We start from the raw sequence: 55,332 nt of genomic DNA, 5'->3' as shown, positions 1-55,332 counted from the left end.
CGCCGGCGAGGTCGAGGCGGCCGCCGAAGGACGTCTCCTCCTGTCCGAGCATGACGTTCTCGGCCACGGTGAAGACCGGGACGAGCATGAAGTGCTGGTGGACCATGCCGATGCCGGCACGCATGGCGTCGCCGGGGCCGTCGAAGTCCTGGACGACGTCGTCCAGGAGGATCTCGCCCTCTTCGGCCTGGTACATGCCGTAGAGCACGTTCATCAGGGTGGACTTGCCAGCACCGTTCTCGCCGAGGAGGCAGTGCACCTCGCCCGGTTCGACGGTGAGGGAGATGTGGTCGTTCGCGACCAAGGGGCCGAACCGCTTGGTGATGCCGCGGAGCTCGAGCTTCATGTCGGGGTTTACGTTTCTGTCGCTGCGGAGCGCACGGGAATGCGGGCGGAGGACTGCTCCCCCGCCCGCATCACATCGTGCTACTTGACGGTCGCCTTCGTCTCGACCTTGATCGAGCCGTCGATGATGCCGGACTTGATGGTGTCCAGCTCCTTCTGCAGACCCGAGTCGACCTTCGACTCGTAGTCGTGGAACGGCGCGATGCCGACGCCGTCGTTCTTCAGCGTGCCGACGTACGGGGTCTTCGAGAAGTCGCCCTTGGCGGCCTGCTCGACGACGTCCTTGGTCGCCGGGCGCATGCCCTTCTCGACCGAGGTCAGCGCGATGTCCTTGTAGCGGGGGTCCGCCTCGTAGAGGTCGCTGTCCGCACCGATGAGCACGGAACCATTGTTCGCGTCCTTGATCGCCTCTGCCGCCGACTGGTAGATCGGGCCGCCGACGGGCAGGATCACGTCGGCGTTCTGGTCGAGCAGCGTCTGCGCGACCGACTTGGCCTGCGTGCCGGCCTCGAAGCCACCGGTGAAGGAGCCCTTCTGGCTGTCGACGTCCCAGCCGACGACCTTGACGTCCTTCTTCTTCTGCTCGTTGTAGTACTTCACGCCGTCCGCGAAGCCGTCCATGAAGATCGTGACGGTCGGGATCTGCATGCCGCCGAAGGTGCCGACGACGCCGCTCTTGGAGTACGACGCGGCCGCGTAGCCGGCGAGGAACGCCGCCTGGGAGGTGTCGAACGTGATCGGCTTGACGTTCTTGGCGTCGATCGAGTTGTCGTCGATGATCGCGAAGTCCGTGTCGGGGTTCGCCGCCGCCTGCTTCTTCGTGGCGTCGGCGAGGTTGAAGCCGACCGTCACGATGAGCTTGCAGTTCTGGTTGATGAGCTGCTCGATGTTGGAGTCGTAGACCGTGGAGTCCTTCGACTCGGCCTTGTTGTACTTCGCACCGAGTTCCTTCGCGGCGTCCTGCAGGCCCTCGTAGCCGAGCTGGTTGAAGGACTTGTCGTCGAAGCCGCCGGAGTCCGAGACCATGCACGGGCGGAAGTCGGTGGACTTCGCCGACGAGGAGTCGGACGGAGCGGCGGAGCAGCCGGCCAGGACGGCGACGGTGCCGAGGAGCGCGAGGCCGCTGAGTGCGATCTGACGGGTACGAGATGACACGGGATGTTCCTCCGGGAGCAAGGGCCCGGGTCACTGCGCACCGGGCGATCGTGGCGACAGTACACGACCGCCCGGCCGGTACAGAGCCCCTTCCGGCCGCCCGGATGATCGGTTACGGGATCGCGACCGCGCCGTAACAGGCCCGTAACGCGGCGCAACGCCGGCGCCCCCAGTTCGGGGGATTTCGTGGTGGAGCGCTACAGGACGTCGTCCCGGCCGCTGAACTTCAGTGCATCCACCACACCCTTGACCCGCTGGGCGTTCGCGCTCGTCGTGACGAGGAGCGCATCGGGGGTGTCCACGACGACGATGTCCTCGACGCCGATGAGCGAGATCAGCCGCTGGCTGTGCGCGACGACGATCCCGCTCGACGAGTCGGCCAGGATGCGGGCGTTGTCGCCGAGCACCGCGAGGTTGTTCGTCCGTCCACCGGACTGCAGTTTCGCGAGGGACGCGAAGTCGCCGACGTCGTCCCAGTCGAAGTCGCCGGGGACCACGGCGAGCCGACCGGCGGCGGCGGCCGGCTCGGCGACGGAGTAGTCGATCGCGATCTTCTTCAGGCCCGGCCAGATCGCGTCGACGACGGCGCCTCGGGACGAGGTGTCCCACGCGGCGGCGAGTTCCTCGATGCCGGCGAGCAGGTCGGGCTCGTTCCGACCGATCTCGGCAAGGAGCACGTCGGCGCGGGCGATGAACATGCCGGCGTTCCAGAGGTAGCTGCCGTCGGCGAGGTACCCCGTCGCGGTGTCGAGGTCGGGCTTCTCGACGAAGTCCAGCACGGCGTGCGCACGCGGTGCGGTGTCGATGCCGAGCGAGTCGCCCGCGTGGATGTACCCGAACCCGATCGCCGGCTCGGACGGCGTGATGCCGATGGTCGTCACGTAGCCGGCGCGGGCCGCGAGCACCGCTTCGCGCACCGACCGACGGAACCCGCGGGCGTCGCCGATGACGTGGTCGGCGGCGAACGACCCGATGACCACGTCGGGCTCGCGCCGGCGGAGGATCGCTGCGGCCAGACCGATGGCGGCCGTCGAGTCCTTCGGCTCGCTCTCGAGCACGACGTTGTGGTCGTGGATGCCCGGCAGCTGCGACTCGACCGCGACCCGGTGGGCACGTCCGGTCACGACCATGATCCGCTGGTCCCCGGACAGCGGCGCGAGGCGGTCCCACGTCTGCCGGAGGAGCGAGGTGCCCGAGCCGGTCAGGTCGTGGAGGAACTTCGGGGCGTCGGCGCGCGACAGCGGCCAGAGGCGCGAACCGATCCCACCGGCGGGGATGATCGCGTAGAAGTCGTCGAGAGGGTCAGCCACCCGCTCACCGTACCGTCCGGTCGCCGCCGTTCCTGGGTACCGACCGCTCGGATGTGCGGGAAGCCGCACGACCTGTTCACCCCGGCCGAACGCGCCGTTCACCGTGCGGCCCCCGTCCGCGTCACGTGCGCCGCGGAGCATGGCGAGTGCCATGAACGCACGCAGCGTGGAGCGCGGCCAGGTCCAGCGGACCGTCGCCGTCGTGACCGAGAGCTTCCTGCCCACCCTCAACGGCGTGACCACCAGCGTCCTGGCGGTCCTCGACCACCTGGAGCGCCGTGGCCACCGCGCGGTCGTCATCGCGCCGGACGCCCCTGGTCTCGCGGCCTGGCGATCCCGCACCGAGCTCGAGCGGTACCGCGGGTTCGACGTGCACCGTGTACCGGCGGTCGCCTACCGCCAGTTCCCGGTCGCCCTCCCCCACCCGGTCCTCGACACGATCCTCGCCGCCTCCGGCGCCGACGTACTGCACGCAGCCAGTCCGCTCCTGCTGGGTGGGCGCGCGATCACGGCGGCCGGGAGGCTCGGCATCCCGTCCGTCGCCGTGTTCCAGACCGACGTGGCCGGGTTCGCCCGCCGCAACGGCCTGGCAGCGGCCGCCCCGTTGGCGAGACGGGTGCTCGCCAGGATCCACCAGGGCGCGTCGCTGACGCTCGCGCCGTCGTCCGCGACCGCGGCCATGCTGGCCGCGGACGGCGTCCCGCGCGTCACGCGATGGGGTCGCGGCGTGGACACCGACCTGTTCCACCCGTCGCGACGGCAGTCCGCGCACGTCCGCGCGTTCCGGAGGCGACTCGCTCCGCGTGGCGAGACCGTCGTGGGGTACGTGGGTCGGCTCGCACCGGAGAAGGAGGTCGACCGGCTCGCCGAGCTCGGCGGGATCCCGGGCATCAGGATCGTGGTCGCGGGAGGGGGGCCCTCCAGGCAGGTACTGGAGCGACGGCTCCGCCACCTCGACGTGACCTTCACCGGTCCGCTGCGCGGCGAGGCCCTCGCCGACGCGTACGCGGCACTCGACGTGTTCGTGCACACCGGACCGGCGGAGACCTTCGGGCAGACGCTGCAGGAGGCGCACGCCACCGGCCTGCCGGTCGTGGCACCGGCAGCGGGCGGCCCGCTCGACCTCGTCGCGCCGGGGCTCGACGGCGAGCTCTACGACCCGGACGTGCCGCAGGCGCTCCGGCAGGCGGTCGTCGGGTTGCACCTCGACCGGGACCGCGCCGCGCGCATGGGGTCGGCCGGGCGGCTGCGGGTGGAGGGCACCACGTGGGAGGCGGTCGGCGACCAGCTGCTGGCGCACCACGACACGGCGAGGAACATCGGCGCGCCGCCCGCCGCCGCACGGGGTGTGCGTGCCGAGTGGAACGAGAAGGTCAGCTCCCGGTCATAGGATGGTCGTGTTCCACACGAACACGACGGCAACGGTGCGCCGATCGGCGCCCCGGTCTCAACGGAGGGCGAGCTCATGGCCGAGCAGACCGCAGGGAGTACGGCGACAGCCGTGCCACAGGTGACCATCGAGGCGCCCCGCGCGTCCCGGACCCCCAAGGGGACGCTGTACCGCGGCAGCACCGGTATGTGGTCGTGGGTCCTGCACCGCATCACCGGCGTCGCGATCTACTTCTTCCTGCTCGTGCACATCCTCGACACCGCGCTCGTGCGCCTGTCGCCAGAGGCCTACAACGCGGTCATCGGCACGTACAAGACCCCGATCATGAACCTCGGTGAGATCGCCCTCGTGATGGCGATCGTCTTCCACGCGTTCAACGGGCTGCGGATCATCCTGGTCGACTTCTGGTCCAAGGGGCCGAAGTACCAGCGGGCCATGTTCTGGATCGTCATCGTCCTGTGGGCGATCGCGATCGCGGGCTTCCTGCCGCGCCAGCTCATGAACCTCGTCGCCGACTTCCACTGACCAGGGGGCACCACATGACCACCGACACCATCGCACCCCCTCGCAGCTCCGAGGCCGCCCGCCGCTCCACCAACTGGGAGAAGTGGGGCTGGATCTACATGCGCGGATCCGGCGTCCTGCTCGTCGTCCTGATCTTCGGCCACCTGTTCGTGAACATGGTCGCGGGCGAAGGGGTCAAGCAGATCGACTTCGCCTTCGTCGCCGGCAAGTGGGCCAGCCCGTTCTGGCAGGTGTGGGACACCCTCATGCTCTGGCTCGCGCTGATCCACGGCTCGAACGGCATGCGCACGATCGTCAACGACTACGTGTCGAAGCCCGGCATCCGCAAGACGCTGCTCGTCGCCATCCTGGTCGCGTGCGTCCTGCTGATCGTCCTCGGCACGCTGGTCTGCTGGACCTTCGACCCGTGCCCCGCCGGCGCTGCCGCCGCCGACCTGCCGTCGTTCTGCCCGGCGCAGTAGCGCGACCCACCGCTTCTTCCTCTGCACCCCTGACTCGAGAGATCCACGTGACCGACATCACCGTCCATCACCACCAGTTCGACATCGTCATCATCGGCGCGGGCGGCGCGGGCATGCGTGCCGCGATCGAAGCCGGCCCGAAGGCGAACACCGCGGTCATCTCGAAGCTGTACCCGACCCGCTCGCACACCGGTGCGGCGCAGGGCGGCATGGCGGCCGCGCTCGCGAACGTCGAAGAGGACTCGTGGGAGTGGCACACGTTCGACACGATCAAGGGCGGTGACTACCTGGTCGACCAGGACGCCGCCGAGATCCTGGCGAAGGAAGCCATCGACGCGGTCATCGACCTCGAGAACATGGGCCTGCCGTTCAACCGCACCCCCGAGGGCAAGATCGACCAGCGTCGCTTCGGCGGCCACACCCGCGACCACGGCAAGTCCCCCGTCCGACGGGCCTGCTACGCCGCCGACCGCACCGGCCACATGATCCTGCAGACGCTGTTCCAGAACTGCGTGAAGCTCGGCGTGAACTTCTTCAACGAGTTCTACGCACTCGACCTCATCATGGTGGACGTCGTCGGCGAGGACGGCGTCACCCGCAAGCAGCCCGCCGGCGTCGTGGCGTTCGAGCTCGCGACCGGCGAGCTGCACGTCTTCCACGCCAAGGCGATGATCTTCGCCACCGGCGGCTTCGGCAAGATGTACAAGACGACGTCCAACGCGCACACCCTCACCGGTGACGGCGTCGGCATCGTGTGGCGGACGGGCCTGCCGCTCGAGGACATGGAGTTCTTCCAGTTCCACCCGACGGGTCTCGCCGGGCTCGGCATCCTGCTGACCGAGGGCGCCCGCGGCGAGGGCGCGATCCTCCGCAACGCCTCCGGTGAGCGCTTCATGGAGCGCTACGCCCCCACCATCAAGGACCTCGCCCCACGCGACATCGTGGCCAGGTGCATGGTGCAGGAAGTGGCGGAGGGCCGGGGCGCCGGCCCGAACAAGGACTACGTGCTGCTCGACTGCACGCACCTCGGTGCCGAGGTCCTCGAGACCAAGCTCCCGGACATCACCGAGTTCGCCCGCACCTACCTCGGCGTCGACCCCGTGACCGAGCCGGTGCCCGTGATGCCGACCGCGCACTACGCGATGGGCGGCATCCCGACGAACACCAACGCAGAGGTCCTGTCCGACAACGACCACGTCGTGCCGGGCATGTACGCCGCCGGCGAGTGCGCGTGCGTCTCCGTGCACGGGTCGAACCGTCTCGGCACCAACTCGCTCCTCGACATCAACGTGTTCGGCAAGCGCTCCGGTAACAACGCCGCCGAGTGGGTCAAGACGGCGGAGTTCCTGCCCCTGCCCGAGGACCCGGCCGCGAACGTCCGCGGCATGCTCGAACAGCTCCGCGCCTCCACCGGCACCGAACGCGTCGCCGCGCTCCGCAAGGAGCTGCAGGAGGAGATGGACAAGAACGCGCAGGTGTTCCGCACCGACGAGTCGCTCGCACGCGTCACCGAGACCATCCACACGCTGCGCAACCGGTACATGAACGTCGCCGTGCAGGACAAGGGCAAGCGGTTCAACACGGACCTGCTCGAGGCCGTCGAACTCGGGTTCCTGCTCGACCTCGCCGAGGTCGTCGTCTACTCGGCACGCAACCGCAAGGAGTCCCGCGGCGGCCACATGCGCGACGACTACCCGAAGCGCGACGACGAGAACTACATGCAGCACACCATGGCGTACCTGACGGGCGACCCGCACTCGTCACTCGCCGACGACCACATCACGCTCGACTGGAAGCCCGTCGTCGTGACGCGGTACGAGCCGATGGAGAGGAAGTACTGATGACCGACACCCTGGTCTCCGACGCCCCCCGCACCGACGCGGCGACAGCACCTCCCGGGTCGTTCCCCGTCACGATCATCGTCCGGCGCTTCGACCCGGACGTCGACGACGAGCCGCGGTGGCAGGACTTCGACGTCATGATGCTGCCGACCGACCGCATCCTCGACGCGCTGCACCAGATCAAGTGGGAGCAGGACGGGTCGCTGACCTTCCGCCGCTCCTGCGCGCACGGCGTGTGCGGCTCCGACGCGATGCGCATCAACGGGCGCAATCGTCTGGCGTGCAAGACCCTCATCAAGGACCTCGACGTGTCGAAGCCGATCTACGTCGAGGCGATCAAGGGCCTGCCGCTCGAGAAGGACCTCGTCGTCGACATGGAGCCGTTCTTCAAGTCCTTCCGAGAGGTCCAGCCGTTCCTGCAGGCGAACTCCACGCCGGAGAAGGGCAAGGAGCGCGTGCAGTCCGTCGCCGACCGCGCCCGCTTCGACGACACCACGAAGTGCATCCTCTGCGCAGCGTGCACGTCGTCCTGCCCGGTGTTCTGGACCGACGGCCAGTACTTCGGCCCGGCCGCGATCGTCAACGCGCACCGCTTCATCTTCGACTCGCGCGACGACGCGGCCGACGTGCGCCTCGACATCCTCAACGACAAGGAAGGCGTCTGGCGCTGCCGCACGACCTTCAACTGCACCGACGCCTGCCCCCGCGGCATCCAGGTCACCAAGGCGATCTCGGAGGTCAAGCAGGCGGTCATGCGTGGTCGAGCATAGGTCCGTCGCGGCACCAGGATCGGCAGAGGTCAGACCACTAGGCTCCCGCTCATGACGTTCGCGGACACCCGCCCCATCCTCGACCAGCTCGGCTACACGATCCGCTACGTGCAGCTCCCCGGAGAGACACTGCACGAGCCTCCCGTCGAGGGTGCGCTGCGCCTCGTGCCGGCCGACGGCGCGGACACCTTCGCGCTCGAGGTCGTCGACTACGGCACCGCGCGACGTCTGGCGACGGCTCGCGGTGAGTCGGACGCGGTCGAGATGCTCCGCCGGTTCCTGAACCGTCCGTTCCCCGCGCCGCGCGACATCCAGCGGCACGAGCTCGACGGCCTCCGCGACCGCGCAGCGTCGACGTACCCGCAGCTCGCGCAGCAGGTGTCGCAGGCGGGCCCGGACGGCCTCACCATCCAGATCCCGGCGGGTGTCCCGGTCGACCGCATCGGCGGTCCGGACGGGTACCTGCTGCACCCGCTCGACACCCCGATGCCGTCGCGGTCGCTCCCCCCGCACGTCGCGGCGGCACCCGAGGTGCACCGCTACGTCGTCGACCGTCCGTTCCTGGTGTCCGTCCGGTTCGTGCAGCCCTGGTTCGAGCAGCCGGGTGGCGCGCTCCGCTTCCAGATCGCCGACCCGACCACGACCGTCCGCGACCTCGTCGTCGACGGGTCCCTGGTCCGCGTCCGCGCGGTCTGACGCCTCCCCACGACGAAGCAGGGCCCCGGCACACGCCGGGGCCCTGCTTCGTGGTCTGACCGGTCAGCCGCGACCGGGCTGGTCGAACCGCTGCCCCTCGGGCTTCGACGGCAGGATCGCCAGGATGATGAGGATGATCCCGCCGACGAACGGGATGAACCCGAGGAACCAGAACGGCCCGGCGAGGTTCGCGTCGTGCAGTCGGCGCCAGAACAGGGCGATCGACGGGACGAGGATGGCGAGGCCCCAGATCGTCGCGATGATCCCGACGATGACGTAGAGCGCCGAGGGGCTCTGCATCGTCGACACGGTGCTGTACCCGTTCGACGCGGTGGTCATCTGCGACGTCGCGGCGCCCACTCCGAGCAGGATGCCGAGCACGATGCTGATGATGCCGTTCGCGAGGTACCACCACCAGAACTCGCTGCGGCTCGCACGACCGTCGAACCGGGCGTACTTCTTGAAGAACCGGCGGACGGCTCCCCCGAAGGAGATCCCGTACCACGGTGCCCACAGTGGCGGCTCGCCATCAGGCCCCGTCGGCGCGGGCGCACCGTACTGCGGCGTGTGTCCGGCGGGCTGCTGCCCGTACGGATTGTCGGACGGGTACTGATCGGTCATGGTGGACCCCCTGGGTGTCGGCTGATACTCCTGTCAGAGTCAATCAGAACGGCACCCGTCCGTCCGAAGAAGTCTCGACTACCGCTGGTCGGGCCGGTCGTACTGCGCACCGGCCGGGTTCGGCTCGAGGCAGCCGAACACGATCCCGGCGAATCCGGCGGCGAACGAGATGAGCCAGAACGGGCCGGCGAGGTTCGCGTCGTGGACCCGGCGCCACCCGAGGGCGAGGCTCGGCACGATCGTCCCGAGTCCCCAGATCCCCCAGAGGAAGAGGAGTCCGAACGCCCAGAACGGCGGCGCCCCGGTCGTGTGGCTGTACCCGTACTGGTCCGTCGTGCTGTTCGCGACGCTCCACGTGATGAGCGCAGCGATGAACCCGCCGTAGAGCACGACCGTCACGATCGCGTTGGCGAGGAGCCACCACCAGAACTCGCTCCGGCTGGCGCGGCCGTCGAACCGCGCGTACTTCGTGAAGAAGCGCTTGATCGCGCCGAGGAACCCGATGCCGTAGTGCGGCGCCCAGAGCGGGGGCGTGCCTCCGGGGCCGGTGGGGATCGGTGGGAACGTCGGGTACGGCTGCGCGTACTGGGGCTGCCCGTACGGCTGCTGCCATTGCTGCCCCTGCTGGCCGACGTACCGCGACTGGTTGCCGTACTGCGGCGGGTTGCCGTACTGCGGCTGGTTGCCGTACGGGGGCTGACCGCCGTACTGCGGCCGGCCCTGCTGCCCGCCGTGCCCCGGCTGCTGGCCGGACGGCCCCTGCTGCCCCTGCGTCGGATCGGTGTTGCTCACGCTGTCCCCTGTCGTGCGTCGATCGGTGTCCGGCCCCGAGCGGGCCGGATCAGCCGCGGTCCGGTCGGTCGTACTGCTGTCCCTGCGGGTTCGTCCCCAGGCACCCGACGATCAGGGAGAACAGGACACCGATCGGCGGGATGATGAACAGCAGCGCGAACAGGCCGCTGAGGTTCACGTCGTGCAGGCGACGGACGGTCAGCGCGATGAACCCGAGCGCGCATGCCAGTGCCCACAGGCTGCTCAGCCCGTCGTCCGCGTTGTCGATGAACGGCAGCGCGTTGAAGACGCCGCCCACGATGCCGGTCGCGACGTTGCCGAGGACGTACCAGAGCGCCCAGAACCAGAACTCGCTGCGGCTGGCGCGTCCGTCGAAGCGGACGTACTTCTTCCAGAACCGCAGGAAGGCCTGCGGGAACGGGATCCCGTACCAGGGCGCCCAGAGCGGCGGCTGGCCCGAGCTCGGCTGCTGACCGGAGGGGTTCTGCCCGTACGGGTTGTGGTTCGGCCGGCCGTACGGCGGATACTGATCGCTCACGCCGTGATCTTGGCACATCCTCAGGGAACGAGTGCGAGCTTCCCGCCCGGGTGCCCGGACTCCAGCAGTTCGGCGGCTTCGCGCGCCGACGCCAACGGGAAGGTCCGCGCGACCAGCACGTCGAGCTGCCCGGCTCCGGCGAGGTCGACCAGCCGCTGCCGGACGGAGTCCCGGAACGCCTTGCTCTCCGGCTGGGCACCGCCGACCGCCGGGAATCCGTCCGCCGCCGCCCTGGCCTGCGCGGCGATCGTGACGATGCGGCTCCGGTCGGCGACGAGGGCCAGTGAGACGTCGACGGCTTCGTCGGTCCCGACACAGTCGATCGCGACGTCGACCCCGTTCGGCGCGGCCTCGCGCACCCGGTCCTCGAGCCCGTCACCGTACGGCACCCACTCGCCGCCGTACCGCCGCACGGTTGTTGCTCCACGCTCCGACGCGGTGCCGAGCACCCGGGCTCCGAGCGGACGGAGCAGCTGCAGGACACTGAGCCCGACGGCACCCGAGGCGCCGTGCACGAGCACCGTGTCGTTGCCGGAGGCCCGGGTGACCCGGATCACGTCGGCCGCCGTGGCGCCGGCGAGCAGCAGGTTCGCCGCCTCCGGGAACCCGAGCGATGCCGGCTTCCGGAAGACGTCGACCGCTGGCACCGTGAGCGATGCCGTCCACCCGCCGGCGATGCGGAAGGCCAGGACCTCGTCGCCGACCGCGAACGACACGTCGGGTCCGACGGCGGAGACGACCCCGGCGACCTCGTAGCCGATCGGCATCGGGTACGCGGAGGGGTCGCCTCCGCGGGTGTGCTTCGTGTCGGCGGGGTTCATGCCAGCGGCGCGCACCTCGATCGTGACCTCGCCGGGTCCCGGCGCCGGGACCTCCACGTCGATCGCTTCCAGGACCTCGCTGCCGCCGGGACGCGGCGCCACCCACTGTGTCGTCATGTCCCGGACGGTACCCGCCGCCCTGGACAGGAGTCCGAGACAGACGGGAGGCCCGGTGCCAGCTGGCACCGGGCCTCCCGTCCGCGCGTGGCTAGGAGCGCGCGACGCGCACGCGGTCCGCGAACGCCGCGTGCAGCGGGTGTTCCGCACCCAGACCCGTGATCTCGGTCACGACGTCGGCATCCGACTTGTCGGATGCGAGCAGCGCCTGCAGCTCGACGCTCTGCTCGTCGTCGGGGACGTCGAAGCGGAGCGCAGCGCCCATCGCGTCGAGGAGCGCGACGGGCTCGGTGCCGTCCTCCGCGAGTGCCGCTGCCGGTGAGACGAATCGCTCGTCGCGGGAGAGCTTGCGGAGCGGCTGCCGACCGACGCGGGTGACCGTGTCCGGCAGGTGCGGGTTCTCGAACCGGCCGATGATCGCCTGGACGTAGGCGCGGTGCAACTCCGGGTCGAGCTCGTGGCGACGGACGAGGAGGTCGCTCGTCTCGGCGAGCACCGACTCGAGCTCGGACCGGACCGCGGGGATCGCGATGGCGTCGGAGATCTTGTCCGCTCCCGCGAGGAACCCGTGGTACGCGACCGTGGCGTGCCCGGTGTTCACCGTGAAGAGCTTGCGCTCGATCGACGCCGCGAGGCCGTCGACGTAGTGCACGCCGGGGATCCCCGGCTCGGGGCCCCCGAACGGCGTGCGGTCGATGGCCCACTCGAAGTACGTCTCGACGGTGACGTCGAGGCCGGCGCCCTCCGGCTGGGCCGGGACGATGCGGTCGACCGCGGTGTTCGCGAAGACGGCCTTCGCGAGCGCCTGGTCGCGGGCGTCCGACGGCAGCGCGTCGACGATGAACTCGCGGAGCCGGTCGGTCGCGTTGATGGCGTTCTCGCACGCCATCACGGCGATCGGTGCGGCGTCGGCCGGTCGTGCCTGGAGGGCCGCGGCGATCACGGGGGCGATGAACTTCAGCACGTTCGGACCGACGGCGCAGGTGACGATGTCGGCCGCCGCGATCTCGGCGACCACGGCGGCTTCGTCCTGGGCGCTGTTGAGTGCACGGAAATTCGTGACCTCGTGGTCACGGGCACCGGCACCGACCTCGTGCACGGTGTACGAGTCGGCAGCGGCCAGGGCGTCGATCAGCGGCGCGGCGACGTCGGCGAAGACGACCTCGTAGCCGGCCTCGTGCAGGAGCAGCCCGACGAAGCCGCGGCCGATGTTCCCCGCGCCGAAGTGGACGGCGGTGCGCTGGTCGGTCACTCGTTGACCTCGCCGAGGATGGCCAGGATCGCGGCGACGTCGGGGGCGTCCGTGAGCGCCTGGACCTGGTCCTCGTCGGAGAACACGATCGCGATCTTGGACAGGATGTCGAGGTGCTCGTTGTTCACCCCGGCGATGCCGACGACGAAGCGGACCTCGTTGCCGTCCCAGTCGATCGGGGCCGCGTAGCGGATGAACGACAGCGCGGACGACTTGATGGCGTCCTTCGCGTCGTTGGTGCCGTGCGGGATGGCGAGGAAGTTGCCCATGTACGTCGAGACGCTCTTCTCGCGCTCGAGCATCGCCGGGTAGTACTCACCGGTGACCGCGCCTGCAGCCTCGAGGATCTCGGCCGCCTCCTTCATCGCTTCCGACTTGGTCGGAGCGGTGTCCTCGGCGTGGATGCGGATCTGGCTCTCCTGCAGGACGGGCATGGGTGTTCTCCTTGCTTCGTGGACGTGGTGGAGGGGGCAGGCCGTGGCCCACCCCCTCCGATACTGCACTGCGTTACTGGTTCTTGAGCTGTTCGACGACCTGGTCGTACTGCGGCGCGTTCATGAAGTTGCCGACCGACACGTGCTGTGCGTTCGGGGTCTTCTGCTTGGCGCGGTCCGTCAGCTCTTCCTGCGTGATGACGAGGTCCTCGTCGCCGGACAGGTTCGCGATGGCCTTGTTGACGACGGTGACGCCCTCGATGCCGGCCTTCTTGATCTTGTTGCGGAGGACGCTCGCACCCATGGCACTCGAGCCCATGCCGGCGTCGCAGGCGAACACCACGTTCTCGACCCGGGTCGCGGTCGTGGTGCCGCCGACGGCAGCTGCCTCGTCGGCGTTCGCCGGGGCGTTGCCGCCGAAGAGACCGGCGGTCGCCGCGTTGGCGTCACGGCCCTTGGTGGCCTGCATCTTGTCGAACGCCGCCGCCATGTCGCCGCCGCCGGACGCGAGGTCGCGCTTGCGGGTGGCGATGAGGAAGAACGACGCCACGGCGAAGGACACCGCTGCGGAGAAGAGCACGGACAGGATGACGCCGACGAAGCTGTCCTTCGCGGTCGCACCGAGCACGGCGAAGATCGACCCGGGCGATGCGGGAGCGACGAGGCCGGAGTGGAACGCCACGTTGGTCGCGACACCGGTTGCACCACCGAGGATGACGGCGATGAACAGGACCGGCTTCTGCAGCACGTACGGGAAGTAGATCTCGTGGATGCCGCCGAAGAACTGGATGATGATCGCGCCGGGAGCGGTCGAGCGGGCGATACCGACACCGAAGAACGTGAAGGCGAGGAGGATGCCGAGACCGGGGCCGGGGTTCGCCTCGAGGAGGAACAGGATGGACTTGCCGGACGCCTGCACCTGCTGCGCGCCGAGCTGGTCGAGCACACCGTGGTTGATCGCGTTGTTGAGGAAGAACACCTTCGCCGGCTCGATGATGACGCTCGCGAGCGGCAGCAGCGAGTGCTGGACGAGGAAGTTCACCGCGGCACCGAGCCCCTCGGCGATCAGCTTGAACAGCGGGGCGAGCCAGAAGAACCCGATCATCGCGAGCACGAAGCCGAGGATGCCGGCCGCGTAGTTGTTCACGAGCATCTCGAAGCCCGGCTTGATCTTGCCGTCCCAGATCTTGTCGATCTGCTTGATGAGGTACGCGCCGAGCGGCCCGCAGATCATCGCGCCGAGGATCATCGTGGTGCCGTTGGCGCCGATGATGACGCCCATCGTCATGATCGAGCCGACGACGGCGCCGCGGGTCTCGTAGACCATCCGGCCGCCCTGGATCGCGATCGCGAGCGGGATGAGGTAGGTCAGGATCGGACCGACGAGGCCGATGTTGGCCACGCCGTTCGTCTCGCCGAACCCGCCGAGGATGCCCACGGGGGTCCAGCCGGTCTCGATGAAGAAGGCGGTGATGATGCCCCACGCGATGAAGATCGCGATGTTGGGCATGACCATGCCGGAGAGGAACGTGCCGAACTTCTGAACGGCGACGCGTGCGCCGCCCCGCGACTTCGCGGGGGCGTCGGGCGCTGCAACGGACGACGTTGTCATGTGCGGTGACTTTCTGTGTGGTGGTGCTGCTGCTGTGTCAGGGAAGGGGTGGTGCTGGGTGGGCTCAGACGGCGTGCGCGGCCGCGGCGGCGGACTTGGCTGCTGCCGCCGTGGACGCGGCGAGTGCCGCCTGGGCCATCTCGCGGGCCTCGTCGAGGGTGTGCTTGCCGAGTTCGGCACGCACGTCGGCGAGGGCTGCGGGGGTCATGGAGAGGGTGGTGGCGCCGAGTCCGACGAGGACGACGGCGAGGAGCGGGTCGGCGGCGGCCTCGCCGCAGATGCCGACGGGCTTCGACGCGCCGACACCGGCGGTGCCGAGCTGCGCGACGAGACGGAGGACGGCGGGGTGCCAGGGGTCCTGGTAGCTCGCGACGGTGCCGAGCATGCGGTCGGCGGCCATCGTGTACTGGGTCAGGTCGTTCGTGCCGATCGACACGAAGTCGGCCGACTGGAACACCTGCTCGGCCATCAGCGCGAGCGAGGGCACCTCGGCCATCACGCCGGCGGTCCTGATCCCGAGTTCACGGGCGAGGTCGACGAAGTACTCGGTCTCCTCGGCGTCGGCGACCATCGGTGCCATCACCCAGAGGTCGGCCTCGGTCTCGGCGTCGGCCTGCGCGAGCGCGGTGAGCTGGTCGCGGAGCACCTCGGGGTGGTTCCGGAGCGCACGGAGCCCGCGGCGTCCGAGCGCCGGGTTCTCCTCGTCCTTGTCGGTGAGGAACGGCAGCGGCTTGTCGGCGCCGGCGTCGAGCGCGCGGACGACGACCTTCTTGCCGGGGAACGCGGCGAGGAGCTGCTTGTACGACTCCTTCTGCTCGTCGACCGTCGGGGCCTTCGGGGAGTCGAGGAAGAGGAACTCGGTGCGGAAGAGCCCCACGCCCTCCGCACCGAGAGCGACGGCGCCGGCGGCGTCTGCCGGGCTCCCGAGGTTGGCGAGGAGCGGCACGACGTGGCCGTCGGCGAGGGCACCAGCGGTGAGGGGCGCTGCTGCGGCGGCGAGGCGGTCGGCGATGCGCTGCTCGACGTCGGCGACGAGTTCGGCGGACGGCTCGGTGACGACGGTGCCGGCAGCGGCGTCGACGACGACCGTCTGGCCGTCGGCGAGGTCGTCGGCGCCGGTGACACCGACGATCGCGGTGATGCCCTTGGCGCGGGCAAGGATCGCGGTGTGCGAGGTCGGGCCGCCGTCACGGGTGACGAGGGCGAGGACCTTGTCGAGGTCGAGGAGTGCGGTGTCAGCGGGGGCGAGGTCGCGGGCGACGAGCACGAAGGGGGTGTCCGACTCGGGCACACCGGGTGCGTGCACGCCCCGGAGCTTGGCGATGATGCGCTGGGCGACGTCGTCGAGGTCCGTCGCGCGCTCCCCCATGTAGCCGCCCATCGAGACGAGCAGGTCGCGGAACTGGCCGAAGGCCTCGAACACCGCGCGCTCGGCGTTGGTGCCGCCGTCGATGCGGGAGTGCACGTCGTCGAGGAGCGTGGGGTCCTGCGCCATGAGCGCCTGCGCCTCGAGCACGGCCTGGGCGTCGCCACCGGCGAGCTGTCCGCGCTTGGTGAGGTCCTCGGCCACCGCGGCGAGCGCTTCGTGCACCGCCTGCTTCGCGTCGTCCGCCGAGCCCTCGAGCGCCGCGGTCGACGGTTCGCCGAGCGGGTCCGCCATCCGGAGCACGGGGCCGTGGGCAACGCCGCGGCCGACGCCGGTTCCGAGCAGTTCGGACATTCGAGACTCCTTCATCTCACGCGCGCTTGCGGTGGGGGCCGGTGGTTCTGGTCGTTCTGGTGGTTCGGTGCACAGCGGCACGAACGGACCACGCCCGTGCGGCTTGGCAGCACACTACATCGATCCGCGTTGACAAACAAACACATCCGGGGATAAAAATGCACAAACAGATGCCCGTTTCGGTCTGAGCCGCCCCCAGTTCGGGCGTCGATCCCGACGAACACCGCCGTCCGTGCCCGTTCTGATCCGTTCGAGCCGGACCGCTCCACCCGACACCCTCCCGAGACACCGAGGTCCGATGTACGCACCAGAGCGCCACCAGCGCATCGTCGAGCAGGCGCGCGCCAACGGCCGGGTCGACGTCAAGGACCTGGCCGAGCTGCTCGAGGTCACCCCGGAGACGATCCGGCGTGACCTGACGTCGCTCGAGCGTCGCGGCCTCGTCCGCCGCGCCCACGGTGGTGCGATCCCCGTCGAGCGGATCACGCTGCACCCCGGTGTCGGCGATCGCGGCGGCATCAACCAGGCCGAGAAGATGGTCATCGCCGAGGCCGCGCTCGAGGAACTGCCGGAGAACGGCTCGATCATGATCGACGCCGGCACGTCGACGATCTGCCTCGCCGAGATGCTCCCCACCGACCGCGGCCTGACCGTCGTCACGCACTCGCTCCCCGTCGCGATGGCCGTCGCCAACCGCCCGGGGATCGACCTGCACCTGCTCGGCGGCAACATCCGCAGCGACTCCCTGGCCGGGGTCGGCACCTGGACGCACCAGCTCATCGGCATGGTGAGCGTCGACGTCGCCTTCATCAGCATCAACGGCATCACCCCGGAGCGCGGTCTCACGACGCACAACATGGCGGAGGCCGCCGTGAAGAGCGCCATGATCAAGTCGGCCCGCCGGAGCATCCTGCTCGCCGACCACACGAAGTTCGGCCGGGAGGAGTTCGGTCGCGTCGCCCCACTGGCCGCGATCGACACGATCATCACCGACCCAGCCGTCAACCTGGACCTCGTCCGCGAGGTCGAGGCAGCAGGCACCGAGGTCTTCTGGCCCGGCCGTCCCTGACCGCCCGCCCGGTTCCGTCCACCCCCTGCTCGCTACCATGAGCGCACCACCCATCGACTAGGAGTTCATCGATGTCCGAAGCCACCCGCACCGTCACCGTCGCCAGCGGATCCGGTCTGCACGCTCGTCCCGCGTCGCTCTTCGTCCAGACCGTCACCGCGTCGGGTCACCAGGTCACGATCGCCAAGGGCGACAAGTCCGCGAACGCCGGCAGCATCCTCGGGCTCCTCGGGCTCGGCGTCGAGAACGGCGACGAGGTCACCCTCACCGTGTCCGGCGACGACGCTGAGACGACTGCAGACAGCCTGGTCGAGTTCCTGAAGACGGACCACGACGCGGCCTGATCGCGCGCGTCGCGACCACGTCCTGACGGGAGGCACGGTGCCGGCTGGCACCGTGCCTCCCGTCTTTCCTGGTCGCGTCCAGGGCTGTCGGCGGCCGCCGATAAGGTGGTCTGCATGACACGCCTGCGCCTCGCATCCGTCAACGTGAACGGCGTCCGCGCCGCGTTCCGCAAGGGCATGGGCGACTGGCTCGACGGGCGGGGCGTCGACGTCCTCGCCCTGCAGGAAGTCCGCGCATCGACCGACGACCTCACCGCGCTCCTCGGCGACGGGTGGGACATCGTGCACGACCCCGCCTCGGCGAAGGGCCGCGCGGGCGTCGCGATCGCGTCACGGCACACGGCGCACATCCACCGCGTCGAGCTCGGACCGTCGGAGTTCGACTCCGCCGGTCGCTGGCTCGAAGCCGACTACGAGATCGACGGCACCCTCGTGACCGTCGTGTCGACGTACGTGCACTCGGGCGAGGTCGGCACCGAGAAGCAGGACGAGAAGTGGAAGTTCCTCGACGCGATGACGGAGCGACTGCCGGAACTCCGCGAGCACAACTCGCTCGCGGTCGTCGTCGGTGACCTCAACGTCGGTCACGACGAGCGCGACATCAAGAACTGGAAGGGCAACGTCAAGCGTGCCGGCTTCCTGCCCAGGGAGCGCGCGTACTTCAGCCGCTTCTTCGGCGCCGACGGCGAGCAGGTCGAGGGTGCTGACGGGTCGACGGGCACCGGCCTCGGCTGGGTCGACGTCGGTCGTGGCCAGGCCGGCGACGTCGACGGTCCGTACACGTGGTGGTCCTGGCGCGGCCAGGCCTTCGACAACGACACCGGGTGGCGCATCGACTACCAGATGGCCACGCCCGACCTCGCCGCGAAGGTGAGCTCCTACACGGTCGACCGCGCCGCGGCGTACGACCAGCGATGGTCCGACCACGCCCCCGTGGTCGTCGACTACGAGCTCTGACTCCCCACCCTCTTCCAGCAGTACAGGAACACCACCATGACCACGACCCGCATCTTCTCGGGCATCCAGCCGTCCGCCGGCTCGCTGCACCTCGGCAACTACATCGGCGCCCTCATGCAGTGGAGGGACCTGCAGGACGACCACGACGCGATCTACTGCGTCGTCGACATGCACGCCATCACGAGCCCGCAGGACCCGGCCGAGCTCCGCGCGAGCACCCGTGCCACCGCTGCGCAGTACATCGCATCGGGCATCGACCCGTCGAAGTCGACCCTCTTCGTGCAGTCGCACGTGCCCGCGCACGCCGAGCTCGCGTGGGTGCTGAACACCCTCACGGGCTTCGGTGAGGCGAGCCGCATGACCCAGTTCAAGGACAAGTCGGCGCGCCAGGGGACCGAGGCAGCGTCGGTGGGCCTCTTCACCTACCCCGTCCTGATGGCCGCGGACATCCTGCTCTACGACACCGCCGTGGTGCCGGTCGGTGACGACCAGCGGCAGCACGTCGAACTGACCCGCGACCTGGCGAACCGGTTCAACTCGCGGTTCGGCGAGACCTTCGTGGTGCCGAAGGCGCAGATCGGCACCGAGTCGGCGCGCATCTACGACCTGCAGGACCCGACGAGCAAGATGAGCAAGTCGGCCGCGTCGGACAACGGGCTCATCCGCCTGCTCGACGACCCGAAGCGCACGGCCAAGAAGATCAAGTCCGCGGTGACCGACACCGAACGCGAGATCCGGGCCGACCGTGCCGCCAAGCCGGGTGTCACGAACCTGCTCGCGATCCTGTCGGCGTTCACGCGCACCCCGGTCGCCGAGCTCGAGTCGTCGTTCGCCGGACGAGGCTACGGCGACCTGAAGGGCGAGGTCGCGGACGCGGTGGTCGCCGAGCTCGAACCGGTGCGCGCCCGCACGCTCGAGCTCCTCGACGACCCGGCGGAGCTCGACCGTCTGCTCGCCGTCGGCGCCGAGCGTGCCGAGTCCATCGCCGATGCGACCCTGGCGCGCGTGTACGACCGCATCGGCTTCGTCCCGCGCGTCCGGCGCTGACCGTGCTCCCCGTCACGCTGGCGTCCGAGCGCGCCCGGCTCGACCTCCCCACCCGTGCGGACACCGTCGCGATCACCGAAGCGTGCCAGGACCCGGACGTCATCCGCTGGACGACGATCCCCACGCCGTACCGGCCGCAGGACGCGAACGCCTTCATCGACGCGCTCGTGGGGCCGGGGTGGGCGTCCGACCGCGAGTACACGTGGGCGATCCGGCAGCCGGGGTCGACCTGGCTCGTCGGCGTCATCTCGTACCGCACCCAGCGCCGCGACATCGGGTTCTGGCTCGCCCCGTCCGCGCGCGGCCACGGACTCGTGCACGAAGCGGTCACGCTCGTCGTGGACTGGGCGTTCGATCGTGGCGCCCCCGACGTGTACTGGGAGTGCTACGAGGGCAACGTGGCGTCGGCGAGCGTCGCACGACGTGCCGGGTTCTCGTACACGGGTACCGGCGACGCCGTGATCCCGAACCGGGACGGCACACCTGCCTCGGCTTGGAAGGGGCTCCGTCGCGCGGACGGCACGCCCGCATCCGACCTCGCCTGGCCCGCCGAGTCGTTCGCGGCCGCCCGGTAGTCTCGGACCGTGGACGGCAGCGCACCGACGACTCCCGACCCGGCCCCGTCGGCATCGCCGGCCGAGGTCAGGGCGATGCGCCGCGGACTCGAACTGGCAGCGCTCGGCCCCGTGCTCGGCGACCACGCCCGAGTGGGCGCCGTCGTGCTCTCCCCCACCGGCGAGGTGCTCGCGGAGGGCTGGCACAAGGGTGCCGGGACGCCGCACGCCGAGGTCGACGCGATGGCGAAGCTCCGACCCGAGCAGCTCCGCGGGGCGACCGTCGTCGTGACGCTCGAGCCGTGCGACCACACCGGACGGACCGGCCCGTGCTCCGTGGCGCTGATCGAGGCCGGCGTGGGGCGCGTCGTGTACGCGATCGACGACCCCGGAGCGGACGTGCACGGCGGTGCCGACCGGCTGCGAGCCGCCGGTGTCGACGTCGTGTCGGGCGTCCTGGCGGACGAGGCCTCCGCGTTCCTCGAACGCTGGCTCGCATCGGTCCGTTTGGGACGCCCGTGGGTGACCGTGAAGTGGGCGTCGAGTCTGGACGGCCGGGCAGCAGCAGCCGACGGCACGAGCAAGTGGATCACGGGAGCGGCCGCCCGCCAGCACGTGCACGAGCAGCGCGCCTCGCACGACGCGATCGTCGTCGGGACGGGCACCGTGCTCGCCGACGACGCGTCGCTGACGGCACGCGGCGACGCCGGCGAACTCCTCGCCGACCAACCCCTCGCGGTCGTCCTCGGCGACCGCCCCGTCCCCGCTGACGCCGCCGTCCGACGCCACCCCCGCGGCTTCGTGCAGCTGCCAGGACACGACCTCGATGCGGCGCTCCGTGCGCTCGGCGACCGAGGTGTCCGCACGGTCTTCGTCGAGGGCGGCCCGACCGTCGCGTCGGCCTTCATCGCCGCCGGACTCGTCGACGAGTACCTCGTCTACGTCGCGCCGGTCGTGCTCGGCGGCCCCCGTGTTGCGCTCGGTGACGTCGGTGTGGGAAGCATGAACGAACGTCTGCGGTTGGACGTACTATCGACAACCAGCCTCGGCCCTGACCTGCTGGTGCGTGCACGTCCGTCCGGTCGCGACCCTGAGCGACGCCGCCACGACGACCACACGAACGACGGGGCCCGTAACGACCGGAGTACCCCATGACCGACGCGCTGACCTCCCCCACCCCCGGGAGTCCGGTCCAGTTCGAGGTGTCCACGAACGTCCCGACGAGCCACGGCACCTTCGAGATGCGCGCGTACCGCGACCTGGTGACCGGTGCCGAGCACGTGGCGATCATCGGTGCGCTGCCCGACGGCTCCGCACCGACCGACGGCGCGCTCGTGCGGGTGCACTCGGAGTGCCTGACCGGAGAGGCATTCGGTTCGCTGAAGTGCGAGTGCGGTCCGCAGCTCGACGCCGCCCTCGACACGATCGCCGCGGAAGGCGGCGTCGTGGTCTACCTGCGCGGCCACGAAGGACGCGGGATCGGACTCGTCAACAAGCTGAAGGCCTACCGGCTGCAGGAAGACGGCCTCGACACGCTCGACGCCAACCTGGCGCTCGGTCTCCCCGCGGACTCCCGCGAGTACGGCGGTGCCGCCGGCATCCTCACCGACCTCGGCATCGGCCGGGTGCGGCTGCTGTCGAACAACCCGGAGAAGCGTCGTCAGCTCGAAGAGCACGGCATCACGGTCGACACACTGGTCCCCCTGGTCGTCGGTGTCTCGGCGCAGAACGCCGGGTACCTGGACACCAAGCGCGACCGCATGGGCCACGAACTCCCCGGACACCTGCAGGTCGGCGCGCACAACTGACACTGGGATACCAGCTCCTCGGCGGATTCGCAGGTTGCCGACATCCGTCGTACACTGAGGTCTCCCGTCACAAGCGGTACATCACCAACCGAACGCACCCGGTCGAACACCAGCGCCACCTGCGCGAACCGATCGGTGTCCGCAGTCCGGTACCGCTGCGTCGCCTGCACGACGCTCTGCTCGGAGTCCACACCGTCCCATGTCCGCCACATCGGCAGCACCAGCACCCGCACCCGCCACGAACCCGCGTTCCCGCGTCGTCGTCGCGAGCCTCATCGGCACGTCCATCGAGTTCTACGACTTCTACGTCTACGCGACCGCCGCGGTCCTCGTCTTCCCGACCCTGTTCTTCCCGAACGAGGACCCCACCGCGTCGCAGCTGTCGTCGTTCGTGACGTTCGCGCTCGCGTTCTTCGCGCGTCCGGTCGGCTCGATCATCTTCGGTCACTTCGGTGACCGCATCGGCCGGAAGACCACCCTCGTCGCATCGCTGCTCGTGATGGGCACGGCGACGTTCCTGATCGGCTGCCTGCCGACGTTCGACTCGATCGGCATCTGGGCACCGGTCCTCCTCGCCGTGATGCGCTTCGCACAGGGTGTCGGCCTCGGTGGCGAGTGGTCCGGTGCGGCCCTGCTCGCGACCGAGAACGCCCCGAAGGGCAAGCGCGGCGTCTTCGGCTCGATGCCGCAGCTCGGCGCCCCGATCGGCTTCCTGCTCGCCAACGGCCTGTTCATCGCGATCAACGCCGCGATGCCCGCCGGCGCCGACGGCACCCCGAACCCCGACTTCCAGGCATGGGGCTGGCGTCTGCCGTTCCTGCTGTCGGCCGTGCTGGTGCTCGTCGGGCTGTACGTCCGCTTCCGGCTGGTCGAGTCGACGGTCTTCCGCGGCGTGCAGGAGTCCGGCACGGTCGCGAAGGTCCCGCTGGGACGGGTGTTCCGCACCTCGTGGCGCGCACTCATCGTCGGCACGCTCGGCATGGTCGCCACCTACGTGCTCTTCTACTTCATGACGACCTTCACGCTGTCCTACGGCACCACCGGGTCGACCGCCTCGGCACTCGTCCCGAAGGTCGGCCTCGGCTACTCGCGCGGCGAGTTCCTGACGCTGCTGATGATCGGCGTGGTGTTCTTCGGCATCTTCACGCCGATCGCCGGGCTCCTCGCCGACAAGTTCGGCCGTCGGAAGACCCTCATCCCGACCACCATCGGCATCGCGCTCTTCGGTCTGACGTTCCAGTTCTGGTTCGCCGCCTCGACCGGCCCGATCACCGTCGTCACCTTCCTCATCGTCGGCCTGTCGCTGATGGGGCTGACGTTCGGCCCGATGGGCGCGCTGCTCCCCGAGCTGTTCCCGACGAACGTCCGCTACACGGGTTCGGCGATCGCGTACAACGTCGCGTCGATCCTCGGGGCGTCGCTCGCACCGACGATCGCGCTCGCGCTGTGGAAGCCCGACGGCAACATCTTCCTGGTCGGGCTGTACCTGACCATCGCCGCCGTCGTCACGCTCGTCGCACTGCTCTTCATCCGCGAGACGAAGGGCGGGGACTTCGGCGACGGGGACGCACCGCGGGTCCACGCCGACCCGACCGCCTCGGACGGGCACGTGCACACGTCCGGCAGCCTCGCGCCGTAGACGCGACCATCGTCCGAGACGGGAGGCCCGGTGCCAGCTGGCACCGGGCCTCCCGTCCGTCTGCGCGCACGTTCCCTCCCACAACGCGCGCGATGGGAGGTCGAATCGCGCGTAGGTGCGCGGAAAAACGCGCCGCCTACGCGCGATTCGACCTCCTGCGCGCGATACGACCACCCCGCCCCGCTCGCCCCGGCCGGCGCCGACCGCCCCTGCCGCCGCCCCGCTCCGCCCCGCTCCCGAACGACAGCATCGCTGTCGTACGACAACGATGCTGTCGTTCCTTGCGCGCGCGGGATGCTGCAGACGCGCCGCAGCGACAAGGTCGTTGTCGTACGACAGCGATCTTGTCGTTCTGAGTCGGTCCCGTCAGTCCGCCGAAGCCACCAGCGCACCCAGAGCACCCACCGCACCCACCCCAACCCGCCCCTGCGCGTCAACTCAGGTTGACAAGCACCGAGCGTCAATGTAGGTTGACACGCATGGACCGGCCGACGATCACGAACCTCGCAGCGGGGGCAGCGGGAGACGATCCGTTCTCCGCCCTCGCCAGCGTGCGCGAGCTCCGTCGCGAGCTCGACCGCACCGAGGAACTCGCCGCACGACGCGCGAGGAACGCCGGCGCCTCGTGGCAGGAGATCGCGACGCTCCTCGGCGTGAGCCGTCAGGCAGTGCACAAGAAGTACGGCAGAAACTAGGAATCGATGAGCTCCCCCTTCGCCCGCCCGAAGAAGACCGACGGACCCCGCGCAACCTTCGGCCGCCTGCTGTCCTACCTGTTCGAGAACAAGCCCGCGATGGTCGTGATCATCGTGCTGAGCATCCTCGGCGCCGGGGCGTCACTCGCCCAGCCGTTGCTCGTGAACCAGGTCGTCACCGCGGTCCAGCACGGCAACACGCTGAGCATGCTCGTGTGGGCGCTCGTCGTGCTGGTGATCGTCGCTGGTGTGCTCAACGGCGTCCAGCACTTCCTGCTGCAGCGCGCGGGGGAAGGCGTCGTCCTCTCGACACGTCGCAAGCTGATCGCCCGCATCCTCAACCTGCCGATCTCCGAGTTCGACACCCGGCGCACCGGCGACCTCGTGTCCCGCGTCGGCAGCGACACGACCCTGCTCCGAGCGGTCCTCACGCAGGGCCTCATCGAGTCCATCGGCGGCATGCTCACCTTCATCGGGGCGATCATCGCGATGGCGATCATCGACCCGCTGCTGCTCGGCATCACCGTCGCGATCGTCATCGTCGCGATCGTCGTGGTCGGTGGGCTGAGCCGCCGCATCCGCATCGCGTCGAAGCGCGCGCAGGAGAAGGTCGGCGACCTCACCGCCGCGGTCGAACGCGGCATCGGCGCCGTCCGGACCATCCGCGCCGCCGGCGCCACCGAGCGCGAGGTCCACGAGGTCGACGGCCACGCGACCGAGGCGTACAAGCGCGGCCTCGACATCGCGAAGATGTCCGCGTTCGTCGTGCCCGTCGCGAGCATCGTGATGCAGGTCGCGTTCATCGCCGTGCTCGGCGTCGGTGGCGCGCAGGTGGCCGCGGGGACGATCACGATCGCCACGCTGATCACGTTCATCCTGCTGCTCTTCATGATGATCATGCCGCTCGGCCAGGCGATGGGTGCAGCGGTCGCCGTCGCGCAGGCACTCGGCGCGCTCGGCCGGATCGAGGAGATCCTGCACCTGCCGACGGAGGACCAGGATGACGCCGCGGTACACCCCGCCGCCGCCATCGCGACCGACGACGCCATCACGTTCGAGCACGTGTCGTTCCGGTACGCCCGCTCCGCGGACGCGTCCGGTCCCGACGGCGCAGAAGGCGCGAGCGGCCAGCCGGGAGGCCCGGATCGCCGCCTTGACGTCGCCGACGACGAGCAGGCGGTCCTGCACGACGTGTCGTTCCGTGTGCCGCGCGGGTCGCGTGTCGCCCTCGTGGGCCCGTCCGGCGCCGGGAAGTCGACGACCCTGGCGCTGATCGAGCGCTTCTACGACCCGACCGAGGGCGTCATCCGTCTCGGTGGGATCGACGTCCGTGGGCTCGACCGCGACGAACTCCGCGCGCAGATCGGGTACGTCGAACAGGACGCCCCCGTGCTCGCCGGCACCATCCGGGCGAACCTGCTGCTCGGGTCGCCGAACGCCAGCGAGGACGACTGCGTCCGTGTCCTCGAGGCCGTCAACCTCGGCGACGTGCTGCACCGCGACCCGCGTGGCCTCGACGCGCAGGTCGGCGAGGACGGCGTGATGCTCTCCGGTGGTGAGCGCCAGCGTCTGGCGATCGCCCGTGCGCTGCTCGCCGCTCCCCCGATCCTGTTGCTCGACGAGTCCACGTCGTCGCTCGACGGCGTGAACGAGCAGAAGATGCGCCTGGCGATCGACGCCGTCGCCGAGGACCGCACGCTGCTCGTCATCGCGCACCGCCTGTCCACCGTGGTCGACTCGGACGTCATCGTCGTGCTCGAGCACGGACGGGTCGTCGGCGTCGGGACGCACTCGGAGCTGGTCGAGTCCACGCCGCTGTACCGCGACCTGGCGAAGCACCAGCTCCTGGTCTGACCCGCTCGGGTCAGAGCTGCGCGCCTCCGGGGTTCGCGAGCCCCTCGTCCATGTCGCTGGGTTCGACGTGACCGCCGGCGGCAGCGATCTCCGCGAGTGCCGCCTCGCTCCGCGTCGGGTCCACCCCGACGACGAGGTCGGTGTACACGCCGACATCGAGGCCCGCATGGACACCGTCGAGGGCGGTGGCCCGGACGCAGTGGTCGGTCGCGATGCCGACGATGTCGATGGCGTGCACCTTGCGGTCGTAGAGCAGGTCGGTGAGGTCCTCGCCGGACTCGGTCGTGCCCTCGAACGCCGAGTACGCGGGCGCTCCCTGCCCCTTCATGACGTGGACGTCGATGGGTGCGGTGTCGAGTTCCGAGTGGTAGTCGGCACCCGGGGTCCCGGCGACGCAGTGCACCGGCCAGGTCGTCTCGAAGTCGGGCGCGCCGCCCACCGCGAAGTGGCCGCCGTTGTCGTCGTCGCCGTGGTGCCAGTCGCGCGACCCGACGATGAGGTCGTACTCGTCGGCGTGCCGGCCGAGGAACGCCGTGATGCGTGCGGCGACCTCCGCACCGCCGACGACGCCGAGCGCGCCGCCCTCGGTGAAGTCGTTCTGCACGTCCACCACGAGGAGAGCCCTGGTCATGGGCCCATCCAACACCAGGTCGATCAGGAGTTGGTGAGCTTGTTCCCGCACGAGTAGGCGGCAGCGGTGACCGCGTCGAGGGCGGGCAGCGCGGCCGCGCGGGAGGACCCGATGGCGTAGAACGCGAACGTCAGCTTCGTCCCGTCGGCCGCGTCGATGTACCCGCCGAGCGTGTTCGCGCTGTCGATCCACCCGGTCTTGGCGTGCACCTTGCCGCGCGCGACGGCGTTCGCCCCCGTGAAGCGGCTGGACAACGTGCCCGACTGCCCGGACACCGGCAGCGCCTGGGCGAGTGTCCCGAGGCCCTTCGCCCCGGCCGCGACCTGGACCATCAGGTGCGCCACGAAGTTCGGCGAGACGGCGTTCGACGCGCTCTCGCCGGAGCCGTCCTTGATGACGATGCCGGCTGGGTCGACGCCGTACGACGCGAGGGCCTTCTGGTAGACGCCGGTCAGTGACGCCGCAGACCCGTCTGAACCGGACTCCTTCGACGAGATCCGCGCGAGCATCTCGGCGAGGGTGTTGTCCGAGTTCGGGATCATCTGGCCGATGAGGGTCGACACCGGCTGCGACGACACCTGCGCGATGGTGCTCTGGCTGGTGGTCGCGCGCTTCACGATCTGGGCGTTCGCGGCACCGACGACGCCGGCGTTCGCCAGGGCCGTCCGGAACGCCGCACCTGCACGCCCGACCGGGTCCTCGGAGCGGGGCGAGGTCGCGGCGCCCGGGTTCGCGCGATCGCCGTCGACCATCAGCGCGGTGACCTCCGGCTGGTACCCGATCGTCCGCTCGCTGACGGGCCACGTCGGGTCCCAGGCGTCGGCGTCGTTCCAGTAGGTGTCGTCGGTGACGATCGTCGAGACCGCGGTGTCGCCGAGCTTCGTCTTCACCTGCTGCGCGAGCTGGGCCAGCGTCGGGGCGCCCGGGTACACCGTCGCGCCGCCCGCCGAGAGCGTCGCGTCGCCGTGTCCGACGAGTGCGATCGTGCCGCTGCCCTCATCGGTGACCGTCGTCGGGATCGTGTGGTCGCCGCCGAGCACCGCCAGTGCGGTCGCGGTCGTGAGCGTCTTCATGACGCTGCCGGTCTGCGCGGCGGTGTCGCCGTTCTTCGAGAAGAGCATCTCCCCGGTGGAGGCGTTCATCACGTAGCCCTCGAAGTTCCCGAGACCGGCGGCGGACGCCGGGCCGGCGATCGAGCAGGTCCGGAGCGCTGACGGCCCGGGGGCGTCGGACGGCACCGTGCGGGGTGCCACCGTCGGGGTCGGCGTCGTGCTCGCCGTCGGCGTCGCGGTGCTGCTCGTCGTCCCCGCGGCCGACGGCGCCCTGGACGCCGATCCGGTCAGAGCGGTCGCCGCGGCGACCGCGACGGCACCGCCGGAGCCGAGCACCAGGACGGCGGCGAGGCCACCGATCGCCCATGGCAGGGGCTTCTGCGCGATCGACCCGCGGATCGCGGTGAACACGCCGCGGAGGCGGTCGGGGACGGACTCGTGCTCGGACATCGGGACCGATCCTACGGAACTGCGGGAGGAGCCTCCAGGCCTGCTGCCGACTCGGCGTCTGCCGACTCGCCATCTGCCGACCCGCCGTCTGCCGCGTACCGGACCCCGACCTGCCTGCGTGCCTCGTCCATCACCGCCATGATCGCGACCGTCTGCTCCGGGTCCATCGCGCCACCCTCGTGGTCGCCGGAGGCGATCATCGCCTCGAACGCGCGGGCCTCGTGCGCGTACCCGGTGAGTTCCTCACGCGAGTCGTACTCCTCCACGACCGCTCCGTCGCGATCGCGCACCCGCCAGGTCGTCGGAGTGTACCAGGTGGCGTCGATGTCGATCCGTCCGTCGTCGCCGATGATCGATGCGGTGTTCGGGCTCCGGACGTCCAGCGAGAAGTGCACCATCGACTGCGCTCCCCCGTCGTGGGTCGTCACGATCCCCATCTGTGTGTCCACTCCCTCGGCGCTGAGCGTGCCGGCCGCCACGACGTCGGTCGGGACGCCGAGGACGTCCACGACGAACGAGATCGGGTACACGCCGAGGTCGAGGATCGCGCCACCCCCGAGCTCCGGGTCGCGCAGCCGGTGGTGCGGATCCGTCGGGAGGGCCTGGTGGTGCGTGGCCTCCACGAACCGCGGGCGACCGATCCGTCCTTCCGCGATGAGCTCTCGGATCATGGTCATCTGGGGCAGGAAGCGCGTCCACATGGCCTCCATGACCGCGACGTCCGCCCGGCGAGCGGCGTCGACCACGCGACGCGCCTGCTCGGCGGTGATCGTGAACGCCTTCTCGACGAGGACGTGCTTGCCCGCGTCGATCGCGAGCAGGGCGTCCTCCGCGTGGCGGGAGTGCGGTGTCGCGACGTACACGGCGTCGACGTCGGGATCGGCCACCAGGTCCGCGTAGCTGCCGTGGGCCCGCGGGATGTCGAACTCCGCCGCGAACGCATCGGCGCTCGCCCGGGTGCGGCTGCCGACCGCGACGAACTCCACCCCCGCAGCGGTGCAGTCGCCCACGAATGACCGGGCGATGCCGCCCGTGCCGATGACTCCCCAGCGAACCGTCATGTGCCCTGTCTACCAGCGTCGACGAGTTGTCCACATCCAGCACCCGGCTATGGACTGCACTGCCGATTGCCAGCTAGCGTGCTGGGACGTCCCCCGACCGGGGGCCACTCCCCGACGATCAGGAACGCCATGCGTCGACCCGTGTCTCCTTCCCGGCTCCTCTCCGCCACCGCTGTCGGCGCGGCCATCGTCGTCGCGGCGACCGTCGTCGGCGGCGCGCCCGCATCAGCGCACGGCTGGGGGTCCCCGGGGCACGGACACGATCCGGACGCCGGGTTGACGCCGCGGACCTCGTTCACGATGGCGGCGGACGGATCCTCCGGTGCGACGCAGGGCGGTGAGGGCATCCCCAACATCGACTCCGTGAAGAAGACGATCGCGACGTACTACGGCGACCCCGGCACCGGGATCGCGAACCGGACCGATTCCCCGTACATCCGTGAGATGCGGTCGATCGTCGCACGGCAGACCGCGCAGCTGCGGCAGATCCACGACCGGGCGGTCCGGAAGGGCGAGAAGCCCGCGATCGTGCTCGACGCGGACGACACCACGCTGTGGACCTACGACATGGAGGTCGCGGACATGCACTTCGTCTTCGACCCCGCCGAACAGGACGTCTGGGTCCAGGACCAGCGCTTCCCCGCCACCCCGTCGATGGTCGGCCTCGTCAACACCGCATCGGCGATGGGGTTCACGGTCTTCGGGCTGACCGGCCGGAACGACGACCAGAAGGCAGCAACGGTGGCCAACCTGACGAAGGTCGGGTACCAGGGGTTCACCTCGGACGACTTCTTCACGAAGTGGACCGGCGTCGGTGCCAGCCAGCAGCCGTCGTACATCACGTGCGCGACGGCGTCGTGCACCACGGTCGAGTACAAGGCGCAGACCCGCAAGCACATCGAGCAGGACCTCGGGTACGACATCGCGCTGAACATCGGCGACCAGTGGAGCGACCTGCAAGGCGGGTACGCCGACCGGAACCTCAAGCTGCCGAACCCCACGTACTACCTCCCCTCGGCCGACCTCCCCGGGGTCTCCGAGCCGTCGCTCGCGCCTCGCACGCACTTCACGATGGCCGCGGACGGGTCGTCCGGTGCGACGCAGGGCGGTGAGGGCATCCCGAACATCGACTCCGTCAAGAAGACGATCGCGACGTACTACGGCGACCCCGGCACCGGGATCGCGAACCGCACCGACTCGCCCTACATCCGCGAGATGCGGTCGATCGTCGCGCGCCAGGCCCCGGTGATCGCTGCACAGTGCGCCGTCGGCCGGGCGAAGCACAGCAACCCGGCGATCGTGCTCGACGCCGACGACACCACGCTGTGGACCTACGACATGGAGGTCGCGGACATGCACTTCGTCTTCGACCCCACCGAACAGGACGTCTGGGTCCAGGACCAGCGCTTCCCCGCCACCCCGTCGATGACGTCCCTGGTGTCGATCGCCCAGCGTTCCGGCTGCACCGTGATCGGGCTGACCGGTCGGAACGACGACCAGAAGACGGCGACGATCGCGAACCTGCAGAAGGTCGGGTACCCGCAGTTCCAGGCTGAGCAGCGTGGCACGCAGACCTACTACACGAAGTGGACCGGTGTCGGTGCGTCGCAGCAGCCGTCGTACGTCCAGTGCACGACGGCGAAGTGCACGACGATCGAGTACAAGTCGCAGACCCGTGCACACATCGAGTCGGCGGCCGGCGGACGCTACGACATCGTCGCGAACGTGGGCGACCAGTACAGCGACCTCATTGGCGGCTCGGCCGACCGAGCCGTGAAGTTGCCGAATCCGACGTACTACCTGCCCTGATCAGAAGTACCGTCCGTCACAGGGGGAAGTGAGCGCGAGGAGGCGTCTGCCGTGACCGGACCGGAGCCGTGGTGGACGGACGCGGTGGTCTACCAGGTCTACCCGCGGAGCTTTGCGGACGGCAACGGCGACGGCGTCGGCGACCTGGCCGGGATCCGCCAGCACCTCGACCACATCGCGGACCTCGGGGTCGACGTCGTCTGGCTCTCCCCCGTGTACCGGTCGCCGCAGGCCGACAACGGGTACGACATCAGCGACTACGAGGACATCGACCCGCTGTTCGGCACGATCGACGAGTTCGACGCGCTGCTCGTCGAGGTGCACCGACGCGGCATGAAGCTCGTCATGGACCTCGTCGTGAACCACTCGAGCGACCAGCACCCGTGGTTCCAGGCAGCGAAGCTGTCCCGGGCCTGCCCGAAGCACGACTGGTACATCTGGCGTGACCCGGTGGACGGCCACGAGCCGAACGAGTGGCGGTCGGCGTTCGGCGGGCCCGCGTGGACGTGGGACCCGGGCACGGGCCAGTACTACCTGCACATGTTCACGCCGCAGCAGCCCGACCTGAACTGGGACAACCCGGACATGCGGGCGGCCGTCCACGCCATGATGAACGGCTGGCTGGACCGCGGGGTCGACGGGTTCCGCATGGACGTGATCAACCACATCGCGAAGGACCCGGCAGCGCTGTCGGACGGCAGCGCCGCGTACGTGATGCAGCCGCGTGTCCACGACCACCTGCAGGAGATGCACGAGCGGGTGTTCGCCGGCCGCGATGCCATGCTCACCGTCGGCGAGATGCCCGGTGTCACCGTCCAGGACGCCGCGCTCTTCACGGATCCGGACCGCCACGAGCTCGACATGGTCTTCCAGTTCGAGCACGTCGGACTCGACCACGGGCCCACGACGAAGTTCGACAACCGTCCGTTCGACCTGCCGGTGCTCAAGGCCTCGCTCGCCCGGTGGCAGACCGCGCTCGCCGAGACCGGTTGGAACTCGCTCTACCTCGCCAACCACGACCAGCCGCGGCCGGTGTCGCGGTTCGGCGCCGCGGCCGTGGCCGCTGCGGCCGGATTCGGGGCCGACCCGTTCGCGTTCCGCTACGAGTCCGCGACGCTCCTCGCGACCGTGCTGCACCTGCACCGCGGGACGCCGTACGTCTACCAGGGCGACGAGATCGGCATGGTGAACGCCGGGTTCCGGACGATCGACGAGTACCGCGACATCGAATCGCTCAACTGGTACCGCGGGGCGGTCGGGCGCGGCATGCCCGTGGCCGAGGCGCTCGACGCGTTGGCGTTCCGCAGCCGGGACAACGCCAGGACGCCGATCCCCTGGGACGACAGCGAACCAGCCGGCGGGTTCTCCTCGACCACGCCCTGGATCGGCATGGGGCAGGGATGGCCTGCCGTGACGGTGGCCGCGGACCGTGCAGCAGGCGACCGCTCGGTGTTCGCGCACACGCGCCGACTCATCGATCTCCGGCACACGTCGCGGACGGTCCGGCTCGGTGCGTTCGAGCTGCTCGAGGCCGATCACCCATCGCTGTGGGCGTTCACGCGGTCCTTACCGGACGAGTCCGAGCCGCCACTCGCGGTGGTCGCGAACCTGTCGTCCTCTGCACTGGAACTCCCGGAGGACGTGGGGTCCCGCCTCGGCGACCTGGTCCTCGGCAACCTCGGTGTGCCGGAGACGGGCGCGCTGCGCCCGTGGGAGGCGCGGGTCCACGCGTTCGGGTGACCAGGGACGGACTGGAGGCTCGGTGCCGGTCCGGCACCGAGCCTCCAGTCCGTCGTGGGTCGCCTCAGCGACGCGTCGTCGGTCCGCTCACACGTCGCGCGGGCGACGCCGTCATGGGTCCGCTCACACGTCGCGTGTGCGCGCCGCGGCGATGGCGGCGCCACCGACCACGACGACCTCTGCGAGGAGGACGCCGAACCCACCCCAGCCGTTCAACACGACGCCCGGCTGGTCAGGGGCCGGCCCCGACGACGAGTAGGCGTAGAGCTGCGCCCCCGCGTCCGACGGCAGGAACCGAGAGACGTCGAGGATCCACTGCGCGTCGATCAGGCTGCCGAGGAGCGACAGGATGATCGGCAGCACCAGCAGGATGCCGAGCGTGATCGCGATGCCGCCGGCGCTCGACCGGACGAGCAGCCCGATCCCGAAGGCCAGCAGCGCGAGGAGCGTCACGTAGACGCTGCTGCCGAGGATCGGCATGAACACCGACGGGTCCCCGAGGTCGGCCTCCACCCCGTTGCCCGCCTGCAGCGGTACCGAGATCAGGACACCGATCCACGTCGAGACGGCGCTGACCACGAAGGTGCTCACGGCGAGCACGACGGCCTTCGCCAGCAGCACGCCGGTGCGGCCGGGGTCGGCCGTGAAGGTGGAGCGCACCTGCCCGGTGCCGTACTCGCCGGTGATGATGAGCACGCCGAGCACCCCGACGACGAGCGCGGTGAACGAGACGCTCGCCGTGTTGACGCTCACCAGCGTGCCGTTCGCGGCGTCCGTCGGCATCGCCTGCCCACCCTGGTTCACGAGTGTGCCGAGGAGCACCGCCATCGCGACGGTGAGGGCGACGAGGATCGCGAAGCACCAGACGGTGGATCGGATGCTCCGGAGCTTGATCCACTCGCTGCGGACGAGACGAGGGAAGGACAGACGGACGCCGGACATCGTGTCAGGTGTGGCCATCGCGTGCTGAGCGGTCATCGGGTGCCCTCCGATCGGTACTCGACGTCGTCGCGGGTGAGGGCCATGTACGCCTCTTCCAGGCTCGCGCCCTGCGGGGTGAGCTCGTGGAGCACGACCCCGGCACCGGCGGCGATCGCACCGACGGTCGGCGCATCGGGACCCACGACGAGGAAGGAGCCGTCGTCACGTGCGGTCACGCCGGCGTTCGGGCCGATCGCCGCGAACAGCTGGTCAGGGGACGGCGTCCGGACGACGACCCGCGAGCCGCCGCTGGCAGCGCCACCGGCGTTCCCGGCACCGGCGACGAACTCCGCGATCGGGGCGTCGGCGAGGACCTTGCCGCGACCGAGGACGACGACGCGGTCGGCGGTCTGCGCCATCTCGCTCATCAGGTGGCTCGACAAGAAGACCGTGCGACCGTCGGCAGCCATGCGTCGGGCGAGCTGCCGGACCCACAGGACTCCGTCCGGGTCGAGGCCGTTCACCGGCTCGTCGAGGATCAGGGTCTTCGGGTCGCCCAGCAGCGCGGCAGCGATTCCCAGACGCTGCCCCATGCCGAGCGAGAAGCCGCCGACACGCTTGCGCGCGACGGAGTCGAGCCCCGTCATGTCGATGACCTCGTGCACCCGCGACTTCGGGATGCCGTGGGTCGCCGCGAGGGAGAGCAGGTGGTTGTACGCACTCCGGCCGGAGTGCACCGCCTTCGCCTCGAGCAGCGCCCCGACCTGGCGGAGAGGGTCACGGAAGGCCTGGTACGGCCGCCCGTTCACGACGGCATGGCCGGCTGTCGGCCGGTCCAGCCCCATGATCATGCGCATCGTCGTGGACTTCCCGGCGCCGTTCGGGCCCAGGAAGCCGGTCACGCTGCCCGGCCGCACGACGAACGAGACGTCGTCGACGGCGAGCTTCGGACCGTAGCGTTTGGTGAGATGGTCGACTTCGATCACGCGGCAACGCTACGGGACCCCCGTTCGGGGCGCGTCATCCCTGCGTACGAGATGCGGCATACATTCCCTCCACCCTGCGGTGGAGAGGCAGTTGGTGAACGGGAGAACCCCTCGTTTCCATGAAAACGAGGGGTTCTTGGCGGAGCCGCCTGTCGGAATCGAACCGACGACCTATTCATTACGAGTGAATAGGAGCCGTATACTGGGGGTACTCGGCGACCGCCGCTAGTCGCGGTACATGCCCGGCTTCATGCGGATCGGGCTACCATCGGAGAGTGCAACCGCAAACATGTAATTGCGGTTGATTGTGTGTACTGATGTGTGTACCGGGAGGTTGCAGTGCCGAGGAAGCGCGATTCGGGTGACGGGGCGCTCTACGCGATCCGCGGCGGCAAGCTCTGGCGAGCCGTGATCGACGACGGTTTCCACCCGGACGGTCGCCGCCGGCAGCGGGTCGTCACGTCGAAGACGAAGGAGGGCGCTCGCCGCAAACTCGACGCGATCAAGGACCAGATCAAGCAGCACGGCACCGCGCTCGACACGAAGACGACGCTGGACCAGTGGGCGACGCACTGGCTCGAGACCGTCGGGAAGCCGAACCTCAAGCCGAACACCCTGCTGTCCTACGAGTCGGTCGCGCGGAACTGGATCGTCCCCACGATCGGCGCGAAGAAGGTCGCGCTGCTCAAGCCGTCCGACGTGCGCATCATGACGAAGGCCGTAGCCGACGCTGGCCGCTCCTCGGCGACGTCGCGCAAGGCGTACCAGGTGCTGTCGCTCATGCTTGAGTCCGCTCGTGTCGAGGGCATCGCCTCCCGCAACGTCTGCGAGGACGTCAACGCTCCGGTGCAGGGCGAGTCAAACCGCGGCGCACTCAGCACGGACGCAGCGCTCGCCGTCCTCAAGGTCGCAGCCGAGCACGACGACGGGACCCGCTGGTGGGTAGCGCTCCTGAGCGGTCTCCGTCAGGGCGAGCGGATCGGCGCACGGCTCGAGTCCCTCGATCTCGACTCCGAGCAGCCCACCATCGGCGTCGAGTGGGCGCTGTCAGAAGTTCCCTTCGAGCACGGGTGCGGACGAATCGACGACGACACCTGGAGCTGCGGGAGGAACCGCGCCGGATCCTGCTCGAACCGTCGGCTCCGGATCCCAGACGGGTTCGAGTACCAACAGCTCAACGGCCGCCTCTGCCTCATCCGCCCGAAGTCCGGCAAGCCGCGGTACGTGCCACTGATGCCGGCGCTCGCCGAAGCGCTCCGCCGCTACCTCATCAAGACCGCTGACCGGCCGAACCCATACGGGCTGATCTGGCGGAAGCCGAACGGGGAGCCGTACCTGTGGGGCGAGGACGAGCAGACCTGGCGGGACATCCTCTTCGAGGCCGGCATCATCGCTGACGAAGACCGAAAGCCCGGCTCCCCCGTCCCGACGACGCACTGGGCGCGGCACACAACGGCGACGGTTCTCATGGAGCTCGGCGTGGACGCCAAAATCATCGGCGAGATCGTCGGCCACCAGTCCGAGGCTGTCACCCGCAAGTACCAGCATGTGTCATCGGCGGCAGCGCGCGAGGCGATGGACAAGCTCGGATCGCACTTTGCGCTCGGCGCGTGAAGAACAGCGTCGTCAGATCTGCTCTTTCACTACAGCATCCAATTCGATCTTACTCAGCACTCGCTCCCCCAGTAGCAATTCGATACTAAAGGTACCCGACTCGGGGATTACCATTTCCTGCATACCGACAAGGGCAGGAAACGTGATTCGGGTTGTGGTCTCATCCACATTGTCAAGCTCCCCGTCATCCTCGGCCTGCATGTGTAGGCTCGGCGCTATCTCCTTGCCGGTCCGGACATTCTTCAATTCGAGCCGCATCGAGATGTCGAACACGCTAGCATGGGCGGGAAGGTCTAACAGAATTGCAAGGTCCGCCTTCAGCGGAGCCGGAAATGAGGGCCGCTGTATCCTCGTTACACCCCCGCTCAAGACACTAATCAGCCGGTCGCGCTCGTTCGCTACGTCGCACAAGGTCATGATCTGCACTCTGACGTCGACGTCGCTCGGTTCGCTTGTCATTCCACTCCTGCTGATTTGGATCGAGCATCGACCTGCCACTGCCGACTAGTGAGCGTTCTGGTAGAACGTGCCGAATTCAGCTGGCGAGCAGGTATGCGGTGCACTGTGCCATTCGCACGGTCAAGATCGCGAAGCGTGATGGCTTCCAGCCTCGGGGCGCGCCTCTCCCTCATCGAAGCGATGATTTCCCCCTCCATCACAACCGTGACGTCCGCTTCATAACCGAGCGCATAGAGGTATTCAGCAAGAGTGCTTACCGTGACATTGCCGTTACCGCGCAAGACGTTGTTCACCGCCGCCTTTCGTACACCAAGGCGATCGGCGAGCTGCACCTGAGTTAGCTCAGAACGCTCCAGCGCAGCCTCGAGGATCGCAAGAATCCGGCTTTTCAATCTCGCGGCAGACAAAAGTGAATCTGAACCCCCAACTGGGGTACTACGAAGCTTCATGATTCTTATCCATTTTGATCATCCACAGGCCTCGATCTATGTGCTTTCGGGGAATTTTGCCTTGCGCCGTCTTGCCGGTCTTTTTGGCAAAGATGTGGGTCACACGGACGCTTCTCACGTGCCGACGCGATGCTTTAGTTTCGTAAGCCGGGGCACGATCATTAGGAGTCTTAATTTCCCAAAGCTCTCCCTCAAGTTGCCGCCATTCGATTTTCGGTTCGAGCACACCGTAAATCGCGAGTCTATCGAAACGGTCTTGCAAGTCCGCCCAACGTTCGCGGTCACCCCGCCTCTTACTCGTCCGGAGACGCTCGTATTCGATGCTCGACGGCGACCGCTTGTCTCGGTCCCAAGCCGCTTCCACCGCCATCGAGGCTCCCTGCTCGAACTGATCGCGGGCGCACTCAGCGCAAGGCGACGGCTCGCTGCCACCGACCGGTACACTCAAAACTATACTCCCCCACAGGAGGACGGCTTCCCGCTCGACACGGGAACGGGTGACCGTCCACGAGGATCATCGTGGCACGTACCGCACCGACGGGCCACACCCCTGCTCGGGCCACAAGGCGCAGGACCTGCCGCAAACTCGTGTCATGCCGCTCTCACCTCAGCACCTGAACCACAAGCAGCTCCGCGTTCTCCACTGGATTGAGCGGGGCTGCCCAGACGGCGAGTACGTCAACGACAACTACGGTCACCGCATCACGGCCAAGGCGTTAGCGAGCCGTGGCTTGGTGCGCATCGAGGGGCGCGGTCGCAGTTGGAGCGCGACCCTCACCGATGCAGGTGAGTTACGTGTTGCGGCCCTGAAGGCCACCCCGCCTGCCGATCTCCCCAGCGGCTGGGACGATGCAGTGACGGGACTAGCGGATCGCCTTGAAGCTGCTGGCGGATGTCTCGACCTCAATGACAGCGACGACGACCTGGACTACCCGAAGCTTGTCTGGCGGTTCAACCGAAGTGAGAGTCGGCCCCGAGGGAAGGAGCTACACCTCACTCACCCGAACTGGCAGAACCAGAAACAGCTGCGCCTTGAGTACCGAGACTGGTTCTGGGACGAAGCCGAGCGACCTGATGTACCCGTCATCTCGACGAAGTCACACCTCGGGACGCTCGCTAAGACCTTCCTGACTTCCAAAGACGACCAGTTTGTGACGAAGGAGTCACTCCCGCGCGCAGCACGCATCATCGAGTCGATCGTCCGACACGCAGCCTCAGCCGGCATCACAACGCGAGACCCTCGCACCGTCGACAAGCGTAGGAGGCGCGAGGGCAAGAACGCTCGCGGATGGAGCGGACACGTCGAACTCGAGTCGGGAGCCGCCACTCTGCGGGTCCAGGTACGCGAGCAGCCCGGTGCCGGCAGTGAGAAGCACGACTTCTACTCGGACGGCGAGTTCGACAGGCGAGCCTACGACCGGATCCAACGACTCCCGGTGTGGCAGAGGAACCGGAACTATACGTTCGTACCCACGGGCGATCTCGAGCTGCGGGTCACGCGCCCGGGCTTCGGGTTCGACAAGAGCAGGTGGAAGGACACCAGGTCCGCGAAGCTCGAGGAGCGCCTCGGCGAGCTCTTCCAGCAACTTGAGGTCGCGCGCCTTGAGGCTGCGGCTCGGCAGAAGCAGCAGCGGCAGGCTGAGGAGCGGCGCAAGCGCGACTGGGAAGAAGCGATGACGCGCGCACGGATTTTGCACCGGGCGTCGCAGGAGGAAGATCTGCTCGTCGAGCAAGCATCGATATGGCGGCGACACGAGGAGGTGCGCGCGTTCGTCGACGAGCTACGTCGACGCGACGATGGGTCGGACGAAGCAGTGCAAGCGTGGATCGCGGCGGGCGAGCGGGTGGTGAACCGGCTCGACGCCTTCGCGGCACTCGTTACTCCCGTGTTCCCCGCCGCGGCTGCACAAGACCTTCAACCCTTCCTCAGCGGCTGGAGCGCCTCGGGGCCGCTGCTGCGTTAAGGGTGTCGCCCACAAAGGACTTAGTCCTCGGATCGCTTTCGGCTTTGACGGGCCGAGTGCGGCAGCACGATCGGCCCGTCACCCCAACCGGTGGTATCGATGGGCTTGCTCAGACGCAGTCCGTCATCAACGAAGATGAGGCGGGCGTTGGGGACGAAGTCGTAGTTCTGTAGCGCCGCTTCGGCCTCTTTGATGAGGTCACCAGTGTCGACTCCCAGCGCGATACACATCCCGTCGAGCTGGTCAAGATCGATGGGGCGTACGCCGCGGACCATCTTCGAGAGCTGCGACTGCGAGACGCCAACTGAGTCAGCGAGCTCCGCCTGGGTCACGCGGTGTTGAGCCATGAGGCCGCGGAGGCGGGAGGCGACATGTCGCGTCAGATCACTGACTTCATAGTTCGGCACGACACTCATCGTGTCAGTTTTGACACGCCGTGTCCACTCTCGAGACTTTTGTAGTTCGCATGGGTTACCGTAGTCCACATGAACTACGACGCTCCGAGCCAGAAGGTCTCCCGATCGGTGCGTTCTCTCCTGGCAAGCCGAGGCGAGACGATCACTGCACTGGCAGCCTCAACGCTCATCGCTGAATCTACCTTGAAACGCCGACTCCTGGGGCACTCGCCCTTCACCCTCGAGGAGGCCGGCTACATCGCGAAGCACTTCGACGTCTCCATCTCCGACTTGCTGGCTCCGCCATTCGAAGCCGTCACGAGCGCGGTCGCGTGAACAGTCGCATCGAGTTTGCCCCGGCCCTGTTCACTCGCGAGCTCGCCGCCTACTACCTCAGCTGCTCACTTCGCGACATCGACGAACTACGCGCCAAAGGCGAGCTCATTCCCGTCGGCGACACCAAGCGGATCAAGTTCCGCAAGGACGACCTCGACCGGTACGCCGCAAACCTGGCAGAGCGTGACTGAGGCTCCGACCTCCCCGCTCTCCACTTCTTCCGTTCAGTAGCGCCTCACGGTGGCGCTGTTCGGGCGCGCCCTCACGGCGCTGAAACAACTACATAGCTCGCAGGACGACGCACCAGCGCCAATGCGCCAGCGAGTGACGCACAGAGGAACCGAGGCGGTCGAACCGCAAGTGTGCTGACCCTGTCGTGGTGGACGGGGAGGTATGACGCCTCGTCGCGCCGTAGGCAGCCCCGGCCGGGGTGCTCCCTCAAGTTGACCCGCGATCGGCAGCGACCACACGCAACACACCAGCCCGTCCCCAGGAGTCAGCGCACGAGCTTCTGACCGGGGCACGTCCGGATCGGCACCGGACGGCGGGCACATGAACACACTCCGCAACGCACTCGGCGTAATCGCCGTCGTCGGTATCTGCCTGTTGGCGATGCTCTTGCCGTCGGCGCTCTGACTACCCCCCATCAACAACGAAGGCCCGCCACTGGCATGGCGGGCCTTCACTCTCCCGAAAGAAGAGAACTTTGACGAACACCATTCTCGCACAGACCGCTTTCGCGGTGCTCGCCCGATACCGCACCGACGTCATCGACGTGGAGAAGCTGTCCGTGAGCACCGGGCTGACCGGACTGCACCCGAACCCGCTGACGAAGGGTCAGCAGTTCGTGCTGATGACCGAGCAGCGCGCCGGAGAACAGGTCACGGTTCGCGCCGACCGCGCCGCCCACTCCCAGCACCTGGAAGGTAAGCGGCCGGGATATCAGTGGGGTAGCGAGCCGGGCGATCCATTCCAGATCACCTTCACTTACCTCGGCACCTACGAGTACGTCGAAGCAACCCTCGACCAGGGCACGCTGGACGTCGCCCTCCGCTTCGCAGTCGTGGACGGTGGCGGCACCCGATGAGCGCCTTCACCCCAACCACCGCCGAGCGGAAGAAGTACGCGGACTACGACGTCCAGTTCCGGGACGCGAAGTCCAACAGTGTCCGCGTCGGCATCGACGAAAACGGCGAAGTCATCCGCTGGCTGTTCCAGATCCACCGTCTGCCGTCCGAGAAGCTGTTCGTCGTCTTCATCTACCAGGGTGCGACTGCCAGCGAGGTCGAAGAGATCGAGCGTGTGTGTGCCGCCCTGCCAAACGGTGAATGGGCTCGCTTCCCCGGCCGCTGGTGGCGTTCGCGCTACCGCAGCAGCGCACGCGTGTTCTACCGCCAGACCCGCGGCTTCCAAGCCGACGACCCCTTCACTCAGCTCGAGCTCGAAATGCTCATCGATGCGACATCCGAGGTGACCGTATGAAGACCGCACCCGCAGGAACCGGTACCCACCTGAAGACCCTCCGTACCAGCCACGGCGTCTCCCAGCCACTGGTCGCGGCGATGGCCGGCACGTCTACCGCCTACCTGGCGAAGGTCGAGGACGGACTGATCGACCCAGCCCGTTCGTACGTGCGGAAAGTGACCGAGGCGATCGTTCGGCTGATGAAGGACCCGCCCCGGCCGTGCCCCGTGCTGGGCTGCGACAACTCCAAACACATTGACGGCATGGGCGGGCAGGCCGGTACGGCAGCATTGCACCACGCCGACGAAAAGCGCGGCGAAGGGTGGATCGTCTCAATCGAACGAGTCGACGGCCAGGACCGTGAGTGGTCCATCTACGCCGAAGTCTCCGACGATATGGCACTCGCGGCAGCCGACTTCCTCGCGTTCAGCGCCGCCTACCAGGAGGCATCCGCGTACGCCGCTGTGCTCAACGGACGAGGGACGGTCATCCGATGACTCTCGACGCCGTTACCGCCCCCAACTGGGCCGATCTGTCCGAACACACGGTTGCGACCATCGACGGGCGGGAACGGACCGTGATCGACCACTACGGAACGATCGCCCGCGTTCCGTTCCCGGGCAGCCCGACGCGGCGCAGCTCGCTTCCCACATTCGACATCGACGTCAGCCGCTGCGATGTGGTTGACGAAGCCGACAGCAGCAAGGTGCAGCTCGGCCCGTACCTCGTCACCGCCACGGTCAGCGAGCAGTACGCCGACTCGAGGCTCAACAGCCTCGACGATCTCGAGAAGTTCGCCTTAGCGCTGCTCACAGCCGCGCAGTCCGCCCGCGCGCTCTTTGCAAAAGACGCACGCGGGACCACAAAGGAGGTCGCCTGATGGCGCACAAAGCCACGACATGGGCGTGGGAGACGAAGCTGCCCGGCACGCGGAAGCTCGTCCTCCTCGCGCTCGCCGACATGGCCGATGAACACTACTCCTGCTACCCCGGCCAGGAACGGCTCGCTGAAATGACGAGCATGGCCGTAAGCACGATCCGGCGCTCACTCGGCGAGTTGGAGCGGGACGGTCTGATCATCCGAGCACGCCGTGCTCGACAGGACGGCACACGGACCAGTGACCGGTACCGACTGATGGTTGGCGCACAACCGGTCAAGTTGACCTCAGGTCAATCTGATGCGCCCAACCGGTCAAACACGACGCGCTCAACCGGTCAGCCTGACTGCGCTTATGAACCCTCTAGTAAAGAACCACCAGAAGAACCGTCAGATAAGCGCATCTACCCCGCTGACTTCGAGGACGCGTGGTCGCACTGGCCTCGGAAGAACGACAAGTCCCGAGCGCTGCAGCAGTGGCAGTCGGTCCGGAAGAAGTACCCGAAGCTCGACCTACGATCGGCCGTCATCGCTTACGGAGACGCATACACCGCGGCCGAGACTCCACAGCGGTGGGTGCCTTACCTCAAGACGTGGCTGAACGGTGCGCAGTGGAACGACCCACTGCCCGAACCGCGCACCACCCCGAACCAGCAGCGCCGGCTCACGAACGCTGAGCAGGCGGCGCTCGACTACCAGCAGAGGTACGGAGGTACCGATGAATCAGCAGGACGCCTTCAAGCTATTGGCACGGGCTTCGGCGATCGATAACCGCAAGGTCACCGACCTCGCCGCAGCAGTCTGGTCCGACACGTTGCCCGACATGCCCTACGACGAGGCAGCCGGCCTCATGGACGAGTTCCGGCGCGAGAACCCCGACACCTACCTCGCGCCCGGTCACCTCGTGAAGCAGAAGCGGATCCGGATCGCACGCAACCGCGAGCTCAACGGACCGCACCCATCCCCGCCAGCCGGCAAGCGCTGGGCGGTCGATGTGATCGAGACCAATCCGGAGTACGGCAACGGGCCGGGCGGAGTGCTGGTGGTGGGCAATGACGACGCGAGCTGAGCTGCGGCGGCAGCGAGACGACGCTCTCGCTCGCGCTGCACAGGCCACGCAGGACGCGAACGAGCTCCGTGAGCGGCTGATGTACGTGACCGGATCGTTCACCGCGGACGAATACGGGCAGGTCGGGAAGGCCACCGATGGGCAGGGCTAGCTTCGACCGCGTCATCGATGCCTTCACCAACAAGGGGCTGCACGTTCAGATGCGCGGCAACGAGGCTGCTGACGCGCAGGCCCCCGGACACTCCGCCAAGGACCGCTCCGTGTCGCTGCAGTCAGTCGAGGGCCGCACCCTCCTCTGGTCCCACAGCGACCCCACCCCGGACGTCCTCGACGCGCTGAACCTGACCCTGGCGGACCTGTTCGACGAGCCGAGGAAAGGGCAGGACTACCAGTACAAGGGCGGCCGGATCGTCCACCGGTCGCCGGACAAGCGGTTCTTCCAGTCGGGAAATAAGGATGACCGGTCCCTGTTCCGCGTCGAGCGGGTCACTGCCGACGTGTCCGTGGTCTACGTCGGGGAGGGCGAACAGGATGTCCTCGCGCTCGAGAAGCTCGGCCTCATCGCCGTCTGCAACCCGGGCGGAGCCGGCAAGTTCGGCCTCTACGACCTCGAACCGCTGCACGGGAAGACGATCCGCGTCATCCGCGACATGGACGAGCCCGGCCTGAAGCATGCATTGCAGATCCGCGACCTCCTCGCCGGCAAGGCGGCGAAGGTCGAGCTGCTGCAACCGCACATCGGGAAGGATCCCGCCGACCATGTCGCGGCCGGCTTCGGCTGGGCGGACTTCGAAGCGGTAGTCCTCCCCGAGGAGCAGGCAGAGCCAGCACCGATCAACGCGGCATTCGAAGAGCAGGTCGCATACGAGCTGCTTCGGCTTGATGTGAAGGACGAAGTGCAGCGTCGACGCGCTTCCGTCGGCGCTGCAACGCTCGAACCGAAGTACCTCGAGGACATCCTGACGATCACCGACACGCAGGACTGGCTCGTCCCCGACCTCCTCGAACGCCGCGACCGGCTCATCCTCACCGGGGGCGAAGGCGCAGGGAAGTCCTACTTCAGCCGCCAGATCGCAATCGCCGCAGCCGCCGGCGTTCACCCGTTCAACGGCTACCAGATCGATCCGATCCGGGTCCTCGCAATCGACGCGGAGAACAGCGAAGTCCAGTGGGCCCGCAACGCCCGCTACGTGACCAACATGGCACGCCAGCACGGGACCGCGGACCCCGGCAAGCAAGTACTCGTCTCGGCGGGTACTCGGCTGGACCTCACTCGGCAGGCAGACCTCGACCAGGTTCACCGGCTCATGGACCAGCACAAGCCCGACCTCGTGTACATCGGCCCGCTCTACAAGCTGCTCGCGAAAGCGATCAACTCCGACGACGACGCCGCACCACTCATCGTCGCCCTCGACGGACTCCGCGAACGCGGCGTCGCTCTCGTCATGGAAGCGCACGCCGGCCACGGCAAGTCCCTCGGCGGGGAACGCGACCTCCGCCCCCGCGGATCATCCGCCCTCCTCGGCTGGCCCGAGTTCGGCCTCGGCCTCCGCCCCATCGAAGACGACGACTCAATGATCTCCGTCATCAAGTGGCGCGGCGACCGAGACGAACGCAACTGGCCGAAACACCTCCGACGCGGGCAAGCAGGCGAAATGCCCTGGATGCCCGCCTGACCTTCTCACCCCGAACAGGCGGCGAGCGCCGCAACCCACTCACCCTCAGGAGCACACGTGACCGACACCGTCACCGAAGCCATCAGCCCCACCGTCATGCTCGACCTGTCTGCCGTTCGCGCCCGAAAGGGCCTCCGAGACGCAGCAGACCTGCTCGCCCACGTGCGATCCCTCGTCCCGCCATCCGGCACGCAACGCCCCGACGGCCAGCCTCGATCCAAGCAGCAAGGTTCACGCCTCCCCTTCCGCGAAGACGCGCTCGAGGAATCCGACAGCGTGTACGCCCAGCTTCTCGACTGGACACGGTCGTGGGCCGACACGCTCACATTGCCACTGCCCATAACCGCTGGGTACGCGTGGTCGAACCAGGCCGGACCGCAGGGCTTCCGATCCACGGTCACGCCCGAGGGCGCACATGCGCTCACCGCGAACCTCACAACCTGGCTCCTGCTGCACGACGACAAGATCCGCCGGCACCCCACCGCCGGCATGTTCTACGAAGACGTCGCTGACCTGATGTGGAACCTCAGCAAGAAGTTCCCACGGGAAAGCCGAGGCATGCGGCCGGTTCTCCCTCGGCCCTGCCCGATCTGCGGCGACCCTTCGATGGGCGTCGAGTGGCGGTCTGGGCAGCTCCTCGACTTCACCCTCACCTGCACCTACTGCGGCTTCGAGGGCGACACCACCGCGCTCCTCCAGGACCGCGACGTTCGCACGCTGATGAACGACATGCGGATCGAGGAAGCCCCCGAGGCGACGTCCTGGTGGACCAAGAAGCAAGCCGTTCGCGAGATGCGAATCACCCCGCAGACCCTCAACCGGTACATCCAGCGCGACGGGCTGAAAACGCACACCGCAGATGGGACCGTGTACGTCAATGCTGGCCAGTTACGCGAACTCTGGCGAGGTAAGCGCTCCCGCAACGCGGATGCACGAAGGCCTTCTCTGACGCCGTGACGTTGCCGGGTGTCCGCCGGGTCAGGCGGACACCCGGCAACGTCACCCAGCTTGCCTAGAAGTCGACCGGGTGATGAACTCTTGTCCCAGACTCTGCAGCTCGTGGCAGGCGTATTTCGTGCTCAACCGCCGGGTTCGCCATCGGACGACAACATCCGCCAACGCCTCGTAGCCGTCCGCTCGACCCTCGACTGGGCTCGAAGCATCAATGACATAGCAGGTGTCTCGTACCCAAGCGAAGACTGCCAAATCAGACTCATGCGCCGTGATCATCGCCTCGCCGACAGCAGCATGTAACGCTCGACTCGACGGCAGACGAGCTCCCGTATCCAGTACCTCAAGGTCCAACACCTCACGCACATCCCGATCGGCAGCTGCCCAAGCTTCCGAACGCCAGCGCTCGACATCCGCAGAAGCCGCATTCGCCTCCAGCACTACCCGCGCGGACACTGACCTCATTGCGGCCTCGTACGCCTGACGGTCACGGCGGCGCTCCGTCCAGAGAACGCCACCAAGTCCGACGCCCGCGCCGAGAGCAGTAGCAACGAGCGTGGCAAAGAAGTTAGCCCATTCGACGTCCGCCCAGTCCACACAACGAGCGTAGCGGCGCGCGGTCAAACACGAATCGGTTGCTGGGGTGTTCAAGTTCAGGCTACAATCGACGTGACATCGTATGCCCGACCGACTCACAGTCGGCGTGCATGCTGCGTTTCCGGCTCATGAAAGCCATCACGCGCCCCTAGCTCAGCGGAAGAGCAACGAGCTTCTACCTCGAAGGTCGGCAGTTCGAATCTGCCGGGGCGCTCCCTACTCAGAAATCCACAGTTTGATGACTACGTCTTCGACCGGCACATCGGCCGGGATCTCGGTCTGTAGCTGCAGGTACGCGGGGATGACGTCGCCTTCGTAGAAGGTCACGCCGTCCGTGCTTTGTCGGTGCTTGCCGCGGGATTCGAAGTCGACACGCATCTGAAACCCCACAGAACCGGAAGGTGCGTCTATCCGCACACCTGCCGGGTCAAGCATCAGGTCGAAGGCAAGGTGCTGGCCGTCGATGTGCTCCACCGAAGTCTGGCTTACAGAGATGATCTGAGGGCCCGAGTCGGGAGACTCGATATGAACATCGAACGTTGCACCGTCAGCAGCCTTGCCTACGAGGTCCTGGATCATCCCTCGAGACTAGCCGCCCTCTTGGTTCGCAAATCGATCACGGTGGTCGGCCACCCACACTTCCTCGCGGCCCGCAGATCACACACCGCCAACCAGCTGCGCCGAGCCACGAGGACCCCACCGAGGCCGAGACCCCCGAGGGAAGCCGCGCTGACATGCGGACCCCGGACGCGGACGGCCGACCACGTCGGTGGCTGGCGGTAGGAACATGACGTGCCCTGCAAGAAGATCCGCTACCGAGACCGCATCGCCGCGCTCCTCGCGATGGCGAACGCACAGCGCCGCGATAGCTCGGGCCGACCCAAGATCGAGCAGCGCGCCTATCGGTGCCCACTCTGCCGCGGTTGGCACCTCACATCGCGAGCCGAGCGGAAGCGCCCCACGCCCTAGGAGGTACCGCGTGACTCTCGCCCAGATCCGTGCGCTCCTGAAGCGTGCCGGCATCAAGACCACCGAGTCCATTGACCGCATCGACGTGAAGTACTTCGCCGGCAACGCTGTCGGCATCGACGTCATGCTCACTGCCGGCGGCGTCACCTACGTCCCGATCGAGAAGTAGCCGTGCCGTGGGAGACGAGCGACCGCCGCTTCCGCCTCCCGAAGAACTGGCCGCAGCTCAAGCGTCAGGTGAAGGCGCGAGCCGAGGGGCGGTGCGAGGCAGCACCGCACGACCCGCGCTGCGACGGCATTGGTACCGACTGCGACCACATCATCGAAGGCGACGACCACAGCCTCGACAACCTTCAGTGGCTGTCCGGTCCGTGCCACCGCGCGAAGACCGCCCGCGAGTCAGCAGCTCGCAACCGTCAGCGCGCCGAGCTCCGGCACCGACCAACCGAACCACACCCCGGAAGGAAGTAGCCCGATGGCTGCACCACGCAAGAACGCCCAGCCCATCAACACCAACAGCGGCGGCAGCACACCGATGACCGAGGACGAGAAGGCCCGCGTCGCAGCAGCCGAGCAGCAGCCCGAGCAGACGCCCAACCCCGCACCGACTGACGGCGAGGCGAACACCGGCGACGACCAGTCCGACGGCACGGACTACGCCGCCCTCGCAGCCGAGGCAGCGCACGACGCACTCGCTGCGGACCCCGGCACCGAAGACGTCACGCTCGGCAAGGATGTCGGCGGTCACCGTGCAGGCGACACCATCACCGTCACCCACGGGTCGGCCGACTACCTGCGAGAGCAGGGCTATCTCGAGGACCACGACGAGGACTAGCCCACGTCACACACGCCCGGTAGCATCGGGGTCGGGTAGAGGACGACGAGGCGACTCGGACCGACCTCCCCGACCCCGACCATCCCGAGGCACCGCGACCCCCGCGACCAGGGGTGGGGGGGGGGGGGACTCCCCGCGAAGATCCGGTCAAACCGCCGGATAGCAATTCTCATCCTGCGTGCGCCGTCTCTCTGTTTTTCGGAGCAGGAAAGCCCCGGTCAGAGCCGAAATCGCCCACAAACTGGCCCCCAAACTCACCACGAGCGAGGCCCGCGTCACCTCGCTACTTCCGCATGTTTCCGCCAGTTATCCGTTTCATCGGGTAGAATCGGAGCATGACGGGGACCGAGTGCGAGGAGTGTGGTGCTTCGCTGCGGCTACTGCGCACAGGTGCCCGATTCTGCGGGTCTAAGTGCCGTCTCCGCGCCCACCGACGCGCCAAGGTCGCCGGCGACGTGCCCGCCGAGATGAAGGCGCAGCGACGCTTCGTCCGGTTCACCCGCACCAAGCGCCCCATCACCATCGACGGCCACTCGGCGTCGTCCACGAACGCCGACACATGGTCCACCCACGCCGCGGCCGCCGCGTCAACGAAGGGTGAGGGCATCGGCTACGTCCTCGGTGCGGGCGTCGGGTGCATCGACCTCGACCACTGCATCGTCGACGGGACTGTCGCCGACTGGGCGCATGCCGTCGTCGCCGACAACCCCGGCACCTACATCGAGGTGTCCCGCTCCGGGGAGGGGCTCCACATCTTTGGTCGCCTCGACGAGGGTCCCGGCCGCAACTACCGCGACGGCGACCGCGCGATCGAGGTCTACTCGACCGGCCGCTACATCGCACTCACGGGCAACCGCCACGGTACCGCCCCGCTACGTCTGGCTGCGCTCCGCGTGCCGACGCTGTAACTCGCGCCCCGGTGGCGCACACGCGTCCCCGGAGGGCACCATGACCGCACCCGCCAAGCCAGCCGTGCCCCGCAGTCTCAAGGCCGCCGGCCGGAAGCTGTGGAAGGAGACGGTCGCCGTCTACGACCTCCGCCAGGACGAGCTCGAGATACTCCGCGCCGCCTGCGCCGAGGCCGACCTCATCGTGAAGATGGAGGGCGAGCTCGACGGACAGCCGATGGTCGTCGCCGGGTCGATGGGCCAGATGGTCACGCATCCGCTGCTGCCCGAGCTGCGCCAGCACCGCGCCACCCAGGCCTCGCTCCTGCGAGCGCTTAAGCTGCCGGACGTCGACGGTGCGGCGGAGAGCGCGCCGAACCAGAACCGGGCTGCCGCCAACTCGCGATGGGCCGTGCCGTATGGCGCGGGCGCGTAACGCGGCGTCCCAGCTGACGACCGAGGCGAGCGAGTACCGCGAGATCGAATCGTGGTACCGCGACATGCTCGACCGCACCCCGTCGCCGGCGGACCTCGACTGGGAGCCGACGAAGATCGGCCCGACCTGGACGTGGACCGACGACGGGTGGGCGCTGCCGGCGGTGACGCTCGGCTGGGAGTTCATGGCCTGGTGTGGGCTCTGGCTCAAGGGCAAGAAGGGCCCGTGGACCTACACCCCCGAGCAGGCGCGGTTCCTGCTCTGGTACTTCGCCCTCGACGAGTCCGGCGAGTTCACCTACCACTCCGCCGTCCTGCAGCGCCTCAAGGGCTGGGGCAAGGACCCCGTCGCCGCGACCCTCGGCGTCGGCCACCTCTTCGGCCCGACACTCTTCGACCGGTGGGAGGGCGACCGCCCGATCGGACGCGACAACCCGAACGCGTGGGTGCAGATGGTCGCCGTGTCACTGCAGCAGACGCAGAACACGATGAAGCTGTTCCCGTCGCTGATCAGTCCGGATGCTCGCCGACGGTACGGGATCCAGGTCGGCCGCCAGAACGTCTGGGGCATGGGCGACACCCGCCAGATCGAAGCCGTGACCTCGTCTGTCATGGCGATCGAGGGCGGCCGCCCGTCGCTGATCGTCCGGAACGAGACGCAGAACTGGAACAGCTCCAACGGCGGCCATGCGATGGCCGGCGCGATCGAGGGCAACGCGGCGAAGTCGGAAGTCGGCTCGCCCGCCCGCATGCTCGACATCTGTAACGCGTACCGGCCTGGTGAGGACTCCGTCGGGCAGCGTGCCCGTGAGGCGTACGAGCAGACTGTCGGCGAGAACGCCCAGCACGTCGAGTTCGGGGTGCTGTACGACTCGCTTGAGGCACCTCCCGAAGCGCCGCTTACCCTCGATGCCGCGCCCTCGGTCGTGAAGGCTGTCCGCGGCGACGCGGTCTGGCTCGACGCCGAGGGGCGCATCAAGAAGTCGATCGCGAACCCGGCGAACAGCCCCAGCGAGTCCCGGCGAAAGTGGTACAACCAGATCGTCGCGGCCGAGGATGCATGGACGGAGCCGGCGGAGTTCGACCCGCTCGGCGACCCGAACGCGGTGCTCGAGCGCGGCGACGAGGTCGTGCTGTTCCTCGACTGCTCGAAGTCCGACGACGCGACCGCCCTCGTCGGCTGCCGGATGTCCGACGGGCACGTCTTCACCGTAGGGATGTGGCAGCGCCCTCCCGGCAAGCGCGGCGACGGCTGGCTCGCACCCCGCGAGGACGTCGACGCTGCCGTCGAGCACGCCTTCGACCTGTACCGGGTCGTCGGCTTCTTCGGCGACCCCTCGCACGTCCTCGACGACGAGACGATGGACCGCTACTGGGACCCGCTGTTCGACAAGTGGCATCGGGAGCACCAGCGCGACCTCCGCGTCTGGGCGTCCGGGTCGAAGGGTGGCCGCGGGCACTCGGTCATGTTCGACATGTCCGCCCGCGACAACGCCCGCGACTTCGCCTCCGCCGTCGCGTTCACGCTCGAGGAGATCCGCTCCGGCTCGTTCACCCACGATGCCGACGCGCGCCTCCGCCGGCACGTCCTCAACGCTCGCCGCTACCCCGTTCAGGGCTACGTGTCGATCGCGAAGGACGGCCGCGAATCGAAGAACAAGATCGACCTCGCCGTCTGCATGGTCGGTGCCCGCATGGTGCGCCGGCTCATCCTCAACAACCACGCTCAGAAGAGAGGCGGCCAGGTTTGGTGATGTCCAACGAGAGCGTCGTCACGCTCGCGGAGAAGACCCTCATCCCGAGCGCGCAGCTCGAGTGGCAGCGGCTGACCGACCTCGACAACTGGCTCCGCTGGTCGCCGGAGAAGGTCTCACTCCCACCCCAGGCGAACCAGGAGCACAAGGGACTCCGCGACATCTCGGAAACGCCGTGGCTCGCCCTCGTCGTCACTACCGTCGCGCAGCAGCTCGTCGCCGAGGCCGCGCGGTCGATCACCGGCCGGGATCTCGCAGCGTTCTGGGCTCCGTGGCTGAGCAATCGCATGCCGTCTCGGCAGCGCGCGATCCACCGCGCTGCCCTGGGCTACGGGTACGCCTACACGACGGTGACCCCTGGTGTCGTGGACGGGCCGGACGGCAAGCGGAAGACCGCCGCGGTGATCCGTGGACGTTCACCGCGGGACACCTACGCGGTCTACCAGGACGCCGTCGAGGACGAGTACCCGATGTACTTCCTCCGCAAGCGCGGATCGCACTGGCTCGTCTACGACGAGGAAGCCGTCTACACCCTCGGCCAGGAGAACACCGGGCTCACGTTCATCACCTACGACATGCACGGTGCCGGCGTCACCCCCGTCGTCCGGTACTCGAACCAGATCGACCTCGAGGGCCGGACACCGGGCGAGGCGGAGCCGCTGATCCCGCTCGCGAAGCGGATCAACAAGGACACGTTCGACCGGATGACGGCGCAGCACTACAACTCGTGGAAGGTGCGCACGGCGGTCGGGCTCGAGGACCCGAAGACGGAGGAGGAGGCGCAGAAGCGCAAGCTCCTCCTCCGCCAGAACGACATCCTCACAGGCGGCACCGGCGTCGAGTTCGGCACCCTCGACGAGACCAAGCCCGACGGGCTGATCGCGTCCGAAGAGCGCGACATCGCCACCCTCGCCGCGGTCTCGCAGACGCCGACACACTCGCTCACCGGCGACATGATCAACCTCTCCGCGGACGCCATCACCGAGGCGCGCGCGATGCTCGACATGAAGGCCGGCGAGCGGAAGGTCGGCTTCGGCGACTCCCACGCGCAGACCCTCCGCCTCGCCGCGCACGTCGAGGGGCGCGCCGAGGACGCCGCCGACTTCTCGGTGGTGATCGACTGGACCGACTTCCAGTCCCGCTCCATGGCGCAGGCCGCTGACGCGCTCGGCAAGCTCGCTACGCAGCTCGGCATCCCCGTCGAGAAGCTCTGGGACCGGATCCCGGGCGTCACTCCCGACGTCGCCGCCGGGTGGGAACGCTACAAGCGGGCGAACCCGTCCGCCGAAGACCAGATCGCCGCCGCGCTCCGAGCGCAGGGCGGCAACTGATGGCGCTGACGGCGGAAGGGGTCGCACTCACCGAGGCGAACCGCCGCCGTCAGCTCGCGATCGCCGCCCGCGCGGCCCGCGTCGGCATGGTTCTATGGAACGACCTCGACCCAAAGAACCTCGACGGCTCCGCCCTCCGCTGGCTCGCCGAGAACGTAGCCCTCGCCAGCGCCTACTCGTCGCAGTCGGCGCAGACCACCAGCGCCTACATCGACCGATACCGGGACGCAGAGGGCATCAGCGGCGCAGGGCCGATCGTCATCCCGACCTTCGACGCAGCGCTCACGGCGCAGATCCTCCTCGTCGCCGGACCGATCCGAGTGAAGAACCTCGTCGGCGGCGGTATGTCCGGATCGACGGCGCTCGTCCGAGCGAAGAACGGCTACGCCGGCATGCTGCGCCGGCAGGTACTCATGGGCGGCCGCCAGACGATCGACCTGACCACCGGCCAGGATCAGCAGGCGATCGGCTGGCGACGCGTCTCCGACGGCGACCCGTGCACCTTCTGCGCGATGCTCTGCTCCCGCGGCCCCGTGTACCGCCCCGCCGCCACCGCGTCGGGCTCCGTCGAGCGCGACAGCCGCGGCGGCGGGCGCGGCATGCACTTCCACGCGCACTGTGGCTGCACCTCCGAGATCGTCTACGGCTCCTGGCAACCCAACGAGCAGGAGCAGGGCTTCATCGACGCGTACGACCGCGCCGCGAAGCAGGCCACCGCGGCTGGCCAAGCGCGCACCCAGGAGAGCGTGCTGCCCCGCATGCGCGCGAACGGCGACTTCCGAGACTCGCCCGCGATCCGCAATCAGACCACCCAGCCCTGACAGGGGCTCGGCACCGCTGCCCTGGTGGCAGCCCGACCGCCCCAGGAGGGCACATGAAGAGCACCACCGGAACGACGTACGCCCCCTGCACGATCGACCGCACCGCCCGCATCGGGCTGTCGCCCTTCGAGCTTCGCGGCATCCGGCTCATCGACGGCGACGACGGCGCGAAGCCGGGCGACGCCGCCGACCAGGGCACGGACACCGACGTCGACGAGGCCGACAAGGGGACGTCCCAGGAGGACGCCGACAATGACGCCGACAGCGACGACAAGGGCGAGAAGTTCGACTCCGACAAGGCGCTCGGCAAGATCCGCAAGCTCAACTCGGAGAACAAGAACCTCCGCGACCGAGCGACGAAGGCGGAGCAGGCAGCCGAGGCGAATAAGGACAGCGGCGAGAAGGTCACGGCCCTGGAGGCCGAGAACCTCAAGCTCCGCGTCGCCGTCAAGCACGGCCTGCCCGAGTCCCTGATGAAGCGCCTCTCCGGCACCACCGAGGAGGAGCTCCTGCAGGACGCCGAGGAACTGCTCGAGATGTTCGGCAAGGACGGCGGCCGACCGCCGTCGGGCCAGCCCCGCGAGCAGCTCCGCCCCGGCAGCGGCAACAGCAACGACGCCGGCGACCCCACCGCGGACCTCGACAAGTTCGCCGAGGACGTCTTCCGCCGGTAACCACGCTCCCGACCCGGGCGGCGTGACCAACACCACCAGAAAGGGGCCATCGTGGCCAACACCCTCTACACCCCGCAGCAGGCCGCCCGCGCCACGCTGGCATCCCTGCGCTACCTGACGCTGCTCCCGCGCACCGTCCGGCAGGACTTCTCCCAGGAGTTCGTCGCTGGCGTCGGGCAGACCGTCAACGTCCTCGGCCCGGTCACCGCCGGCAAGGCGAAGGTCTACACCAAGGCGAACCGGACCGCGCGCGACGCGATCCAGTTCAACGACCTCGACCAGAAGTGGTTCCCGGTCACCCTCGAGAACCAGGTCTACAACGCCGTCCGCCTGCCGGACGACTTCGCGACCTTCACCCTCAAGGACCTCACCACCCAGGTGCTGATCCCGCAGGCCGAGTCCGTCGTCGACGAGCTCGCCGCACCTCTGGTCGCGGAGATGGTCGCCATCGCCACCGACGCGTCCATTCCCCAGGTCGCTGCGGACGGGTCGAACTTCCGCACCGCGCTGATCAAGGCCCGCCAGGTCCTCAACGACCGGAAGATCCCGGCCGCCGGCCGCACCTTCGCGGTCGGCCCCGGCATGGAGGCTGCAGCCCTGCAGGACGAACTCCTGCAGAAGGTCAACGAGTCCGGCAGCGGCGACACCCTCCGCAACGCGACCATCGGCCGCCTGTTCGGGTTCGACATCATCGCCGACCCGACCCTGCCGGACGACTTCGGCATCGGCTACCACAAGGACGGGTTCGCCCACGTGACG

At 68.5% G+C, this 55,332-nt stretch carries 60 protein-coding genes, 2 tRNA genes and 1 pseudogene (2 of these 63 running past the window's edge); 41 read left to right on the top strand and 22 right to left on the bottom strand.

Going from position 1 to position 55,332, the window contains the following annotated elements; all coding sequences use genetic code 11:
• From ACIPJ2_RS16395 to ACIPJ2_RS16385, 3 genes are all read right to left on the bottom strand, one after another.
• A protein-coding gene (locus ACIPJ2_RS16395) for an ABC transporter ATP-binding protein (protein ID WP_402729695.1) crosses the window boundary here: on the bottom strand, positions 1-346 show its start. 1,175 nt of this gene lie to the left of the window's left edge; 346 of the gene's 1,521 nt are visible here — the first part of the coding sequence; the start codon lies at positions 344-346; its stop codon lies beyond the left edge, outside the window.
• A gap of 80 nt (positions 347-426) precedes the next feature.
• Positions 427-1,500, bottom strand: coding sequence for a BMP family protein (locus tag ACIPJ2_RS16390; protein WP_402729694.1), 1,074 nt, complete (start codon positions 1,498-1,500; stop codon positions 427-429).
• Positions 1,501-1,697: 197 nt separating this feature from the next.
• On the bottom strand, positions 1,698-2,810 hold the full coding sequence (locus tag ACIPJ2_RS16385; protein WP_402729693.1) for a mannose-1-phosphate guanylyltransferase: 1,113 nt from the start codon (positions 2,808-2,810) through the stop codon (positions 1,698-1,700).
• Positions 2,811-2,961: 151 nt separating this feature from the next.
• Between ACIPJ2_RS16385 and ACIPJ2_RS16380 the strand changes: the two genes are divergently transcribed.
• The 6 genes from ACIPJ2_RS16380 (at position 2,962) to ACIPJ2_RS16355 (ending at position 8,493) form a co-directional block, all read left to right on the top strand.
• Entirely contained in the window at positions 2,962-4,200 is a 1,239-nt protein-coding gene (locus ACIPJ2_RS16380; protein ID WP_402729692.1) for a glycosyltransferase family 4 protein, read from the top strand.
• Positions 4,201-4,275: 75 nt separating this feature from the next.
• Positions 4,276-4,725, top strand: coding sequence for a succinate dehydrogenase, cytochrome b556 subunit (gene sdhC / locus ACIPJ2_RS16375; protein WP_281265038.1), 450 nt, complete (start codon positions 4,276-4,278; stop codon positions 4,723-4,725).
• Between the two features lie 14 nt (positions 4,726-4,739).
• Positions 4,740-5,186 (top strand): succinate dehydrogenase, hydrophobic membrane anchor protein, encoded by a 447-nt coding sequence (gene sdhD / locus ACIPJ2_RS16370; RefSeq protein ID WP_281265039.1) that lies wholly within the window; start codon positions 4,740-4,742, stop codon positions 5,184-5,186.
• Between the two features lie 47 nt (positions 5,187-5,233).
• The gene (gene sdhA / locus ACIPJ2_RS16365; RefSeq protein ID WP_281265040.1) at positions 5,234-7,027 is read left to right on the top strand and encodes a succinate dehydrogenase flavoprotein subunit; all 1,794 of its coding nucleotides are present in this window, start codon (positions 5,234-5,236) and stop codon (positions 7,025-7,027) included.
• On the top strand, positions 7,027-7,797 hold the full coding sequence (locus ACIPJ2_RS16360) for a succinate dehydrogenase iron-sulfur subunit (RefSeq protein WP_402729691.1): 771 nt from the start codon (positions 7,027-7,029) through the stop codon (positions 7,795-7,797). The genes sdhA and ACIPJ2_RS16360 overlap by 1 nt, the downstream gene beginning before the upstream one ends.
• A 51-nt stretch (positions 7,798-7,848) precedes the next feature.
• A complete protein-coding gene (locus ACIPJ2_RS16355; RefSeq protein WP_402729690.1) occupies positions 7,849-8,493 on the top strand; it encodes a TNT domain-containing protein in 645 nt (214 codons plus the stop codon).
• A 63-nt stretch (positions 8,494-8,556) separates the two neighbouring features.
• Here ACIPJ2_RS16355 and ACIPJ2_RS16350 read toward each other — a convergent pair whose 3' ends face one another.
• The 8 genes from ACIPJ2_RS16350 to ptsP form a co-directional block, all read right to left on the bottom strand.
• On the bottom strand, positions 8,557-9,114 hold the full coding sequence (locus tag ACIPJ2_RS16350) for a DUF805 domain-containing protein (RefSeq protein WP_402729689.1): 558 nt from the start codon (positions 9,112-9,114) through the stop codon (positions 8,557-8,559).
• Positions 9,115-9,192: 78 nt separating this feature from the next.
• Positions 9,193-9,906, bottom strand: coding sequence for a DUF805 domain-containing protein (locus ACIPJ2_RS16345; RefSeq protein ID WP_402729688.1), 714 nt, complete (start codon positions 9,904-9,906; stop codon positions 9,193-9,195).
• A 49-nt stretch (positions 9,907-9,955) separates the two neighbouring features.
• Positions 9,956-10,444, bottom strand: coding sequence for a DUF805 domain-containing protein (locus tag ACIPJ2_RS16340; RefSeq protein ID WP_402729687.1), 489 nt, complete (start codon positions 10,442-10,444; stop codon positions 9,956-9,958).
• Positions 10,445-10,464: 20 nt separating this feature from the next.
• Complete coding sequence (locus ACIPJ2_RS16335; protein ID WP_402729686.1) at positions 10,465-11,382, bottom strand: NADP-dependent oxidoreductase; 918 nt, start codon at positions 11,380-11,382, stop codon at positions 10,465-10,467.
• A 91-nt stretch (positions 11,383-11,473) separates the two neighbouring features.
• Positions 11,474-12,634 carry a mannitol-1-phosphate 5-dehydrogenase gene (locus tag ACIPJ2_RS16330; protein WP_402729685.1) on the bottom strand — a complete coding sequence of 387 codons (1,161 nt, stop codon included), beginning with the start codon at positions 12,632-12,634 and terminating at the stop codon, positions 11,474-11,476.
• Positions 12,631-13,068 (bottom strand): PTS sugar transporter subunit IIA, encoded by a 438-nt coding sequence (locus ACIPJ2_RS16325; RefSeq protein ID WP_281265048.1) that lies wholly within the window; start codon positions 13,066-13,068, stop codon positions 12,631-12,633. Before ACIPJ2_RS16325 ends, ACIPJ2_RS16330 begins: the two co-directional genes overlap by 4 nt.
• A 73-nt stretch (positions 13,069-13,141) precedes the next feature.
• Complete coding sequence (locus ACIPJ2_RS16320) at positions 13,142-14,680, bottom strand: PTS mannitol transporter subunit IICB (RefSeq protein WP_281265049.1); 1,539 nt, start codon at positions 14,678-14,680, stop codon at positions 13,142-13,144.
• Positions 14,681-14,744: 64 nt separating this feature from the next.
• Complete coding sequence (ptsP, locus tag ACIPJ2_RS16315) at positions 14,745-16,400, bottom strand: phosphoenolpyruvate--protein phosphotransferase (RefSeq protein WP_402729684.1); 1,656 nt, start codon at positions 16,398-16,400, stop codon at positions 14,745-14,747.
• A 298-nt stretch (positions 16,401-16,698) separates the two neighbouring features.
• On the opposite strand from ptsP, the gene ACIPJ2_RS16310 reads away from it, so the two are divergent.
• From ACIPJ2_RS16310 to ACIPJ2_RS16265, 10 genes and pseudogenes are all read left to right on the top strand, one after another.
• Positions 16,699-17,469: a DeoR/GlpR family DNA-binding transcription regulator gene (locus ACIPJ2_RS16310; protein ID WP_281265051.1), complete on the top strand. Its 771-nt coding sequence runs from the start codon at positions 16,699-16,701 to the stop codon at positions 17,467-17,469.
• A gap of 71 nt (positions 17,470-17,540) precedes the next feature.
• The gene (locus ACIPJ2_RS16305) at positions 17,541-17,813 is read left to right on the top strand and encodes an HPr family phosphocarrier protein (RefSeq protein ID WP_111106577.1); all 273 of its coding nucleotides are present in this window, start codon (positions 17,541-17,543) and stop codon (positions 17,811-17,813) included.
• Between the two features lie 114 nt (positions 17,814-17,927).
• Positions 17,928-18,770: an exodeoxyribonuclease III gene (locus ACIPJ2_RS16300; RefSeq protein WP_402729683.1), complete on the top strand. Its 843-nt coding sequence runs from the start codon at positions 17,928-17,930 to the stop codon at positions 18,768-18,770.
• A 36-nt stretch (positions 18,771-18,806) separates the two neighbouring features.
• Positions 18,807-19,817: a tryptophan--tRNA ligase gene (gene trpS, locus ACIPJ2_RS16295; RefSeq protein ID WP_402729682.1), complete on the top strand. Its 1,011-nt coding sequence runs from the start codon at positions 18,807-18,809 to the stop codon at positions 19,815-19,817.
• Between the two features lie 2 nt (positions 19,818-19,819).
• Positions 19,820-20,392, top strand: coding sequence for a GNAT family N-acetyltransferase (locus ACIPJ2_RS16290; protein WP_402729681.1), 573 nt, complete (start codon positions 19,820-19,822; stop codon positions 20,390-20,392).
• 75 nt (positions 20,393-20,467) lie between these two features.
• Complete coding sequence (ribD, locus tag ACIPJ2_RS16285; RefSeq protein WP_402729721.1) at positions 20,468-21,526, top strand: bifunctional diaminohydroxyphosphoribosylaminopyrimidine deaminase/5-amino-6-(5-phosphoribosylamino)uracil reductase RibD; 1,059 nt, start codon at positions 20,468-20,470, stop codon at positions 21,524-21,526.
• Between the two features lie 29 nt (positions 21,527-21,555).
• Positions 21,556-22,179, top strand: a pseudogene (ribA, locus tag ACIPJ2_RS16280) (GTP cyclohydrolase II); the annotation flags it as partial.
• Positions 22,180-22,378: 199 nt separating this feature from the next.
• Positions 22,379-23,818 (top strand): MFS transporter, encoded by a 1,440-nt coding sequence (locus tag ACIPJ2_RS16275; RefSeq protein WP_281265055.1) that lies wholly within the window; start codon positions 22,379-22,381, stop codon positions 23,816-23,818.
• A 479-nt stretch (positions 23,819-24,297) separates the two neighbouring features.
• Positions 24,298-24,513, top strand: coding sequence for a hypothetical protein (locus ACIPJ2_RS16270; protein ID WP_123656074.1), 216 nt, complete (start codon positions 24,298-24,300; stop codon positions 24,511-24,513).
• 6 nt (positions 24,514-24,519) lie between these two features.
• The gene (locus ACIPJ2_RS16265) at positions 24,520-26,367 is read left to right on the top strand and encodes an ABC transporter ATP-binding protein (RefSeq protein ID WP_402729680.1); all 1,848 of its coding nucleotides are present in this window, start codon (positions 24,520-24,522) and stop codon (positions 26,365-26,367) included.
• Between the two features lie 10 nt (positions 26,368-26,377).
• Here ACIPJ2_RS16265 and ACIPJ2_RS16260 read toward each other — a convergent pair whose 3' ends face one another.
• The 3 genes from ACIPJ2_RS16260 to ACIPJ2_RS16250 are packed head-to-tail and all read right to left on the bottom strand — an operon-like array spanning position 26,378 to position 29,561.
• On the bottom strand, positions 26,378-26,998 hold the full coding sequence (locus tag ACIPJ2_RS16260) for an isochorismatase family protein (RefSeq protein ID WP_402729679.1): 621 nt from the start codon (positions 26,996-26,998) through the stop codon (positions 26,378-26,380).
• A gap of 23 nt (positions 26,999-27,021) precedes the next feature.
• Positions 27,022-28,500 (bottom strand): D-alanyl-D-alanine carboxypeptidase/D-alanyl-D-alanine-endopeptidase, encoded by a 1,479-nt coding sequence (gene dacB, locus ACIPJ2_RS16255; protein WP_402729678.1) that lies wholly within the window; start codon positions 28,498-28,500, stop codon positions 27,022-27,024.
• 11 nt (positions 28,501-28,511) lie between these two features.
• A complete protein-coding gene (locus tag ACIPJ2_RS16250) occupies positions 28,512-29,561 on the bottom strand; it encodes a Gfo/Idh/MocA family protein (RefSeq protein ID WP_402729677.1) in 1,050 nt (349 codons plus the stop codon).
• A 129-nt stretch (positions 29,562-29,690) separates the two neighbouring features.
• On the opposite strand from ACIPJ2_RS16250, the gene ACIPJ2_RS16245 reads away from it, so the two are divergent.
• Complete coding sequence (locus ACIPJ2_RS16245) at positions 29,691-31,370, top strand: HAD family acid phosphatase (RefSeq protein WP_402729676.1); 1,680 nt, start codon at positions 29,691-29,693, stop codon at positions 31,368-31,370.
• 51 nt (positions 31,371-31,421) lie between these two features.
• Complete coding sequence (locus ACIPJ2_RS16240; protein WP_402729675.1) at positions 31,422-33,110, top strand: alpha-glucosidase; 1,689 nt, start codon at positions 31,422-31,424, stop codon at positions 33,108-33,110.
• A 123-nt stretch (positions 33,111-33,233) separates the two neighbouring features.
• Here ACIPJ2_RS16240 and ACIPJ2_RS16235 read toward each other — a convergent pair whose 3' ends face one another.
• The 3 genes from ACIPJ2_RS16235 to ACIPJ2_RS16225 form a co-directional block, all read right to left on the bottom strand.
• On the bottom strand, positions 33,234-34,088 hold the full coding sequence (locus ACIPJ2_RS16235) for an ABC transporter permease (protein ID WP_402729674.1): 855 nt from the start codon (positions 34,086-34,088) through the stop codon (positions 33,234-33,236).
• Entirely contained in the window at positions 34,085-35,017 is a 933-nt protein-coding gene (locus tag ACIPJ2_RS16230) for an ABC transporter ATP-binding protein (protein WP_402729673.1), read from the bottom strand. Before ACIPJ2_RS16230 ends, ACIPJ2_RS16235 begins: the two co-directional genes overlap by 4 nt.
• A gap of 143 nt (positions 35,018-35,160) precedes the next feature.
• A tRNA-Thr gene (locus tag ACIPJ2_RS16225) sits at positions 35,161-35,234 on the bottom strand.
• Positions 35,235-35,356: 122 nt separating this feature from the next.
• Here ACIPJ2_RS16225 and ACIPJ2_RS16220 point away from each other — a divergent pair.
• The gene (locus tag ACIPJ2_RS16220; RefSeq protein WP_402729672.1) at positions 35,357-36,631 is read left to right on the top strand and encodes a tyrosine-type recombinase/integrase; all 1,275 of its coding nucleotides are present in this window, start codon (positions 35,357-35,359) and stop codon (positions 36,629-36,631) included.
• 12 nt (positions 36,632-36,643) lie between these two features.
• Here the strand turns inward: ACIPJ2_RS16220 and ACIPJ2_RS16215 are convergent, their stop codons facing one another.
• Complete coding sequence (locus ACIPJ2_RS16215) at positions 36,644-37,090, bottom strand: DUF6941 family protein (protein ID WP_402729671.1); 447 nt, start codon at positions 37,088-37,090, stop codon at positions 36,644-36,646.
• Positions 37,087-37,539, bottom strand: coding sequence for a helix-turn-helix domain-containing protein (locus tag ACIPJ2_RS16210; protein WP_402729670.1), 453 nt, complete (start codon positions 37,537-37,539; stop codon positions 37,087-37,089). The genes ACIPJ2_RS16215 and ACIPJ2_RS16210 overlap by 4 nt, the downstream gene beginning before the upstream one ends.
• 593 nt (positions 37,540-38,132) lie before the next feature.
• Between ACIPJ2_RS16210 and ACIPJ2_RS16205 the strand changes: the two genes are divergently transcribed.
• Positions 38,133-39,503, top strand: coding sequence for a hypothetical protein (locus ACIPJ2_RS16205; protein ID WP_402729669.1), 1,371 nt, complete (start codon positions 38,133-38,135; stop codon positions 39,501-39,503).
• A gap of 20 nt (positions 39,504-39,523) precedes the next feature.
• Here ACIPJ2_RS16205 and ACIPJ2_RS16200 read toward each other — a convergent pair whose 3' ends face one another.
• On the bottom strand, positions 39,524-39,910 hold the full coding sequence (locus tag ACIPJ2_RS16200) for a helix-turn-helix domain-containing protein (protein WP_402729668.1): 387 nt from the start codon (positions 39,908-39,910) through the stop codon (positions 39,524-39,526).
• 78 nt (positions 39,911-39,988) lie between these two features.
• On the opposite strand from ACIPJ2_RS16200, the gene ACIPJ2_RS16195 reads away from it, so the two are divergent.
• From ACIPJ2_RS16195 to ACIPJ2_RS16145, 11 genes are all read left to right on the top strand, one after another.
• Positions 39,989-40,234: a helix-turn-helix domain-containing protein gene (locus tag ACIPJ2_RS16195; RefSeq protein WP_402729667.1), complete on the top strand. Its 246-nt coding sequence runs from the start codon at positions 39,989-39,991 to the stop codon at positions 40,232-40,234.
• Positions 40,231-40,425 (top strand): helix-turn-helix domain-containing protein, encoded by a 195-nt coding sequence (locus ACIPJ2_RS16190; protein ID WP_402729666.1) that lies wholly within the window; start codon positions 40,231-40,233, stop codon positions 40,423-40,425. Before ACIPJ2_RS16195 ends, ACIPJ2_RS16190 begins: the two co-directional genes overlap by 4 nt.
• Before the next feature lie 515 nt (positions 40,426-40,940).
• Complete coding sequence (locus tag ACIPJ2_RS16185; protein WP_402729665.1) at positions 40,941-41,321, top strand: hypothetical protein; 381 nt, start codon at positions 40,941-40,943, stop codon at positions 41,319-41,321.
• Positions 41,318-41,716: a hypothetical protein gene (locus tag ACIPJ2_RS16180; protein WP_402729664.1), complete on the top strand. Its 399-nt coding sequence runs from the start codon at positions 41,318-41,320 to the stop codon at positions 41,714-41,716. The genes ACIPJ2_RS16185 and ACIPJ2_RS16180 overlap by 4 nt, the downstream gene beginning before the upstream one ends.
• Positions 41,713-42,195 (top strand): helix-turn-helix domain-containing protein, encoded by a 483-nt coding sequence (locus tag ACIPJ2_RS16175; RefSeq protein WP_402729663.1) that lies wholly within the window; start codon positions 41,713-41,715, stop codon positions 42,193-42,195. Before ACIPJ2_RS16180 ends, ACIPJ2_RS16175 begins: the two co-directional genes overlap by 4 nt.
• A complete protein-coding gene (locus ACIPJ2_RS16170) occupies positions 42,192-42,578 on the top strand; it encodes a hypothetical protein (RefSeq protein WP_402729662.1) in 387 nt (128 codons plus the stop codon). The genes ACIPJ2_RS16175 and ACIPJ2_RS16170 overlap by 4 nt, the downstream gene beginning before the upstream one ends.
• A complete protein-coding gene (locus ACIPJ2_RS16165) occupies positions 42,578-43,345 on the top strand; it encodes a helix-turn-helix domain-containing protein (RefSeq protein ID WP_402729661.1) in 768 nt (255 codons plus the stop codon). Before ACIPJ2_RS16170 ends, ACIPJ2_RS16165 begins: the two co-directional genes overlap by 1 nt.
• On the top strand, positions 43,293-43,643 hold the full coding sequence (locus ACIPJ2_RS16160; protein ID WP_402729660.1) for a hypothetical protein: 351 nt from the start codon (positions 43,293-43,295) through the stop codon (positions 43,641-43,643). Before ACIPJ2_RS16165 ends, ACIPJ2_RS16160 begins: the two co-directional genes overlap by 53 nt.
• A complete protein-coding gene (locus ACIPJ2_RS16155) occupies positions 43,627-43,794 on the top strand; it encodes a hypothetical protein (protein ID WP_402729659.1) in 168 nt (55 codons plus the stop codon). The genes ACIPJ2_RS16160 and ACIPJ2_RS16155 overlap by 17 nt, the downstream gene beginning before the upstream one ends.
• Positions 43,781-45,319, top strand: a complete 1,539-nt coding sequence (locus ACIPJ2_RS16150) for an AAA family ATPase (protein ID WP_402729658.1) — start codon at positions 43,781-43,783, stop codon at positions 45,317-45,319. Before ACIPJ2_RS16155 ends, ACIPJ2_RS16150 begins: the two co-directional genes overlap by 14 nt.
• A gap of 57 nt (positions 45,320-45,376) precedes the next feature.
• On the top strand, positions 45,377-46,276 hold the full coding sequence (locus ACIPJ2_RS16145; protein WP_402729657.1) for a hypothetical protein: 900 nt from the start codon (positions 45,377-45,379) through the stop codon (positions 46,274-46,276).
• A gap of 42 nt (positions 46,277-46,318) precedes the next feature.
• Here the strand turns inward: ACIPJ2_RS16145 and ACIPJ2_RS16140 are convergent, their stop codons facing one another.
• Entirely contained in the window at positions 46,319-46,867 is a 549-nt protein-coding gene (locus ACIPJ2_RS16140) for a hypothetical protein (RefSeq protein WP_402729656.1), read from the bottom strand.
• 142 nt (positions 46,868-47,009) lie between these two features.
• Between ACIPJ2_RS16140 and ACIPJ2_RS16135 the strand changes: the two genes are divergently transcribed.
• Positions 47,010-47,081: transfer RNA gene (locus tag ACIPJ2_RS16135), tRNA-Arg, on the top strand.
• A 2-nt stretch (positions 47,082-47,083) separates the two neighbouring features.
• Here the strand turns inward: ACIPJ2_RS16135 and ACIPJ2_RS16130 are convergent.
• Positions 47,084-47,446 carry a hypothetical protein gene (locus tag ACIPJ2_RS16130; protein WP_402729655.1) on the bottom strand — a complete coding sequence of 121 codons (363 nt, stop codon included), beginning with the start codon at positions 47,444-47,446 and terminating at the stop codon, positions 47,084-47,086.
• Between the two features lie 400 nt (positions 47,447-47,846).
• Between ACIPJ2_RS16130 and ACIPJ2_RS16125 the strand changes: the two genes are divergently transcribed.
• The 9 genes from ACIPJ2_RS16125 to ACIPJ2_RS16085 form a co-directional block, all read left to right on the top strand.
• Positions 47,847-48,005: a hypothetical protein gene (locus ACIPJ2_RS16125; RefSeq protein ID WP_402729654.1), complete on the top strand. Its 159-nt coding sequence runs from the start codon at positions 47,847-47,849 to the stop codon at positions 48,003-48,005.
• Positions 48,006-48,311: 306 nt separating this feature from the next.
• Entirely contained in the window at positions 48,312-48,671 is a 360-nt protein-coding gene (locus ACIPJ2_RS16120; protein ID WP_402729653.1) for a hypothetical protein, read from the top strand.
• Between the two features lie 455 nt (positions 48,672-49,126).
• A complete protein-coding gene (locus ACIPJ2_RS16115; protein WP_402729652.1) occupies positions 49,127-49,579 on the top strand; it encodes a bifunctional DNA primase/polymerase in 453 nt (150 codons plus the stop codon).
• A gap of 40 nt (positions 49,580-49,619) precedes the next feature.
• Positions 49,620-49,994: a hypothetical protein gene (locus tag ACIPJ2_RS16110; protein WP_402729651.1), complete on the top strand. Its 375-nt coding sequence runs from the start codon at positions 49,620-49,622 to the stop codon at positions 49,992-49,994.
• Positions 49,978-51,747: a terminase gene (locus ACIPJ2_RS16105; protein ID WP_402729650.1), complete on the top strand. Its 1,770-nt coding sequence runs from the start codon at positions 49,978-49,980 to the stop codon at positions 51,745-51,747. Before ACIPJ2_RS16110 ends, ACIPJ2_RS16105 begins: the two co-directional genes overlap by 17 nt.
• On the top strand, positions 51,747-53,078 hold the full coding sequence (locus ACIPJ2_RS16100; RefSeq protein ID WP_402729649.1) for a phage portal protein: 1,332 nt from the start codon (positions 51,747-51,749) through the stop codon (positions 53,076-53,078). Before ACIPJ2_RS16105 ends, ACIPJ2_RS16100 begins: the two co-directional genes overlap by 1 nt.
• Positions 53,078-53,899, top strand: coding sequence for a hypothetical protein (locus ACIPJ2_RS16095; protein ID WP_402729648.1), 822 nt, complete (start codon positions 53,078-53,080; stop codon positions 53,897-53,899). The genes ACIPJ2_RS16100 and ACIPJ2_RS16095 overlap by 1 nt, the downstream gene beginning before the upstream one ends.
• Before the next feature lie 53 nt (positions 53,900-53,952).
• Positions 53,953-54,573 carry a hypothetical protein gene (locus ACIPJ2_RS16090; protein WP_402729647.1) on the top strand — a complete coding sequence of 207 codons (621 nt, stop codon included), beginning with the start codon at positions 53,953-53,955 and terminating at the stop codon, positions 54,571-54,573.
• A 51-nt stretch (positions 54,574-54,624) separates the two neighbouring features.
• Positions 54,625-55,332: the 5' portion of a P22 phage major capsid protein family protein gene (locus ACIPJ2_RS16085; protein WP_402729646.1), read on the top strand. It continues 183 nt past the right edge of the window; 708 of the gene's 891 nt are visible here — the first part of the coding sequence; it begins with the start codon at positions 54,625-54,627; the stop codon falls past the right edge of the window.

Source organism: Curtobacterium sp. NPDC090217, assembly GCF_044746705.1.
Taxonomy (GTDB): domain Bacteria; phylum Actinomycetota; class Actinomycetes; order Actinomycetales; family Microbacteriaceae; genus Curtobacterium.
This window is presented reverse-complemented; position numbering and strand designations above follow the sequence as displayed.

Bases quoted from the DNA above. Each gene is read 5' to 3' on its own strand.
- ACIPJ2_RS16380 (WP_402729692.1), top strand. From the start codon at position 2,962: ATGAACGCACGCAGCGTGGAGCGCGGCCAGGTCCAGCGGACCGTCGCC.
- sdhC (WP_281265038.1), top strand. From the start codon at position 4,276: ATGGCCGAGCAGACCGCAGGGAGTACGGCGACAGCCGTGCCACAGGTG.
- sdhD (WP_281265039.1), top strand. From the start codon at position 4,740: ATGACCACCGACACCATCGCACCCCCTCGCAGCTCCGAGGCCGCCCGC.
- ACIPJ2_RS16360 (WP_402729691.1), top strand. From the start codon at position 7,027: ATGACCGACACCCTGGTCTCCGACGCCCCCCGCACCGACGCGGCGACA.
- ACIPJ2_RS16355 (WP_402729690.1), top strand. From the start codon at position 7,849: ATGACGTTCGCGGACACCCGCCCCATCCTCGACCAGCTCGGCTACACG.
- ACIPJ2_RS16350 (WP_402729689.1), bottom strand. From the start codon at position 9,114: ATGACCGATCAGTACCCGTCCGACAATCCGTACGGGCAGCAGCCCGCC.
- ACIPJ2_RS16335 (WP_402729686.1), bottom strand. From the start codon at position 11,382: ATGACGACACAGTGGGTGGCGCCGCGTCCCGGCGGCAGCGAGGTCCTG.
- ACIPJ2_RS16325 (WP_281265048.1), bottom strand. From the start codon at position 13,068: ATGCCCGTCCTGCAGGAGAGCCAGATCCGCATCCACGCCGAGGACACC.
- ACIPJ2_RS16320 (WP_281265049.1), bottom strand. From the start codon at position 14,680: ATGACAACGTCGTCCGTTGCAGCGCCCGACGCCCCCGCGAAGTCGCGG.
- ptsP (WP_402729684.1), bottom strand. From the start codon at position 16,400: ATGTCCGAACTGCTCGGAACCGGCGTCGGCCGCGGCGTTGCCCACGGC.
- ACIPJ2_RS16310 (WP_281265051.1), top strand. From the start codon at position 16,699: ATGTACGCACCAGAGCGCCACCAGCGCATCGTCGAGCAGGCGCGCGCC.
- ACIPJ2_RS16305 (WP_111106577.1), top strand. From the start codon at position 17,541: ATGTCCGAAGCCACCCGCACCGTCACCGTCGCCAGCGGATCCGGTCTG.
- ACIPJ2_RS16300 (WP_402729683.1), top strand. From the start codon at position 17,928: ATGACACGCCTGCGCCTCGCATCCGTCAACGTGAACGGCGTCCGCGCC.
- trpS (WP_402729682.1), top strand. From the start codon at position 18,807: ATGACCACGACCCGCATCTTCTCGGGCATCCAGCCGTCCGCCGGCTCG.
- ribD (WP_402729721.1), top strand. From the start codon at position 20,468: ATGCGCCGCGGACTCGAACTGGCAGCGCTCGGCCCCGTGCTCGGCGAC.
- ACIPJ2_RS16275 (WP_281265055.1), top strand. From the start codon at position 22,379: ATGTCCGCCACATCGGCAGCACCAGCACCCGCACCCGCCACGAACCCG.
- ACIPJ2_RS16270 (WP_123656074.1), top strand. From the start codon at position 24,298: ATGGACCGGCCGACGATCACGAACCTCGCAGCGGGGGCAGCGGGAGAC.
- ACIPJ2_RS16265 (WP_402729680.1), top strand. From the start codon at position 24,520: ATGAGCTCCCCCTTCGCCCGCCCGAAGAAGACCGACGGACCCCGCGCA.
- ACIPJ2_RS16260 (WP_402729679.1), bottom strand. From the start codon at position 26,998: ATGACCAGGGCTCTCCTCGTGGTGGACGTGCAGAACGACTTCACCGAG.
- dacB (WP_402729678.1), bottom strand. From the start codon at position 28,500: ATGTCCGAGCACGAGTCCGTCCCCGACCGCCTCCGCGGCGTGTTCACC.
- ACIPJ2_RS16250 (WP_402729677.1), bottom strand. From the start codon at position 29,561: ATGACGGTTCGCTGGGGAGTCATCGGCACGGGCGGCATCGCCCGGTCA.
- ACIPJ2_RS16245 (WP_402729676.1), top strand. From the start codon at position 29,691: ATGCGTCGACCCGTGTCTCCTTCCCGGCTCCTCTCCGCCACCGCTGTC.
- ACIPJ2_RS16235 (WP_402729674.1), bottom strand. From the start codon at position 34,088: ATGACCGCTCAGCACGCGATGGCCACACCTGACACGATGTCCGGCGTC.
- ACIPJ2_RS16215 (WP_402729671.1), bottom strand. From the start codon at position 37,090: ATGACAAGCGAACCGAGCGACGTCGACGTCAGAGTGCAGATCATGACC.
- ACIPJ2_RS16210 (WP_402729670.1), bottom strand. From the start codon at position 37,539: ATGAAGCTTCGTAGTACCCCAGTTGGGGGTTCAGATTCACTTTTGTCT.
- ACIPJ2_RS16205 (WP_402729669.1), top strand. From the start codon at position 38,133: ATGCCGCTCTCACCTCAGCACCTGAACCACAAGCAGCTCCGCGTTCTC.
- ACIPJ2_RS16195 (WP_402729667.1), top strand. From the start codon at position 39,989: ATGAACTACGACGCTCCGAGCCAGAAGGTCTCCCGATCGGTGCGTTCT.
- ACIPJ2_RS16180 (WP_402729664.1), top strand. From the start codon at position 41,318: ATGAGCGCCTTCACCCCAACCACCGCCGAGCGGAAGAAGTACGCGGAC.
- ACIPJ2_RS16175 (WP_402729663.1), top strand. From the start codon at position 41,713: ATGAAGACCGCACCCGCAGGAACCGGTACCCACCTGAAGACCCTCCGT.
- ACIPJ2_RS16170 (WP_402729662.1), top strand. From the start codon at position 42,192: ATGACTCTCGACGCCGTTACCGCCCCCAACTGGGCCGATCTGTCCGAA.
- ACIPJ2_RS16165 (WP_402729661.1), top strand. From the start codon at position 42,578: ATGGCGCACAAAGCCACGACATGGGCGTGGGAGACGAAGCTGCCCGGC.
- ACIPJ2_RS16160 (WP_402729660.1), top strand. From the start codon at position 43,293: ATGAATCAGCAGGACGCCTTCAAGCTATTGGCACGGGCTTCGGCGATC.
- ACIPJ2_RS16155 (WP_402729659.1), top strand. From the start codon at position 43,627: ATGACGACGCGAGCTGAGCTGCGGCGGCAGCGAGACGACGCTCTCGCT.
- ACIPJ2_RS16150 (WP_402729658.1), top strand. From the start codon at position 43,781: ATGGGCAGGGCTAGCTTCGACCGCGTCATCGATGCCTTCACCAACAAG.
- ACIPJ2_RS16130 (WP_402729655.1), bottom strand. From the start codon at position 47,446: ATGATCCAGGACCTCGTAGGCAAGGCTGCTGACGGTGCAACGTTCGAT.
- ACIPJ2_RS16120 (WP_402729653.1), top strand. From the start codon at position 48,312: ATGGCTGCACCACGCAAGAACGCCCAGCCCATCAACACCAACAGCGGC.
- ACIPJ2_RS16110 (WP_402729651.1), top strand. From the start codon at position 49,620: ATGACCGCACCCGCCAAGCCAGCCGTGCCCCGCAGTCTCAAGGCCGCC.
- ACIPJ2_RS16105 (WP_402729650.1), top strand. From the start codon at position 49,978: ATGGCGCGGGCGCGTAACGCGGCGTCCCAGCTGACGACCGAGGCGAGC.
- ACIPJ2_RS16100 (WP_402729649.1), top strand. From the start codon at position 51,747: ATGTCCAACGAGAGCGTCGTCACGCTCGCGGAGAAGACCCTCATCCCG.
- ACIPJ2_RS16095 (WP_402729648.1), top strand. From the start codon at position 53,078: ATGGCGCTGACGGCGGAAGGGGTCGCACTCACCGAGGCGAACCGCCGC.
- ACIPJ2_RS16090 (WP_402729647.1), top strand. From the start codon at position 53,953: ATGAAGAGCACCACCGGAACGACGTACGCCCCCTGCACGATCGACCGC.